At 41.2% G+C, this 46,081-nt stretch carries 45 protein-coding genes and 1 riboswitch; of the genes, 6 read left to right on the top strand and 39 right to left on the bottom strand.

What is annotated here, in order from left to right:
- Positions 1-90 precede the first annotated feature (90 nt).
- Entirely contained in the window at positions 91-960 is an 870-nt protein-coding gene (locus NCY30_RS08280; RefSeq protein WP_044920383.1) for an AraC family transcriptional regulator, read from the top strand.
- A gap of 53 nt (positions 961-1,013) precedes the next feature.
- Here NCY30_RS08280 and NCY30_RS08275 read toward each other — a convergent pair whose 3' ends face one another.
- A complete protein-coding gene (locus NCY30_RS08275) occupies positions 1,014-2,822 on the bottom strand; it encodes a Na/Pi cotransporter family protein (protein WP_055303093.1) in 1,809 nt (602 codons plus the stop codon).
- A gap of 291 nt (positions 2,823-3,113) precedes the next feature.
- On the opposite strand from NCY30_RS08275, the gene NCY30_RS08270 reads away from it, so the two are divergent.
- On the top strand, positions 3,114-4,535 hold the full coding sequence (locus NCY30_RS08270; protein ID WP_173791566.1) for a DUF512 domain-containing protein: 1,422 nt from the start codon (positions 3,114-3,116) through the stop codon (positions 4,533-4,535).
- A gap of 110 nt (positions 4,536-4,645) precedes the next feature.
- Here the strand turns inward: NCY30_RS08270 and NCY30_RS08265 are convergent, their stop codons facing one another.
- The 7 genes from NCY30_RS08265 to NCY30_RS08245 all read right to left on the bottom strand — a co-directional run bounded on the left by NCY30_RS08265 (position 4,646) and on the right by NCY30_RS08245 (position 8,704).
- Positions 4,646-5,536: a cation diffusion facilitator family transporter gene (locus NCY30_RS08265; RefSeq protein ID WP_006428424.1), complete on the bottom strand. Its 891-nt coding sequence runs from the start codon at positions 5,534-5,536 to the stop codon at positions 4,646-4,648.
- Between the two features lie 124 nt (positions 5,537-5,660).
- A riboswitch (NiCo riboswitch) is annotated at positions 5,661-5,787 on the bottom strand.
- A gap of 251 nt (positions 5,788-6,038) precedes the next feature.
- Entirely contained in the window at positions 6,039-7,163 is a 1,125-nt protein-coding gene (locus NCY30_RS08260; protein WP_195369659.1) for a tyrosine-type recombinase/integrase, read from the bottom strand.
- Positions 7,164-7,313: 150 nt separating this feature from the next.
- Positions 7,314-7,790: a hypothetical protein gene (locus NCY30_RS08255; protein WP_195369660.1), complete on the bottom strand. Its 477-nt coding sequence runs from the start codon at positions 7,788-7,790 to the stop codon at positions 7,314-7,316.
- A gap of 32 nt (positions 7,791-7,822) precedes the next feature.
- Complete coding sequence (locus NCY30_RS08250; protein WP_195369661.1) at positions 7,823-8,095, bottom strand: hypothetical protein; 273 nt, start codon at positions 8,093-8,095, stop codon at positions 7,823-7,825.
- Positions 8,096-8,097: 2 nt separating this feature from the next.
- Entirely contained in the window at positions 8,098-8,226 is a 129-nt protein-coding gene (locus NCY30_RS15090) for a hypothetical protein (protein WP_270210596.1), read from the bottom strand.
- A gap of 14 nt (positions 8,227-8,240) precedes the next feature.
- The gene (locus tag NCY30_RS15085; RefSeq protein WP_279327659.1) at positions 8,241-8,363 is read right to left on the bottom strand and encodes a hypothetical protein; all 123 of its coding nucleotides are present in this window, start codon (positions 8,361-8,363) and stop codon (positions 8,241-8,243) included.
- A gap of 17 nt (positions 8,364-8,380) precedes the next feature.
- Entirely contained in the window at positions 8,381-8,704 is a 324-nt protein-coding gene (locus NCY30_RS08245) for a hypothetical protein (protein WP_195369662.1), read from the bottom strand.
- A gap of 316 nt (positions 8,705-9,020) precedes the next feature.
- Between NCY30_RS08245 and NCY30_RS08240 the strand changes: the two genes are divergently transcribed.
- Positions 9,021-9,254 (top strand): helix-turn-helix domain-containing protein, encoded by a 234-nt coding sequence (locus tag NCY30_RS08240; protein WP_195369663.1) that lies wholly within the window; start codon positions 9,021-9,023, stop codon positions 9,252-9,254.
- A gap of 166 nt (positions 9,255-9,420) precedes the next feature.
- Here the strand turns inward: NCY30_RS08240 and NCY30_RS15350 are convergent, their stop codons facing one another.
- The 9 genes from NCY30_RS15350 to NCY30_RS08195 all read right to left on the bottom strand — a co-directional run bounded on the left by NCY30_RS15350 (position 9,421) and on the right by NCY30_RS08195 (position 16,312).
- Complete coding sequence (locus NCY30_RS15350; RefSeq protein WP_226850502.1) at positions 9,421-9,495, bottom strand: putative holin-like toxin; 75 nt, start codon at positions 9,493-9,495, stop codon at positions 9,421-9,423.
- A gap of 160 nt (positions 9,496-9,655) precedes the next feature.
- Positions 9,656-9,967 carry a hypothetical protein gene (locus NCY30_RS08230; protein ID WP_195369664.1) on the bottom strand — a complete coding sequence of 104 codons (312 nt, stop codon included), beginning with the start codon at positions 9,965-9,967 and terminating at the stop codon, positions 9,656-9,658.
- A gap of 4 nt (positions 9,968-9,971) precedes the next feature.
- Positions 9,972-13,004, bottom strand: a complete 3,033-nt coding sequence (locus NCY30_RS08225; protein ID WP_250818621.1) for a hypothetical protein — start codon at positions 13,002-13,004, stop codon at positions 9,972-9,974.
- Positions 13,005-13,071: 67 nt separating this feature from the next.
- Positions 13,072-13,407 (bottom strand): hypothetical protein, encoded by a 336-nt coding sequence (locus NCY30_RS08220; protein ID WP_250818620.1) that lies wholly within the window; start codon positions 13,405-13,407, stop codon positions 13,072-13,074.
- 132 nt (positions 13,408-13,539) lie between these two features.
- A complete protein-coding gene (locus NCY30_RS08215; RefSeq protein ID WP_250818619.1) occupies positions 13,540-13,989 on the bottom strand; it encodes a terminase small subunit in 450 nt (149 codons plus the stop codon).
- 258 nt (positions 13,990-14,247) lie between these two features.
- On the bottom strand, positions 14,248-14,541 hold the full coding sequence (locus NCY30_RS08210) for a hypothetical protein (RefSeq protein ID WP_250818618.1): 294 nt from the start codon (positions 14,539-14,541) through the stop codon (positions 14,248-14,250).
- A gap of 89 nt (positions 14,542-14,630) precedes the next feature.
- Positions 14,631-15,440, bottom strand: a complete 810-nt coding sequence (locus tag NCY30_RS08205; protein WP_250818617.1) for an ATP-binding protein — start codon at positions 15,438-15,440, stop codon at positions 14,631-14,633.
- Positions 15,364-16,062, bottom strand: coding sequence for a helix-turn-helix domain-containing protein (locus tag NCY30_RS08200; RefSeq protein WP_195369667.1), 699 nt, complete (start codon positions 16,060-16,062; stop codon positions 15,364-15,366). The genes NCY30_RS08205 and NCY30_RS08200 overlap by 77 nt, the downstream gene beginning before the upstream one ends.
- 52 nt (positions 16,063-16,114) lie before the next feature.
- Positions 16,115-16,312, bottom strand: coding sequence for a hypothetical protein (locus NCY30_RS08195; protein WP_195369668.1), 198 nt, complete (start codon positions 16,310-16,312; stop codon positions 16,115-16,117).
- Positions 16,313-16,430: 118 nt separating this feature from the next.
- On the opposite strand from NCY30_RS08195, the gene NCY30_RS08190 reads away from it, so the two are divergent.
- Positions 16,431-17,246, top strand: coding sequence for a helix-turn-helix domain-containing protein (locus NCY30_RS08190; RefSeq protein ID WP_195369669.1), 816 nt, complete (start codon positions 16,431-16,433; stop codon positions 17,244-17,246).
- Between the two features lie 387 nt (positions 17,247-17,633).
- Here NCY30_RS08190 and NCY30_RS08185 read toward each other — a convergent pair whose 3' ends face one another.
- The 13 genes from NCY30_RS08185 to NCY30_RS08125 all read right to left on the bottom strand — a co-directional run bounded on the left by NCY30_RS08185 (position 17,634) and on the right by NCY30_RS08125 (position 33,167).
- Positions 17,634-18,332 (bottom strand): P-II family nitrogen regulator, encoded by a 699-nt coding sequence (locus NCY30_RS08185; protein ID WP_055193390.1) that lies wholly within the window; start codon positions 18,330-18,332, stop codon positions 17,634-17,636.
- 10 nt (positions 18,333-18,342) lie between these two features.
- A complete protein-coding gene (locus tag NCY30_RS08180; RefSeq protein WP_055193391.1) occupies positions 18,343-19,887 on the bottom strand; it encodes a DUF1538 domain-containing protein in 1,545 nt (514 codons plus the stop codon).
- Between the two features lie 124 nt (positions 19,888-20,011).
- Positions 20,012-21,670: an acyl-CoA dehydratase activase gene (locus NCY30_RS08175; RefSeq protein ID WP_022416394.1), complete on the bottom strand. Its 1,659-nt coding sequence runs from the start codon at positions 21,668-21,670 to the stop codon at positions 20,012-20,014.
- A complete protein-coding gene (locus NCY30_RS08170) occupies positions 21,663-22,967 on the bottom strand; it encodes a 2-hydroxyacyl-CoA dehydratase subunit D (RefSeq protein WP_195369670.1) in 1,305 nt (434 codons plus the stop codon). The genes NCY30_RS08175 and NCY30_RS08170 overlap by 8 nt, the downstream gene beginning before the upstream one ends.
- Before the next feature lie 158 nt (positions 22,968-23,125).
- Complete coding sequence (locus NCY30_RS08165; RefSeq protein WP_195369671.1) at positions 23,126-25,804, bottom strand: YfhO family protein; 2,679 nt, start codon at positions 25,802-25,804, stop codon at positions 23,126-23,128.
- A complete protein-coding gene (locus NCY30_RS08160; protein WP_195369672.1) occupies positions 25,773-26,789 on the bottom strand; it encodes a glycosyltransferase family 2 protein in 1,017 nt (338 codons plus the stop codon). Before NCY30_RS08160 ends, NCY30_RS08165 begins: the two co-directional genes overlap by 32 nt.
- Positions 26,790-27,067: 278 nt before the next feature.
- On the bottom strand, positions 27,068-28,378 hold the full coding sequence (locus tag NCY30_RS08155; protein WP_044920470.1) for a sensor histidine kinase: 1,311 nt from the start codon (positions 28,376-28,378) through the stop codon (positions 27,068-27,070).
- Between the two features lie 16 nt (positions 28,379-28,394).
- Positions 28,395-29,069, bottom strand: a complete 675-nt coding sequence (locus NCY30_RS08150; protein WP_006428416.1) for a response regulator — start codon at positions 29,067-29,069, stop codon at positions 28,395-28,397.
- 16 nt (positions 29,070-29,085) lie between these two features.
- Positions 29,086-29,739: a phosphate signaling complex protein PhoU gene (gene phoU / locus NCY30_RS08145; protein WP_055193397.1), complete on the bottom strand. Its 654-nt coding sequence runs from the start codon at positions 29,737-29,739 to the stop codon at positions 29,086-29,088.
- Positions 29,740-29,742: 3 nt separating this feature from the next.
- Positions 29,743-30,492 carry a phosphate ABC transporter ATP-binding protein PstB gene (gene pstB, locus NCY30_RS08140; RefSeq protein WP_006428414.1) on the bottom strand — a complete coding sequence of 250 codons (750 nt, stop codon included), beginning with the start codon at positions 30,490-30,492 and terminating at the stop codon, positions 29,743-29,745.
- Between the two features lie 36 nt (positions 30,493-30,528).
- Positions 30,529-31,392 carry a phosphate ABC transporter permease PstA gene (pstA, locus tag NCY30_RS08135; protein WP_022416388.1) on the bottom strand — a complete coding sequence of 288 codons (864 nt, stop codon included), beginning with the start codon at positions 31,390-31,392 and terminating at the stop codon, positions 30,529-30,531.
- On the bottom strand, positions 31,385-32,260 hold the full coding sequence (pstC, locus tag NCY30_RS08130) for a phosphate ABC transporter permease subunit PstC (RefSeq protein WP_006428412.1): 876 nt from the start codon (positions 32,258-32,260) through the stop codon (positions 31,385-31,387). The genes pstA and pstC overlap by 8 nt, the downstream gene beginning before the upstream one ends.
- A gap of 1 nt (position 32,261) precedes the next feature.
- Positions 32,262-33,167, bottom strand: coding sequence for a substrate-binding domain-containing protein (locus NCY30_RS08125; RefSeq protein WP_044920376.1), 906 nt, complete (start codon positions 33,165-33,167; stop codon positions 32,262-32,264).
- 341 nt (positions 33,168-33,508) lie between these two features.
- Between NCY30_RS08125 and NCY30_RS08120 the strand changes: the two genes are divergently transcribed.
- Entirely contained in the window at positions 33,509-34,369 is an 861-nt protein-coding gene (locus tag NCY30_RS08120; RefSeq protein WP_161159059.1) for a class I SAM-dependent methyltransferase, read from the top strand.
- Positions 34,370-34,585: 216 nt separating this feature from the next.
- Here NCY30_RS08120 and NCY30_RS08115 read toward each other — a convergent pair whose 3' ends face one another.
- The 6 genes from NCY30_RS08115 to NCY30_RS08090 all read right to left on the bottom strand — a co-directional run bounded on the left by NCY30_RS08115 (position 34,586) and on the right by NCY30_RS08090 (position 40,558).
- Positions 34,586-35,950 carry an MFS transporter gene (locus NCY30_RS08115; protein WP_022416386.1) on the bottom strand — a complete coding sequence of 455 codons (1,365 nt, stop codon included), beginning with the start codon at positions 35,948-35,950 and terminating at the stop codon, positions 34,586-34,588.
- A gap of 55 nt (positions 35,951-36,005) precedes the next feature.
- On the bottom strand, positions 36,006-37,031 hold the full coding sequence (locus tag NCY30_RS08110) for a zinc-dependent alcohol dehydrogenase (protein ID WP_022416385.1): 1,026 nt from the start codon (positions 37,029-37,031) through the stop codon (positions 36,006-36,008).
- A gap of 348 nt (positions 37,032-37,379) precedes the next feature.
- Positions 37,380-38,489: an ROK family transcriptional regulator gene (locus tag NCY30_RS08105; RefSeq protein ID WP_006428406.1), complete on the bottom strand. Its 1,110-nt coding sequence runs from the start codon at positions 38,487-38,489 to the stop codon at positions 37,380-37,382.
- 162 nt (positions 38,490-38,651) lie between these two features.
- A complete protein-coding gene (locus tag NCY30_RS08100; RefSeq protein WP_173788373.1) occupies positions 38,652-39,299 on the bottom strand; it encodes an HAD family hydrolase in 648 nt (215 codons plus the stop codon).
- A gap of 1 nt (position 39,300) precedes the next feature.
- Entirely contained in the window at positions 39,301-39,462 is a 162-nt protein-coding gene (locus NCY30_RS08095; RefSeq protein WP_022416382.1) for a hypothetical protein, read from the bottom strand.
- Positions 39,463-39,616: 154 nt separating this feature from the next.
- Positions 39,617-40,558 carry a LysR family transcriptional regulator gene (locus tag NCY30_RS08090; protein WP_022416381.1) on the bottom strand — a complete coding sequence of 314 codons (942 nt, stop codon included), beginning with the start codon at positions 40,556-40,558 and terminating at the stop codon, positions 39,617-39,619.
- 206 nt (positions 40,559-40,764) lie between these two features.
- Here NCY30_RS08090 and NCY30_RS08085 point away from each other — a divergent pair, with 206 nt between their 5' ends.
- Positions 40,765-41,982, top strand: a complete 1,218-nt coding sequence (locus tag NCY30_RS08085; protein ID WP_250818616.1) for an aminotransferase class I/II-fold pyridoxal phosphate-dependent enzyme — start codon at positions 40,765-40,767, stop codon at positions 41,980-41,982.
- Positions 41,983-42,087: 105 nt separating this feature from the next.
- Here NCY30_RS08085 and NCY30_RS08080 read toward each other — a convergent pair whose 3' ends face one another.
- From NCY30_RS08080 to NCY30_RS08070, 3 genes are all read right to left on the bottom strand, one after another.
- Positions 42,088-42,936 (bottom strand): YitT family protein, encoded by an 849-nt coding sequence (locus NCY30_RS08080; protein ID WP_130096198.1) that lies wholly within the window; start codon positions 42,934-42,936, stop codon positions 42,088-42,090.
- 152 nt (positions 42,937-43,088) lie between these two features.
- On the bottom strand, positions 43,089-44,438 hold the full coding sequence (locus NCY30_RS08075) for a peptide MFS transporter (protein ID WP_055193401.1): 1,350 nt from the start codon (positions 44,436-44,438) through the stop codon (positions 43,089-43,091).
- 92 nt (positions 44,439-44,530) lie between these two features.
- Positions 44,531-45,931 (bottom strand): aminopeptidase, encoded by a 1,401-nt coding sequence (locus NCY30_RS08070; protein WP_055193403.1) that lies wholly within the window; start codon positions 45,929-45,931, stop codon positions 44,531-44,533.
- Between the last annotated feature and the right edge of the window lie 150 nt (positions 45,932-46,081).

Below are 46,081 nucleotides of genomic sequence, written 5' to 3'. Positions count from 1 at the left end.
TGCATCATAGTAGTAAAAAGTAATACAATACTATCAAATATACAACTTTTTGATCATCCCAATTACTTCAGAAAGGACTTATACACATCCATGAACACACTTACCTATGAAAACCTCCATGAAACTAAAAAACACGTCAGCATCCAGTTTCCATACAATACCTATCTGTGCTCCATCCCGCTGGACTTCACGCAGGTTCCGCTTCACTGGCATAACGACGTGGAGATCATTGTAATAAAAAAAGGCTGCGGCATCATTTCTGTTGATACCAAGCCCAGAGTTGTAAAAGCCGGCGACATCGTCCTTGTCCGTCCGGGCCAGCTTCACTCCATCTCCCAACATGGGAAAGACTGTATGGAATATGAAAATATCCTGTTCCAGACCAGTCTTTTATATTCTGCGGATTCCGATCCCCGGACAGTTGGATATTTCCAGCCATATTTTTCACTAGAATATGAACTTCCATGGCTCTTTGACGATACCTGTTTCTTCCATGAAGCACTTTCTTCCTGTATTGATGCGATCGATGATCTCTGCAGCAAAAGACCTGATTATTACGAATTATCGGTAAAAGGGCATCTGTTTCATTTCTTTTACCTGTTATTCTCTTCTCAGGGAACACCGGTCACTTTCAACCGGGATAAATCTCTGGATAAGGTAAAACAGATTGTGTCCTACATTGAATCACATTATACAGAACCGATTACCGTTCAAAGTACCGCTGATTATCTGGGCTTTTCCGAATCTCATTTTATGAAATTCTTCAAGCAGCATCTGCACACAACATTCACCAGCTATCTGAATGGCTACCGGCTTACCATTGCCGCCAGGCTTCTGCTCACGGAAGATGACAGCATCCTGTCCATCTCGGAACGCACAGGATTCAATAACCTGTCCTATTTTAACCGGCTGTTCAAAAAAGAATATCAGATGTCACCAAGAGCATACAGGAATCGCTAAATAACCAGTAATATAGAAAAGAGGCCGCATATAAGCGGCCCTTTTATGAAATCCTACTCAACCTCTTCCGGTTCCATACTTCTCATATGTTCCCCGTCTTTTTTAATCTCATATTTCTGATTATATTCATTCAGATATGTTTTATATTCAGAACTGTCAGAAGGATATACCTTCGAATCATGGATATGTGTATCCATATTCTCTTTGTCACTGTTCATAAGTGCAACCATCGCACTTGCACAGTGAGCTGCAATACGGTTAAAACTGTTCAGGATATCCGTAAATACAGTTCCTTCTTCCAGACCACATCCACCACTGCTCATACGTTCCACATGACGCATCTTCAGTTCATCACAAAGTGTTGTAATAACCATACCAAGCGGTGCTACTCTCTGCGCCATCTCTTTATCATTCTCAAGGAATGCCTTGCATGTAAGATTGATTTCTTCACGTACTGCTTCCATAACAACATTCAGTTCGTCCCATGCATCTTCTGAGAACTGTGTCTTATTCTCATGCATATCACTGGACATATATGCAATATAAGAAGCATGATCTCCGATACGTTCAAAGTCATTGATCGTATGCAGATAAAGTGAAACCTGTCTTGTCTGTGCTGTATTCATCTCATGCTTTGTCAGCTTGATCAGATAATCGCCCAGGCGGCTTTCATATTTGTCGATCAGGTCTTCTTTTCTCTGAACCTTGTCAAACTTGCTCTGCTGATACTCATTCAGAAGGTTCATTGCACGGTTGACATTCTTACGAAGCTTCTTCGCCATGCCACTCATTGCTCTGTGACACTGTCCGATTGCCAGTGCTGGATAATCCAGAAGACGTTCTTCCAGAAGATCGAAATCCGCTTCGTCTTCCAGTTCTTCTGCGCTGTCTTTTACCAGCCAGCATACCAGCTTCTCAAGTTTATTAATAAACGGAAACAGAATACATACCGTTACCAGACGGAACACGGTGTTCAACAGGGCAATCGATACCGGCGACATAATATTATCCAGAAAATCAAAATGGACAAATGCATTGATCGTATAGAATCCGATCGACCAGATCAACATTCCGAAGGTATCATTTAATAAATACACAAGTGCGGTTCTCTTACCATTCTTATTTGCTCCGATCGCTGAGACCAGTACCGGACAGGATGCTCCTACACCGATACCAAGAATAATCGGAAATGCACTGGAAAATGTAAGGATTCCTGTTACCGATAAAGCCTGCAATACACCAACGGTAGCAGATGCGCTCTGCAGGACAGCCGTAAATGCAACACCTACCAGGATACCTGCGATTGGATTCGAGAACATCGTCAGCATATCAATAAATACTTTACTCTCTCTTAATGGTGTAACCGCACCACTCATTGTCTGCATGCCTGTCATCAGAATTGCAAAACCAAGCATGATATTACCGATGTTCTTGTGTGTCGTTCTTTTACAGATCATCCGCATGATCGTACCAATTACCGCCACGACAGCCGCTATCGTTGCAGAAGATAAAATCTTTGCAATACCATTCGATCCTTCAATATAGGAAAGACATAAGATCCATCCGGTGATACTGGTACCGATATTGGCTCCCATGATGATACCGATCGCCTGTTTCAGTTTCATCATACCGGAGTTAACAAAACCGATGACCATAACGGTTGTTGCGGAAGATGACTGAATGACACTGGTCACTCCTGTTCCAAGTGCTACTCCTTTGAGCGGTGTGTTTGTCATTTTGTAAAGGAATGCTTCCAGTTTATTACCGGCAACCTGTTTCAGCCCATCTCCCATAAGGGACATTCCGAACAGAAACAAAGCAACTCCACTTAACAATGACAATACCATAGAAAATATTTCCATAATTTTCTCCTTTGTTGTCAGCTTATTTTACGCTTACTTAACATTCTTTTAAAATATTCTTAACCTTTTCTTTTTTATTATGTCACGTTAAACGTTTGATTACAATCGTATATTTGTCAGAAATCACATTTTTTCACATCCCGTAGAAAAATGAATCCCGTCAATTCCTCTTTTTTCATCAATTTATCCAAAAATTACGTTCTGATTTTATAATTCTTACCTTGCACTCAGACTGAGAATAAGCTATCATTTTGTCTATATGGGTAAATGTTTATACGGAGGAATATATTTGTGAGAAAAAAGGAACAGGAACACCTGATACAGACCGTCTATCCGGGTTCTATTGCTGAAGAACTGGAAATCGAACCCGGCGATGTACTGTTAAAAATAAACGGACAGAAAATTGAGGATGTCTTTGATTATCGTTATCTGATGAAAGATGAATATGTCGAAGTCCTGATCCGCAAGCCTTCCGGGGAAGAATGGCTTTTGGAAATCGATAAAGAGTACGACGATGAACTTGGAGTTGAATTCGAGAATGGACTGATGAGTGAATACCGCTCCTGCAGTAATAAATGTATGTTCTGCTTCATCGACCAGATGCCTCCGGGCATGCGTGAGACTCTGTATTTTAAGGATGATGACTCCCGTCTTTCATTTCTGCAGGGAAATTATATCACCATGACAAATATGAAGCAGGCAGATATTGACCGCATCATCCATATGCAGCTCGCACCGATCAATATCTCTGTACAGACAACCAATCCGGAGCTCCGCTGTAAGATGCTGCATAACCGTTTTGCCGGAGAAAAGCTAAAATTTCTGCAGGATCTGTATGAAGCACATATTGAGATGAACGGTCAGATCGTATTATGTAAAGGCGTAAATGACAAAGATGAATTAAAACGTTCCATTGAGGATCTTTCCAGCTATCTTCCTTTTATGAGAAGTGTATCCGTTGTACCTGCCGGACTTACAAAATACCGTGAAGGTCTCTATCCGCTGGAACTCTTTTCAAAAGAAGAAGCCGGTGAAGTCATTGATATGATTGAAAGCTATCAGCCAAAATTCTATGAAGAATATGGTCTGCACTTCATACAGGCAAGTGATGAATGGTATATTCTTGCCGAACGTGATTTTCCGGAAGAAGAACGCTATGATGGATATATCCAGCTGGAAAACGGAGTTGGCATGATGCGTCTTTTAAAGACAGAATTCCATGACGCTCTGGAAGCACTGAAGCAGAATGACAACTATGAGACCTGGAAAAATGAGACCTGCCGTACACTTACCATTGCAACAGGCAAGCTTGCCTACAGTACCCTTGCCGGATTCGCAGAGGAGATCATGAAAGCATTCCCATATATTAAGATCAATGTATTTGCGATCCGCAATGATTTCTTTGGCGAGACTGTTACCGTATCCGGTCTGATCACCGGTCAGGATCTCAAAGCCCAGCTTCTGGAAAAGAAAGCCTCCGGCACCGATCTTGGTGACACCCTTCTTATCACATGCAATATGTTAAGAAGCGGAGAACAGGTATTTCTGGACGATATAACGGTACAGGAACTGGAAGATGCATTAGATATGACTCTGGTCGCCGTAGAAAACCAGGGACAGGAACTTATCGAAGCCATGCTCAATCATCACTATACAATGCAGCGTGACAATGATACAGACAGCTTTGTATACGTAAAAGGTTATAACTCATAGCACAAACGAAAACATACTTTCATTAGCAGGATTAAATTTTTCAGACAACACCAACAAAGAAAAAATACCGCAGCTTTTTCAAAATTTGAAAGCTGCGGTATTTTTTTCCATTATGCCGGATTTACATGAATCATAATATGCTTTGTATTCGGAAACTTCTTTTCTACATTGTCGTGCACATCCTCTGCAATTGCATGCGCATCTTTCAACGAAAGTGTTCCATCTACTGCAATCTCTGCATCGATATACACCTTGTTGCCGAACATTCTCGTTCTTAACAGATCCAGTCTTTCTACTCCCCGGCTCTTTCTGATATAGTCTGCCAGTTTCTCTTCATATTCTTCACTGCATGAAGTATCCAGCATCTTATCCAGTGCATCTTTGAAAATATCAAATGCTACTTTCAGGATAAAAATACAGATAACTACACTTGCCAGCGGATCCAGCACAGGAAATCCAAACATTGCACCACCTATACCAATCAGTGAACCAACGGAAGAAAATGCATCTGATCTGTGATGCCATGCATCTGCCATGAATGCTGCGGAATCTAGAATCTTCGCATAATGTCTGGTATACCAGAACATCCCCTCTTTTGTAAGAATCGACACGATAGCTGCCACAAGTGCGATTGTTCCCGGTGCCTGCAAATGACTGTAATCACCGGCTATGATCGTCTTCACACCACTCATTCCAATACCAATACCCGTTGCAAGAAGAATGGCTGCAAGCACCATCGATGCTACACATTCCAATCTGTCATGACCGTATGGATGTTCGCTGTCCGCCGATTTCTTAGATAATTTTACCCCGAGAAATGCAATGAATGTGGCAAACACATCCGATAATGAATGAACCGCATCGGATATCATGGCTCCCGAATGTCCGATAATTCCTGCCAGCAGTTTGAACGCTGTCAGAATGACATTTCCAAGAATTCCCACGGTTGATAAATGATTGATCATTTTCTGTTCATTTAATTGTTGTTTTTGACTTGTCATAAGATAACCTCCATTTTTAATAATGTCATGTCTCCTATGGCACCTAAGGTGAGACTACTGTTCCTCCGTATTCTATTTACAAGACTGCTTTTTGCAAAAAAATACACCTGTGGAACTTTCTACTTACTGTCCCACAGATGTATGATATATCGTCTCATCTGCTGCCGGTAATCGACCGGCCCGGCATGCACATCATTTTTCTCGATTTTATTCTTATAAAAAATGAATGTAGCCTGATCAGTTTGTACTGTTATCCCTTATCCGTATTGGATATATTCAGTGCAAAGAGATTCTATATATAATATTCGATTTTCATGAAAAAGTCAACTGCTTTTTCCGGTTTTCATTCTCTTTATAACCTCTTAAGCTCTTCTTAACATATTATCTGTTTATCATTGTTCACTGAGTACCGTTAATGCCCGAAAATAAAGACTTTTTCCACTTTATCTATTTATCATTGTTCACTGAGTGTCATGCAATTTTGGACAAATTTTGGACAAAATTAAAATGCATTTGCAATCGACAGCATTTCTTTTTGCTTCGTATCTTCCATAACATGACTATATAGATCCATCGTGATTGCTAATGAACTATGTCCCATAATCGTTTTTAATACCTGGGGCGGCATTCCCTCTTCTATCGCACGTGTTGCAAATGTATGCCGGAACACGTGCGGCGTAATATCCGGGAACTCTTTTCCATCCTGTCTGATTTTCTTTATAACTTGTCTGATTTCATATTTAATAGTATCCTCTTTTAGCGGATCACCTTTTTCATCGCAAAACAGGTATCCATTAATATTTGTCACTTTAAATCCCCAGAAGTGTCTTTGCGCTTCTATGTATTTGATCATATCCGGCGTTAATGGAATGTCTCTGATAGATGTTTTCGTCTTCGGTGTATCTTCTACCATTCCAACACCTGTAATAGTTTTCATTGTATGCCGGATATGCATCACATTATTTTTACGGTCAATATCTGAATACTTTAATGCTCTTATTTCTCCATTTCTCAATCCAGTACGTAATAGAATCGCAAATAAATTGTATAAATAGCTGTCCTTAGCATACTCCATAAACAACGTTTGCTGTTCTCTTGTCAGTGCTATTCTCTCTTTCTTTGCCTTGGTTTTCTTCGGTATTTCCGCACCCTCAGCCACATTTTCACCGATTAGTTTTCTTTTCTTCGCTGCTGCCAAACTTCCATGTACAATACAGGAGATAACCACCATTGTTGATTTACTGTAGTTGCGTTTCTTCTGGATACGCTTATACATCTTCTCGATGATATCCAATGTCAAATCTTGCAACTGTATTCTTCCGATTTCATCTTTAATAGCTGAATCGTACATATCTGTGTAAGTCTGCCATGTACCTCTCTTTCGATAGACCTTTACATTATCTTCAAGCCATTCCTGCATCCATTCATCGAAAGTCATATTCTTCCGGGCGATGTACTGACCGTGTTCTACCTGGTACCTTGTCTCTGTCATTTTCTTCTGCGTCTCAGTTATATTCTTCCCATGTACAATATAGGTTTCACCTTTATACATGAAACGTCCCTCAAAGCCATCACTCCGCTGTCTGATTCCTTTCGGAAGCTTTCTTCCTCTCTTATCAACTGCCATGTACTTCTCCTTTCCAAAACATCCGACATTTACCTTTATAGAATAGGGCTATGAGCCTTTAACCGCCTATCACAGTCCTCTTTATTACCTCTACATAGTTTTTATACATAGCATACTATCTAAAGCTTAAAACTGAATCTATGAACCTCTCTATTCTTCTGCTGCCAGTTTTCTTACAAACGCATAGATCATATTAATTGCTTTCTCTGCCTCGATACCCTCTACCGTCTTAACAATGAATTTCTTCTTGCTCTCCATCTCCTGTGTATGAGTTTCTCCGGCTGAATCTGTGTTACTATCTCCGGCCGGCTCCTCTTCCGTAATATCATCAGTATCCAATGTATCTATGGTCTTGGCCAGCTTCTGTTCGAATCCTCTCACGTAATCATGAGCAATTGAAGAGTTCTGATAAATCCGATTACGGTTCATCATAAACAATGCCCCGTCATTTACTGATTTTCCTACAATATCGGAATTCTCCTGTACTACTTCCAACGTATAGAGAACCTTATCAAGATCCATTAATATTCCAGAAAGCTCTCCGATTGCTTCTGTCTCTCTTCGCTTCATATCTCTGATGATTTCGGTTGCCATTGTTGTTCCTGTTGTGTTTTCTTTTTTACTCATATCTGTATTCTCCTTATCTTCCTGTAAATGCTTTACTTATTAGTCTCTTTCACCTTTGTTGCTTGCTTCTGTTCTTCTACATTTTTGTATGTTACTGCAATAAAAAATCCCTCTTTGGTTAAATATTCCATTGTAAAATCTCCGATTCCATAAGCATTCTGATATCTGGAATCTGCTCTGTCTGCAAATTCAACAGCCCCACTTCCCAGTAGTCTTATCGCTTCGCTTTTTGGAATCACATCCTTATTACCGATAAGACATGAATTTTTATCAAATAGTGCTGTTGCTGTTAATTTATTCATCATTTTTATTCCCACTCCTTCAAAAAAGTTTTTATGAATGTACGCAAATACTTGATCGTGTCTGTATCTTCTATGTTTTCAATCATTTGTCGCAATTCTTCTTTATACTCCGTCACTTCTTTATTCTGCTTCATGCTCTCACCGCCCTTTATTTTTCTTTCAAATGTGTCACGTATATATGTATCAGCTTCAACCACTGCAGATTATTGCTTTCTTGCACCTTTTTAACGATGGCATCCTTGTACCATTCCGTTTTTTTATTCTCTTCCATCTTCTTACCACCTTTTCTCATACAATTGCCTGTACCTGTGATTTTCCAAAGAACCGGGCGTTATATACTACTCCATCACCTTTAGAACCCCAGATGAGCGAACATCCAAACAATGCTCTTGAGCCGTGTATTACTTCATATCCAAGCTTTTTCCACCCAGACCATGTATTTGTATCCTCGGTGATTCCTAATGCCTTTTTGCTCACCTCAATGCGTTTAGCGTTGACTTCTTCCGCTTTTGCTGACAGCCATGCCCTGTGAAGTGCTTCACTAAATTTGATATTGTATTTTCGGTAAATCTCCCATGCTTTCAACATAATCTTGCTAAGATTGTATTTCATCTTTCCGGCAACTCCTTTCTTATAAGTCTTAGAAAGCTTCCGATCAAGTCATCTTCCTGACTATTGCTAAACACCCGGGTCGCTCACAGGTATATGGACTTTGATTTCACATCTTTTCTGGATGTTCGTTTACTTTCCTTTAACTTGATTTCATTATACTCTTTATGCCGTGTATGTTCAATTGACACGCTTTACAAATATACATCTTTTAAAGAGCATATTTTTAGTAATTTTATACATTGCAAGCCGTGTATGATTAATATATAATTATGATAAAATAAAGGAGAATCATGTCTATTGGTTCAGAAAGGAAATTATGGGAAAAATTGTTTACACCAAACTATTAAATATGTTGGACACTCAAGGCCTCACCACTTACAAAATCCGTAAAGAGAAAATCATTTCCGAAAGCACATTACAAAATATAAGAAATGGGAAACGAATCACAACAGACTCAATAGCTGCTTTATGCGAAGCATTAAACTGCCAACCCGGTGATCTTTTGGAATATATACCAGACACCGAAGCAACAGAACGAGATACTGAATAGTCAAATATTTTGGGATAATAAAAAAGATAGTAATTTTCTGATCTGCTTGAATCTATTTATCAGATATGCTATATTTAAGACACAAGAGGGAAACCGCAAGCGGCTACCCTTGAATTATTGAACTAACTAAACTATGTAGTCGTCAACTATTCGCGGTAGTTGGCGGCTATCTTCGTTTTCCCTTGAAAATCTCATAACAAAGACTTACAAGGGCAACAATGAATATACAAAACTGAATCATGTCAGAATATGTAACCATCGCATCGCCCTCCTTTCTTTCGTCTGGAGGGTGTTTTTATCCCTCCGAAGTTGGAGGGTAGCCGCCTGCTTTTGGTTTCCCTGTCCGTATCATATCACAGCATTACCAAACAGGCAACTATATTACTCCCATTAGTATAATTCTATTCTTCCATCTCTATATCACGCATCAGCAACAATCGTTCCACTGTTTCAAGTGTTTTTCTCCTGTATCCTTGAAAATCCTTTCTCTGCATCGGGATCCAGTGCTTTTTATATATCACCTCATAACCGATACCCAGTTTCAAACACGTAAATAGCTCTGCTGCTATGTCCTCATTGGTCAAGACTGCTGCCCGTAAAAGCAATACTAAGTCTTCGCCCCTTGCTTCTTTGCAGAATTTCACAAGCTTATCAACCTCTATGTGATTGATTCCATAATCCGACATATATCTGCCTCTTACTCCTTGTTCCATTTACCTACCTCCCAAGTTCGAATACATTCTGTCCGTTGGACATCTGCATCTCTTTTGCTGTATTAATAAGCCGTTCAAGTACAGTACGGCTGTCCAGATTTACCACAAGTTTTATCATTCCTGTACCTTTACCGCTTTCTTCACTTACGATTTTTCTTAACAGATTTTCCGGCATCTCCAAGTTGTTTCCTCTTGTCTGGTCACCAAGAACCGCCAAGAACGGATTTCCGGCCGGAATAACTGCGCCCTGTGCAAGGTAAGGAACCCTCCTGAAGTTCGCATGAGAAAGATTGATTCCTTTACCACCGATACCTGGAACCCAATCCGGCACCTTAATATGATTCAATCCATCAATCAGATTATTAATCGCTTTGACAATCGTCTGTCCCATTGCATTAAACAAAGCAATAACCTCATTGACTGGGGTTTTGAATATCGAAAAAACCAAATTAGCAACTCCACGTAATATACCCAAAACTCCTTTTAGTGCCATATCTATATTTCCTGTAAATGCTCCTTTTAAGAATGTAATGAATCCAGAACATATCTGCTTTATACTGTTAAAAATACCTTTTACGGTACTTAATAAAACTTCTATTCCCTCTCCCAATACTCCGAGTTGAGCATTCCAATCAACGGAAAATACTCCTTTTATCCAGTCCATAAGTTTCGACATTGCAGCTTTAAGCTGATCCCAGTGAGTGATTATTAATACAATAGCTGCAACAGCTAACGCAATGGCAATAGGTATTACATTTGAAGCAACTGCAAATCTATCGAAAGCCGTAACGATCATAGAAATTGCTCCAGATAATCCCCCGGCACCAGTGAATACGCCTATAAGACTTGTAATGGCACTTCTTATTCCAAGTACAAGAGGTGATATCTTCGATGATACAAAGGCTCCAAGCAGTGCAGCTCCAATGGCATCTATAATCCATTGATGCTCTCCGAGAAAATCAAACAAACCCGCAAGTAGATTAATAAGGAACGGAAGTCCATTTTCTATCAAGAACTTAAGCATTGGTAAAATGATATTCGTATACAGTCTTTCTAAGAAACTTCCAATAGCTTCTATCAGCGGTGACATAGATTCAAACAGATTCTTAATCGAATTAAGTAACGGGTAAAAGTCCAAAGATCCCGCCCACTGAGCCGTATCCCACACAAGACGATTGATGATATCAAGTACCTTTTGGAAAGCATCTGCTATAGCCTGTATAATGGCCGTTCCTACGGCGTTTTTATTCCAAGCTATATCTAATTGCCTTGCGATATTCCCGACCGTTGTAAGCAGTCCCTGTGCGATCTGTAACATGGTAGACAGTATCTGTGTGCCTGTACCATTCGTCCAGACTTCCAACATACTACTGCCGACACTCTTTGCCAGTGCTCCAAGCTCCGACAATGCATACTTAGCAGCATCAATCGTGTTCTTTCCCTCACGTTCCCACGCTTCTTTAAATGGTTGGAATATCTGCCCCAGTACATCCTTGATTTTTTCAAAAATCGGCGGTGCATCTATCGGAACTTCTTCAAACATTTTGCTGATCGGTGTTCCGTTTACATCAGATCCAGACGGTGTTGTGTCGGTATCCTTATTTGTTGTGTACCGATTAATTTCATCGAGCGGTGACAGGTAGTCTTTCGCTGCTTTTGTGGCTTTCTTCGTAGACTTGGCGGTCTTGTCCAGACTGGCAGCATAATTTTTTTGTACTGCCAGTGCCTTTGTGTATGTTTTATTCCCGGCAAGATACCCGAAAAACATCCCTACATAAGTTATGGCTGTGCTGATAAGGTCAATGAATCGTGACAGTATCGGTGTGATAACGGTTAGTATCGGATTGAAAGCTGTAGCAAGTGAATTTTGTAATCTGATAAGGCTTCCCCACAAAACAGATAAACAACTATTGGTTCCGTTAGAATACTGAGCCAAGTTATCAAATCCGGCCTTGATTCCACTCATTACTCCCGAAAACGCCCGCATTACAATGTTCATTAGTAAGCCTGTTTTTATCATCCGTGACATACTAAATCTTGCGTTATCAACTGATTTTTCGGTCTTTTTCATATTTCCGGCAATCTTTCCACCGGCTACTCCAAATCTCCCCTCTTCTTTTGTTGTCTTTTTTAATTCATCCTGATATTTCCTAAGCGTTTCGTTAATCTTCGCTATACGTCTTGTGTTCGAATCAAATTCTTTATATCCACTTCCAATACCCGCAGATTTCAGTTCGTTCTGTCTTGCTTGTAATCTCTCTAATTCACTATTAAGATTTACGATTCTCTTACTTCCGACTTTTGCATTATCACCGATAGCCTTTAGCCGATTTGCTTCTACGGCTGCTTCAACTTCTTTCGCCCTTGTTTCTTCAAGTTTTCCATTAATTTCCGCAATTTTCCGTTCGTTTTTTCGTTCGTTTTCTAACAACTTATTCAGATAAGAATTATGGGCATCCGTTATTGATTGGTACGATGTATGCAGTTGTTTCTGCATATCGGAAAGTTTTTTCTCGGCAGCAGTCAGCTTTTCCATATCCGCTTGCGCTTCTTTAGTATTTACGCCAGAAATAAAAGCTTTCCCTGATGCCTCCAGATCATCAAGTTCTAACTTTGCATACTTGATTGTGTTCGCAAGCTCATCTATGTCATACTGCATTTTCTTATATGATGTGCTATTGACCTTTCCACCTGTAGCTCCGAAACGTTCTTTTGCATCGTTAAGTCGATTGAGCTTTTCCTGTGCTTGTTCAATCTGTGCTGTTATCTCTTTGTATTCCGTAGTCGGAATCCGTTGATTCGCATAAGCAGCTACCTTTTGCCGTAAGGATTCTACTTTTTGTTCCTGCGTACTGTACTCATCATTTAGCTTCACAAAAGAATCTATCTGGTTATTAAGAGTCTTTTTTACATTACTTCCCAATGTATTTACTCTGTCTGCTGCCCGATGCACTCCCGCTTCAATTTCTGCGGTACCCGCCTTTATGCCATCAGTTCTGATTTTTGTGTTAATAACAATACTTCCATCTTCTGTCATGTATCGTCCTTTCTACCGCTTACTGTTAACGGTTAGCGGGCAACTCCAAACGTTGCCCGGTTATTCCTTATATTTTTTTAATCCATTCCTCAAATAGATCATTTAACTTATCAAAAAATTCAAGGTAAAGTGTATATGATGGCTTTTGCACTCCGAACACCTTTTTGCAAGCTCCTTTTCCAAATAGTTTTTCGAACTCTACAGCGAATTTACCATCCAATGTTTTATAAATCTGGTCTTTATTGTGCGGCTTTCGCTCTTCCTCTTTCTCCGCTTGCCCCAACAATTTCAACATTTTTCTTATAGCTTTTCCTGTTTTTTCTATTCCGGTCGGAAACGCAATCGAAATATGCCCGTTTTGAACTTTGATAACTTTCTTTCCATCAATCGATATGTTTTTCATTCTCTCTCTCCTTTCTGTCCAGATTCACCCATATCAGAGCATTAGTGCAGAAATTAAGAAACTCTGTTGTAAAAATCGCCAATAAAATAATTGTTAAAAATACCTTCATGTTCTTTCTCCTTTTCTATTCAGTTAATTGTTCCATACTTCACTTGCTGTAATATTCAGCGCATCAAGGATGTTATCCTGTTCTCCTGGCATATTCTCTTTAAATCGGATCTCTAACTTTGTCAGTTCCAAGTCCATCCGCTGATTATCATTGAACCGCTTCATGAGCAGTTGTGCCGCCTTAGTTCTGTCAGTTATAGCCGGATCTAATCCAAACTGCTCCGCTATATCTCCTCGCATCACAGATGTAAGGAATTCCAAGACTTCCTCTGTCGTTGCTACTTCTTCACTTTTGGTTTTCTCCAATATCTCATTCATGTACTCGACAACATTCGGCTTTGTCAAATTCAGCGATCCTATCTGTCTTGCTGGCCGCTCACTGTATCCGGCTTTCTTTGCCGCATCTGTTATGTTTCCAGAGATCAGAAATTCCAATGCGAATTTCTTTTGCTTCGATGTAAGTTTTTCTTTCATCTATCCACCGTCCCATTCTATTCGTTGAATCAAATCATCACCTCCGCTGTCTTTTTCTGCAATATGGGTTTTAACCTTTGCCTTTCTCAGCAATCAAATCATCCCCCCGTTATCTTTTTCCCTATATGTTCCAGATGTCATGTTTTATCGTTCAGTGCTATATAGTTCATTTACCTTAATATTTGTTAACATATCAAAGCTTTTTTGCTACGCACTTGCCTATATCTCCTCAAAATGTGAGCAAATGTTTGCATTTTCTCACCATTCCACCCGGTACGACCATAATAATCCCTCTTCTTCACTCTCCGGGATCCTCACGCACAACGTCTCCTGTACGCCATACAACTGCGCTAAGTCAATAATAAGCTTTTTCATTGATTCTATCGTCCTCGCACACAGCTTGATTCCCACAGCCTTTGTGTTATCTCTGAGCCTTACTTCTTTCAACAACACATCAGCTATCCAGATTCTGTCTCTTTTTTCCACGCAAATTCCCTGTATGAAATACAGCCTTGCTATCCTGTTTTCTCTTTCTATCCTCAGTTCCACCATTGCCACGCACCTCCCACCATGTTAAAATGATTGAAAGGTGCATCCTGCTGCCAACTTTGCCCGATAATGGCAGCAGGATGCACGCTTTTCTATTCCTCTAAGATTCCTCGCAAAAAAGCTTCATTTCGTTCGTCTGCCTTTTTCTTCCGTACACTAAACTCCGGCATCGCAAGGACTGTACTGGTTTCCATTATTCTGCTGCTTATGCGATCATCACATTTCAGATTATCAATCATGACATTTGATGTATAAATGGTCGGTAACATATTCTCATACCGCCTATTCACCAATCTGTAAATAGCATCTGAAATCCAATCCTTGTCCTCTTTCGTTGCTCCGATATCATCAACAATCAACAATCCGGTATTCATAATTGCGTTCATCTGTTCTTTGACCGCTTCATTTTTGCTACTCCGCACAAGCTCTATGTAATCAGCAACAGTTGCAAACTTGATCGAAACATCTTGCTTTTTCAACACCTCATTCGCCAAACAACATGCAAGAAGCGTTTTCCCACTGCCCTTAGTGCTTGAATAGATGTACAATCCCCTGCCTTGTTTCCGAAAAGTCGCAAAGCTATACACAAAGGCATTGGCTATCCTCTTCTGAATCTCTACATCCTCTGAATACTGCCCCCAGTCAAAATCTTTGCCATCTTTGGACATGTATTCTACCGGCATTCCACTTCTAACTCTACGGCTGTCAATCTGTCCGTCTAATATCGCACCATCTGGAACAAAAAAATCTGCGCTCTGTCCATAATTCTCAACCAAATATTCCACCAGAACTCCATTTTGTTCCTTTGTTTTCACTGTTTTCACGTTAGTTACCTGTGCCATCCCGGAGAAATTGCTTGTAATAATCCGATGCTGGTCTCCGATTTTCAGTGTCTTGTTCATAATTTTTGTCCTCCTTATTCTTATAGTTGCCATCCAATACCTTTGCAAGGTTCCTGTCCTTCATAACCCAATCAAAATTAGCTGACCAATCAGAACCATTATTGCCTCTCAAAAATTCGCTCCGCTCCATTGCTTCAAAAGCTTTTCTCAGATCATCTATTGAATATGTTCGTAGCCTTGCCCGGATTGCTTTCTTCCTTGCCTCCGATAATGATTTTACTTTTGGATACGATACACAGATAGCATTGAATGCTTCCATCACCTCTCTGTATTCAGTCTTACTTTTGAGAGTGTTAATATTGAAAGTGTTAATATTAGTTTCCTCGTTTCCCGTAGACGCATTTCCCGCATACTCATTTTCCGTACACGGCATTTGTATATTTTGAAGATTCGGCACCAATACATATACATTGCCAGAAAAACTTTGGTTCTCATTTTTGCGTTGTTCTTTCTTCACAACGCCTGCACCAACCAATAGATTCATATGCTTGTAGAACCTTGTCCGGCTTATCTTTAATTTGTCACAAATAAAATCTACACTAGGATACGCCATTGCTTTTGATCCAGCGTAACTGCACAACATTCCATAAATAGCTTTCGCCTCGATGGTCAAATTTTCCATCTCGTATACCTCTTGATAGGTCAAACCATAGCCACCCTTTCCCATTTCTTACCTACTTTACTTCTGTTAATGCATCAAAATACTGATCTGCCTTTCGCGTATCATACAATACACGTTTTCCAATCCGTACTGTACATCCAATTTCCTGTCCTAATTTCAATGCGCTTCCACGACCCAAACTTGTGTATGCCATAAACTCCTCTATACCTAAAAGTCTCGGCTTCACACTTGCATTTGTTCTTTCATACATTATGGACCACTCCTTTCTTGTTCGTCTAAGTTCATGGTAATACGTCTTGCAGTGTATAGTCCAATACTGTATAATGAGAATCATAAAATATATTTATAATCGAAAGGTATAAAAAATAATGGAAAATGATGAAAAGAATATAATTTATGATACTTCTATACTCAAAAGAAATATAAAGAAATTAATGGATAAGGATGATAGCGGATTATCGCAAACAAAACTTGCAGAAAAATTTGGAATGTGTCAACCTCGTCTTTCCAAGCTTCTAAACACAGACACTTCGGATTGCTTTACCGTTCAACAAGTAGGCACCATTGCTAATTTTTTTCATGTTTCAATAGATTCTCTTTTTGGCATACAACCAGAAACCTCAGAAGAGACCGACCAAGAGATAACTCTTTATAATATTCTTGATAAATTATTTGAATTAGATAAACTTACTGAAATTGAATTTAGAAACAGAAATGTTAAAAGTTCCGGCAAAGCCCCATCTGATTACCGACCATACATTTTATTTAAAAATGAACAGATAAATAAAATTTTAGATGAATGGATATCTCTACGTCTAAAATTTGACGAATTACATAATACTGAATTAAAAAATAAAATGTTCAAGTTATGGAAAGAAGACACTCTAAATGAAGCAAAACAGTGCCCTCAAAAATATAACTTTTTAACTAAAAGAGAAAGGCAAAAAGAACTTATGGATATAATCTTACAAAAATACGAAGACTGTCCTTATAAAGACGATTTCCACATACGATTATGCTCTGAAGACTACACACTTATACAGGAGTATTATGATTCTTTTTTTTATCGCGCTGATTATCCAAATCAGATCGATTTTATCGAGTATTTAATAACCTGCATATCAGAATTGCCAGAACCTCCTTGCCCTGCACCTCAGGCACCAATATTTCCACCAGTGGAATAAAGTATTTTCTACCTTTTATTTTCCCATTTTGGACAGATTTTGGACAAATCACCTTAACACTCACCACGCAAAAACGCTACACCCCTTGATTTACTTGGACTGTAGCGTTTTTAGATTATTTATAACCTCTTAAGCTCTTCTTAAGATTTTTCCGATTTCTTTAAGGAATTTAACATACTTTAGACATATTTGTTTTTTATAATAAATTTAGATAGTTGAGAGAGACAAATTCAACTATCTCCCCCTCATAAAGTAGCACACCGGGAATCCGGTGCAACACTTTACTCTCATTCCTTTAGATAACTATAACGACAACGAACGCCACGGGCCGGAAGGTTTGTGGCGTTCGTCGTTTCTTTTTTCTTTTGCAAAATATAATACTTAAATCTATAACAAATCATCCTGAATATCTTCCTCCAGCATTCGTATCCCCGCAACACTGGTCACCGGCAGCGAGAACACTATCGTACGTTCTTTGCTGTCGAGACCGGCCTGCTCCATGATTGCTTTCATGATCTGATTCTTCTCTCTGCTCTTCGTTACGATCAGAATGACTTCTTTTTCTTCCACCAGTGACACCCCGAGATACTTTTTTGCAAGTTCCATCCCGGTTCCTTTTGCATGGATCACAGTTCCGCCTCCGGCCTTTGCTGACCTTGCCGCATCCATGACCGTGTCGATATATCCCTGATTTGCGATTGCTACCAGAAGTTCATAATCTGTATCTTTCATCGAAGTCTCCTCCTCTTTTTCAAATTCCTGTTCATTTACAAGAAACTGCAGTGTCTTTCTTCCGCCCACGCTGCTAAGCGGCACAATGAACGATACCCCTGTCCCCGGTACATCGATCAGCATCTTCGTGATCAGTCCCCGGCGCAGCTTTTTCCACGTCTCTCCTGTTACGATTGCAAGAAATAACAACTTTTCCGATTCTTCCAGGCCGAAATAATCCAGCACTTCACTCTGTGCCGTCCCCCTTCCGATCGTTTCCAGAAATACAGGAAGTCCGTACTCTTTAAAAAATGTTCGGAAATCTTTTCGTTTGTTTCTGTTCGTGATGGTCACCATCATATATACCTTACTCATAAATTCTCCCTTACAACTCTATGATATCCGCATCCCCATATGCCTCCAGCGGTAATACCTTAACAGGCTGCGCGAGCATCTCTTCTTTATCCTTCTTACGCTCCTGATACTGATACACCACACCCAGGATTTGTATCGTGATAAGCGGTGTCATTGCTACCATTGCTACCACTCCAAATGCATCCGTTACCACATTTCCGCCAACCGCTTCACATGCTCCCTGTGCAAACGGAAGTAAGAAGGTTGCTGTCATCGGTCCGGATGCAACACCGCCGGAGTCAAATGCGATCGCCGTAAATATCTTCGGCACGAATAACGTCAAGATTAGTGCCAGTGCATACCCCGGTACCAGAAACCACAGGATCGAGATACCTGTCAGCACACGTATCATCGCCAATCCAAGGGAAAATGCAACGCCAAGCGACAGGCTATATCCCATTGCTTTTCCCGGTATTGCTCCAGAGGTCAGCTCTTCTACCTGCTCCATCAGCACATATACCGCCGGCTCTGCCTTTACGATAAAGTAACCGATCAGCATACCGATCGGGATGATCACCCAGCGGTAAGGAAGCCCTGCGATCACCTGTCCCAAATAATTACCTACCGGCATAAATCCTACATTTACCCCTGTCAGGAATAATACCAGTCCAATGTATGTATACAGGATACCGACCAAAATTTTGATCAGCGTTTTCTTTTTTAATTTCAGGGATACCACCTGAAAGAATGTGAAGAACAGAATAATCGGAAGCAGTGAGCCACCGATTTCTTTCATATAATGTGGGATTCCGGACTCGAATAATTTCCATAATGCTACAGATGTCTCTGCATCCGGTATTACAGTCTCGGAATAGCTGCCACCCTGTGGATGATAGATAATACCAAGAAGCAATACCGCCAGCACCGGGCCGATCGAACACAACGATACCAGACCGAAACTGTCCGTCTCTGCGTATTTATCACTACGTACCGCAGAGAATCCGATTCCCAGTGCCATGATAAACGGTACCGTCATCGGTCCGGTTGTCACACCACCCGAATCAAATGCAATCGCCAGAAAATCCTTCGATACAAAAAAAGTCAGGATGAACACCACCGGATAAAAGATCAACAGCATATAGGACAGCGGTTTTGAAAATAACATACGCAATACAGCGGCCACCAGAAAAATTCCGACTCCCACGGCAACCGCCAGAATCAGTGTCATATTTGATACCGAAGGTACCTGCCCGGCCAGCACCTGCAGATCCGGTTCCGATATTGTGATGATAAATCCAAGTACAAAACACAACCCGATGATCACCGGCAGCCTTTTTGACTGTGCGATCCGGGTTCCGATCCTCTCTCCCATTGGTGTCATCGACATCTCCGCCCCCAGTGTGAAGAACATCATTCCCACCACCAGAAGGATCGCTCCAATAATAAAAGCCATCAGAATGCCCGGCGGCACCGGTGCGATCGTAAAGCTTAATATCAATACGATCGCGATGATCGGTACCACCGCTTCCAATGACTCTTTTAATTTCTCTGATAATTTTGTCCGATATAAATTCAATAAATATTCATGCCTTTCTGTGTTAATTATTCTACAATTTTCTGACTATTCACTATATTCTTTATATTATCACAGAATTCCAATCCTATCTATTTTTCTACTGTTAAGATCTTGCTAAGAACGCTTACTCTGTAACCATATCCTTAGCAAATAATGCAGCTCCCAGTGCTCCACAAAGCTGTGCCTTATCGCTGATCACCAGTGTCGTTCCAAGCTTCTCTTCCAGTGTCTTCACCAGTCCCTGGTTCTTTGACACTCCTCCGGTCATCATATAGCGTTCCTCGCCGCCGACACGTTTTGCCAGTGCTGCTGTCTTGGACGCAACAGCCTTATTCAGTCCGTGTACGATATCATCGGTTGCCTTATTCTGTGCGATCAGTGATACCACTTCCGATTCTGCAAATACGGTACACATGCTGGAGATTGTAATATCTTCCTTATATGACAGACCTGCCTTTCCCATATCGTCCAGACTCATTTCCATGGTTCTTGCCATCATCTCCAGGAATCTTCCGGTTCCGGCTGCACATTTATCATTCATGACGAAGTTGGCAACGGCTCCATTTTCATCCAGGCGGATGACCTTACTATCCTGTCCTCCGATATCAATAACGGTACGGACTTCCGGGTTCAGGAAATGTGCCCCTCTTGCATGACAGGTAATCTCTGTAATACTCTTATCTCCATCAGAAATGGCCGTTCTTCCGTATCCGGTTGTAACCATTGCATCGATGTCTTCTCTCTGAAGTCCCGCATCTTTCAGCGCTTCTTCCAGTGCACGCTCTGCTCCGATTGCTGCTCCCGCACCTGTCGGCAGGATGATCCCTGTCACGATATTTTGGTCTTTATCAAGAATTACTACATCTGTACTTGTTGATCCGCTGTCTATTCCGGCGAAATATCCTTTTCCCATCTTCAGTTCCTTCCCTTCCAGTTCTTCCATATTCATGCTCTCTGCAAATGCTTCTAATCTTGTCAGAAGCTGTCCGCTGCTCTGTACGGTATAATCCGATTCGATCTTCAAAAGTGGTACGGTCACATTCTGTTTGATCTGTGCGTATTCAAAACTGTAAAAATCGCAGAATTTCACGGTATGATAAATAATCCCCTTTAATCCCGGGTCATTGTATAATCTCTTTCTTCCACTGTGATCCATCATACGCATACATGGAATCTGTCCGAGAAGTTCTTTCGCATACCATACCATCAGTTCATCAAATTCCAATTCCTTTGGCGGCTCTGTCTCGCCCACCGAACGGTTGTTGACACAGGTATCATTTTCCACCGGATACGGCATACTCTTCTGCACCATATCAAAAAGTTCATTTCCCATACGTGCACCCAGCACACTGATATGCGGCTTTACAATGTGTTCCGGCTTCTTGAATGCCTGACGGAACTTTTCTTCATCAAATGTTGTGCCTTTATATTCTCCATATGCTTTCGCAAGACCTTTTAACTGCACTGCTGTACGTTCTCTGCTGCACTCTGCATCACAATGAAGCACATCGATCATATATAAGAAATCCAGTTTTCCACTGTCTTCCAGAATATCATAGACACTCCGGATCGTATCACAACAGTTGACCAGCACCAGTTCCTTTACCTTTCCGCTCATCACAGCTTCCAGAAGAGCCTTGCCGAATCCGCAGATGTTCGGATGCGCTATCTGATCCGCATGGTCAAAGCCCTGCGGCATCTCATTCAGGTTCTGACACTCCCCGCCGAACGCTTCTAAGAGTTCGATTGGGGTATATTTACAGACATAATATGTTTTATTCATCGTGCGATTCCTCCTGTCTGTCCGTATTTTCATCCGTTTCTGTATTCAGCATCTCTAAGAATGCCCCGAGTCTGGTAGACGTCTGCCCTTCTCCGCCATGGCTTCTGTCACATCCGTCACCGTCCAGGATCAGAAGCGGGATTCCCTGTTCTTCGAATTTGCGCTTGGCAAGCTGTGCTGCTCCAAGGGTATGCTTACATCCCCAGTGTCCGAACCAAACAGCACCGTCTGCTCCTGTCTCCTTTGCATGACGGATTCCTGCTTCGATTCTTCTGATCGCACTTCCATTTAATGCATGATACACCATACGTCTCGCCATCGCTTCATAAGGCTTCTCCGGATCAAAATCCGGCTCACAGACACGGCTCAGTTCACATCCGACGATCTGCGCTTTTTCCTGAAAGCATAGCTCATTCTTCACCGCATCAGACCAGAACGGAATGGTGTGCATCCAGTAAATCTTCTTTCCCTTTTTTGCCGGGGCCTTCTTCACATCGTTCAGGAGACGGTCCACATACGTTTCCTCTTCTTCTGTTCCCAACAGCAGATTATTTGTCATACCTGCATAGAGTGGCGTAACAAGGTCTGCAGGAATATATCTGTCCGCACTTTCCTTTTCATACTGTGCGAATTTTTCCAGCGTCCGCTTGCTTCTTCTCAGTCGTTCTGTTAATGTCTCATCTGTAATCTTTTTGCCTGTGCATTCTTCTATAAAGTCTTTCAGTTTACGAAGTTGGTCTGCCACATACTGTACATTGTCTTCGTTCTGCTGCATCGGCACATCGATAGCAAAGATCGGTACATCATACATCTTTGCCAGCTTCTTAAATGTCAGAAGGTTTGCATCACAGGTCAAATTCGTGTATACAATACACTTTGGTTTCGGAAGTACTTTCTTCTGCGCCGCTCCGATAAATGTCTTGTGATAACTGCAAAGTGTCTCGGATATGCCCGTATTCTCTGCCTGCTGTAAAAATGCTCTTTCTGCCTTAGATGCAGAAAGATAGCAGGAAAATCCTTCTACATTGTATGGATGTAATCCTGCTTCCTGTAAAATTTCACAAGGAGTAAAGATACTGACAATTGAACTTTCTTCCGGACGTTCCAGCGGTCTTATCATCGTATCCATCATAAGCCTTGCCAGATACTGCTCTGCCGACATCAGTCTTTTGTCCGGTGCAAACCGGAACTTCAGATTCTGTGCCTTCCATCCGGTCTTTAAAAGCCATCTTGCTCTGTCCGGATTTTCATTACTCCATTTTTCTATATAGTTTCCATATGTTTCTATGATCTTCATGTTCTCATCCTCGTCTTGCCCTGTTGTCTGTTTCCATTTTTCTTCCTTATTCAAGTATAAAAAAACATTTAACATCATACTCTTCTTTTTTATAAAATGCAAATATACAGCAGTGATTTTCCGCAAATCTGCTGCTGCATATAGATATCATCGTATCATTACAATACAAGTAATAACACGAATCCGACTATTCCAATCATTGAAAATACTTTTCCTGCTGTTGCCCCCGGTGCATGATAGACGATCCTCACTTCATGCTTCCCACTTCCGATCTCACATCCAAGAAATGCTGTATTTACCTTTTGTATCTTCGTCTCTTTTCCATCGATGTACATCTTAAAATGTGTGTCATATGGGATGGATGTAATGAACCAGCCATCATTCTTTACCTGTATCGTTCCCTGTATCTCATTATCTTTCGTCAGCTTTTTATCAACCTGAACTTCTGACTGATATAACGTTTTTGACCGTTCCGGCAGACTGCCGAGATATGCCTGTACATGGCTTAATTGATATTTTCCTTTGCCAAATGTTACAGAAATAGTATCTTCTCCATCCTTTAACGGCACTGCATAGATAAATGTTTTATTTTCATTATAATATACATGATCTTTTGCGCTTAGTTTGTTACGGATTCCGTTGATCCAGACTGCCACGTCCTTATTCGGACGTGCATTGTCCACACAAAAGCTCAGAAAAAGAATCTGTCTCTGCCCCTCTTGTTGTGTCGTTTCCTGCTGCACCTGTCGAATGGAAAATGTTATCTTTTTTATCTTCTTCGCATGGATCTTCCAGCCATCTTCTTTTTCATGGATCCACGTTCCGACTTTTCTTTCATTTCCGTTTTTCTTCCCTATATCTGTGGTTCTATTGCCGGCTCCATTTTGCGCTTTATGATTGTCGGCCATTTTCAGACTAACAGGCGTATAGGCTGTCATTATGTTCTGATCTGAAGATTCCGTATGTTCTCCAACAACTGCATATTCCAGAAATGCCGTCTGATTATATGGAAATGCAAGTTTGTTATATTCTTTTTCCGTCATCACACGATCTGTTGCATACATGACCGGTGCCGCGTCATTATTCTGATATATGCCGGTTTTTTCACATTTCTTAACCAGAGCATATCCCGTTACATCAGAATCTGATACGATATAGCGTACTCCCATCATCCGGCAAAATACCGGATTCTTCGATACCGACTGCATCATCACATTCCGGAACGGTTCTTCCAATCCGAATGTCTTCTGACGAAATGTCTGATATTCCGAATTGTATGCCGATGAATAGATTGAAGTAATATTCTGCCCCGCATCCCAGATCCGGTTTAAATCCGCTGCATTTTCATCGTCATTGCCCATCTGTTCTGTGCGGTAATATCCACCATCATTTTTCAAAGCTTCTTTTACCGCCTGTTCATTATGTTCTCCTGCAACATCCCGGTACAGTTTGTGGCTGACATACCGGTCCGGCTTCATCTGATAAAAGGTATTCATCGTGACCGCCAGACATAGCACCGACGGCAGTGCCAGCATCAGAATCTCTTTTGTCTCTTTGCAGTGGCTCTTCACTGCACAATAAAGCACATAACATATCAGGAACAGAACACTTTCTGCAAGTAATGCCTTCCATACGTTTTCCTCTATTCCTTTAGATGTAAACTGGTTTCTTGCTATATAAACAAATACCGTTGTAATGATATACGGAACCATTCCTGCAATAAGAGACAATTTCTCTTTCCTGCACTTTTCCAGATAAATAGCAATCAGATAACACAACAATGGCAGAAATGGAATGAATACCTTATCTCTGATATACAGTCCGCCATTCAATAAGTAAGCAAATACCGGAATGACAAGCACGATCACACATCCATATGTGAGCACTCTCTCATATACTTTCCGGTACAGAAGTCCTGTGATCAAAACGGTGATCACAAGTGTTGTAAGTCCGATTCCATAGATGCTGTAAGCGAATCGTTCTACCGTGATCTGCGGAACGAAAAGGGTAGTAAGCGATGTATTCTGCCCTTTACTTCTACCACCCGCCAGTGCAAGTACCGTTGGTACCAGGAAGAAACTACTCATAAGTACTGCCAGAATCATTGGACGAACAAAACACAGTCCATCCACTAAAAAGCCTCTGACCGTGACTCTGCATCCTTCTCTTTGTTCAAAATACCGGTGCAGTCCATAAAGAACCAGTACCAGCATTCCGCCAATACTGAAATAGAAACTGGTCATGATCATCAGAAATACACTAACTGTAAAAAGACCGCTTTTTTCTTTTTCAAAATACCGGTCCACACCTATAAGTGCCAGACATAAGAACGGCATATAATCTACGAACATGATCTGACCGCTGTACTGTCCGATCATCGGGCCCGCCAGCAGGAACATCAGCGATATGATAAAAGCAACGCCTGTATCCATCTTTCTGCTTTTCAGCCAGTAATAAAAAAGCAGTACCGAAACCGTCAGACCTGTTATACTGATCACCATGATGTAATCTGACATTTTCACAAATGGGAACAGATATGACGGCAGAATCAATGGACTGTATAGTCCGTAATAAGCAAAATGATAAATGTTCTGACCTCCGCCCAGATTCGGCGCAAATTCCGGAAATATCTTTCCCGTTGCATAAAACTGCTGCCGGAAATAATCCGGCAGCACACTATGCTGACTGAGCCAGTCTACTTTTGCTCCAAAGATTCCATGTCTTCCCACAAACCACCAGCAGAAAAAAAATGTAAATCCGGCAAGTATCAGGTATGGAATGCATTTCTTATATGAAGTATATTTCTTATACAGAGTGCACTTCTTTTCCTTTCCCATAACTCTTCCTCCGCATGTTCTGTGATAATGGCATCATCATAATCCTCTGTTCTTCTTTACTGGAATCCTTTAACAGGTATACCGGACGGTTCTTTACTTCCAGATATGTCTTGGCAAGATACTGTCCCAGAATTCCGGTACACAGAAGCTGTACACCGCCCACACCGAACAGGATACAGACCAGCGACGGCCATCCGGCCACCGGATCTCCCCAGATCAGTGTACGAACTACGATTGCAACGATCATCAGGAATGATAATCCGCAAAACAGAACTCCCATATACGATGCGATCGACAATGGCACCACAGAAAATCCCGTAATCCCCTCCAGAGAATAAATGAATAATTTCTTTACATTCCATTTTGTTTCTCCGGCAGCTCTTTCGATATTCTCATATTCCAGCCATTTCGTACGGAAACCGACCCAGCCGAAGATTCCTTTTGAAAATCGGTTGTATTCACTCATCTCCAGAACCGCATCTACCATCTTACGGTTCATCAGACGGTAATCTCTGGCACCGCTTACGATCTCTGTCTTCGATATCTTATTGATCACATTATAAAATTCTTTGGATAAAAATGACCGGATCTTTGGTTCTCCCTTTCTGGTTGAACGTCTGGTTGCCACACTGTCATATGGTTCTTCTTTCAGAATTCTGTACATCTCCGGCAGAAGTGACGGCGGATCCTGCAGATCCACATCCATAATTGCCGCATAATTACCGCCTGCATTCTGAAGTCCTGCATAAATAGCCGCTTCTTTTCCAAAGTTTCTGGAAAAGGAAAGATACTGGCATCTTCCGTCCTTTCTGTGTAATTCTTTCATAACCTTATATGTTCTATCGGATGATCCGTCATCTACAAATATCAATTCGAAATCGGTCTGTTTCTTCATGGTGTCCATAACTTTTTTCATTTCGGTATAATAGATCGGCAATGCTTCTTCTTCATTGAAACACGGAATGATAATACTGATCTTGTCCATAACTATAAGCCTCCTTACCTATTTCTTGAAGTTATTGTAGGCTTGATTTCTTAAAGACATACGCAAATAATTCTTAAGATTTCTTAAAAAACTTCTATATTTTTCCAAAACTATGTTGTGTAAAACAAGGACGAACCAGAAAAGATATTATGTCCCTGTTCTTGTCATGCTATATAGTTTTAAAAAGGCGGATTCCGTGTGCTGGGCCTGGAATCCGCTTTTTCTGCTATATTCTATCTTTTTACTTCTTATTTCATAACCTGTCTGTAGTTTCTCAATTAAAATATGAGCTCTATCTTCGTTCCTTCGCCCAGTTTACTGTCTACATGGATCTTGGCTCCGTGAAGCATGGCTCCGTGTTTTACGATTGACAGTCCAAGGCCGGTTCCGCCGGTTTCTTTGGAATGGCTTTTATCTACACGATAGAAACGTTCGAAGATACGATCCGTTTCATTTTCCGGTATTCCGATTCCAGTATCTGTGACACAGATTTTCTTGCCCTGCAGGGTATTGCCTACCCAGACGGTTAACTTTCCGCCTTCTTTGTTATACTTGATCGCATTTTCACAGATATTGTAGATCATCTCATCCAGGATCTGGCGGATTCCCACGTATTCTACCGGCTCTCCCGTCACCTCTACATGTACTTTTCTCTTCGCTGCCTGTGGCGAAAGTCTGGTCAGGATCTCTCTTGTCAACTTATAAAGATCTACTTCTTCTTTTTCCAGCTCTACATTGCCCTCATCCAGTTTGGATAGCTTGATAATATCTTCTACCAGCGTGATCAGGCGGCTTGCTTCATTATAAATACGTTCTGCAAACCCCGTCATATCTTCCGGTTTTACCAATCCATTTTTCATGATCTCCGCATAACCTGAAATAGATGTAAGCGGAGTCTTTAATTCATGCGACACGTTTGCCGAGAATTCTTTTCTCATATTGGCAACCGCATCTTTTTCTTTATTCTGCTTATCGATACTCTGTAAAAGTGGTGTTAATTCTTCGTACACGTCATTCTCCAATGGATTCTCAAGATCCAGTCTGTTGATCGGACGGATCAGTCTCGTTACCTGCCATTTTACAAGTGCACTTGCAAATGCAAGCATGATCACTGCGATCAGTCCCATCACCGGAAATACTTTCATCGCTGTCCGGAATGCGGTATCTACCGTCTTTGATACACGCAGGATATCTCCATTTTCCAATTTCACTGCATAATAGAACATCTCTTTATTCAGCGTATTGGACTCTCGAATGTCCTGTCCGCTTCCTGTTTTTAATGCTTCTTTTACTTCCGGACGGTTCTTATGATTCTGAAACGTTACTTCATCTTCTTTGGAATCATATTTTACATTTCCGTCTGAATCGATCAGTGTAATTCTTGTATCCTTATGCACCTTATCCATTATCTTCAGATAAGATTCTCCGGAGGTATCGATTGCTACATTGATATAATCCGCCTCCTGTCTGACTTCGCCTTCCATGATATGGATCGTCTGGCGATATACGACCAGTGTAGTGATCGCATAGGCTATGATCAATGTCAGCGCAATCACAAGGATCATACTGCTCTGGATCTTTTTTCTCATACTTTGTTTCATATTATTACCTACTCATACGGTATCCGACTCCCCGGACCGTCTCAATCTGTTCACCTGCATCTCCGAGCTTCTGTCTTAAGGTTCTGACATGCACATCCACGGTTCTCGTCTCCCCGTCGAAATCATAACCCCAGATATCCTCCAGAAGCTGGTCTCTGGTAAGCACAATGTTCGAATTCTTCATCAGGCGCTTCAGTAATTCATATTCTTTCAGGGTCAGATTCACTACTTCTCCATGAACTGTCACTTCATGTTTCTTTGGATCTAACCGGATCTCTCCGATCTCAAATGTATCTTCACTGGATACACTTCCCTTCGCACTGCGTCTTAATACCGCCTTGATACGTGAGATCAGTTCCATCATACCAAAAGGTTTCGTCACATAGTCATCAGCCCCGGCATCCAGTCCTTTTACTTTGTCATATTCTGCACCTTTTGCCGTAACCATAATAACAGGAATGTCTTTCGTTTTCTTTGATGCTTTTAACTTTCTCAAAAGCTCCATTCCGTCTTCTCCCGGCAGCATGATATCAAGCAGAACAAGCTCTGGCGTCTCTAATGCCAGAGCTTCAAGGAATGAACTTCCATCTTCGAATCCGCGTGCCTGAAACCCTGTACTTTCCAGGGTATACACCACCAGTTCCCGTATATTACCGTCATCTTCTACACAAAAAATCATTCCTCATTCTCCTTCTTTATACTACAGATGATTTGTGGATTCCTGTAATTGAGAATTCCACCCACTCTGCGATATTCGTTGCATGGTCTGCAATACGCTCCAGATATTTGGCAACCATAATCAGATCGATTGCTTCCACACCTTGCAGACCTTTATTTTCAGCAATGAAATTAATCAATGTCGTCTTCACTTCCTCAAAAAGTTCATCTACCACATCATCATTTTCCATTACTTTTCTTGCCAGATCCAGATCTTTCTCTACGTAAGCATTGACACTGTCACGGACCATTTTGCTGGCCGCCTCTGACATCTTGATGATCATCGGAATATCCTGCGCTTCTGATTTGTCTTCAGTGATAATAATCTCTGCAATATCTGATGCCTGATCTCCGATGCGCTCCATATCGGTAATCATCTTAAGTGCTGCGGATATCTGTCTCAAATCTCTTGCTACCGGCTGCTGCTGAAGAAGAAGTCTTAAGCAAAGTCTTTCAATATCTGTCTCCGCCTGATCGATCTCTTCATCTGCAATTCTTACTTTCTCTGCCTGTTCCATGCTTCCTTCTTTTAATGCAGTCGTTGCTTTTCCAATCGCCTCTTCACACAACTCACCCATGTAAATAAGCTGTTTATTAAGTAACTCCAACTGTTGATCAAATCGATTACGCATATCTTAACCAAACCTCCCTGTAATATAATCTTCTGTTCTTTTATCCGCCGGAATGGAGAATAATTTTTCTGTCTCATTATACTCGATCACTTCTCCCAACAGGAAGAATGCTGTGTTATCTGATACACGTACAGCCTGCTGCATATTATGTGTTACCATAACGATAGTATAATCTTTTTTCAGCTCCATCGCAAGGTCTTCAATCTTCGATGTAGAGATTGGATCAAGTGCGCTTGTCGGCTCATCCATCAGAAGAACTTCCGGCTGTACAGCCAATGCTCTTGCGATACAGAGTCTCTGCTGCTGTCCGCCTGACATTCCAAGCGCGCTTGTCTTTAATCTGTCTTTACATTCATTCCAGATGGCTGCATCTCTTAAGGATTTTTCTACCAGATCATCCAGCTTTGCTTTCGAACGGATTCCGTGTGTTCTTGGTCCGTATGCAACATTGTCATAGATGCTCATCGGGAATGGATTCGGTTTCTGGAATACCATTCCGACTCTTTTTCTAAGCAGATTCACATCAATATCATGGAAAATGTCCTGACCGTCCAGAAGAATCTGTCCGTCGATCCTGCAGCCTTCTACCAGATCATTCATCCGGTTGATGGATTTTAACAATGTAGATTTACCACATCCGGATGGTCCGATAAATGCTGTGATCTTATTCGCTTCTATCTCAAGATTCACATTTTTCAGAGCATGGAAATCACCATAGTGCAGATCCATATTCTTAATACTTATTTTACTCATTTAAGATTCCTTCCTGTTCCTCATCTATTCTTTTCTTTACGATTTCGTGATTCGTTTTGCAATCATACCTGATATAGTATTGATCAGTACAACCAGTACCAGAAGCACAACTGCTGTTGCATATGCCTGATTCATATAAAGTCCTTCACTGGATAAGTTGTACATATGAACCGCAAGAGTACGTCCGGAGCCGAATACACTACTTGGTACCTTTGCAACGGTTCCCGCTGTATAGATCAGCGCTGCTGTCTCTCCGACGATTCGTCCGATCGCCAGGATCACACCTGCCAGGATTCCCGGTACCGCTGACGGAAGTACGATGCGGAATACGGTACGGAGTTTTCCTGCACCAAGTCCAAAGCTTCCTTCTCTGTATGAATCCGGTACGGCTTTCAATGCTTCTTCTGTACTTCGCATGATCAACGGAAGTACCATGATTGCAAGGGTAAATGCACCTGCTAATATGGAAAAACCCCACCCGCAGGTTGTTACGAAGAATAACATTCCGAAAAGTCCATATACAATGGATGGAATTCCCTGCAATGTCTCTGTCGTAAGTCTGATGACTTCTACGAATTTGTTTCCTCTCTTTGCATATTCCACAAGGAAGATTGCTGAGAAGATACCAAATGGAACAGCGATCAAAAGTGATAAAAATGTCATAATCACGGTATTAATAAGCGCCGGCATCAGGGATGCATTCTCTGATGTATAATGAAGCGAAAAGATCGACGGCTTCAGATACGGCACTCCGTGGACAACTACATACACGATCAGGAATATCAGTACTGCAAATGTAAGGATCGCTGAAAGCATGACCAGAAGCATCACGATCAGAGAACCCGGTGTTCTCGTATAGGCTTTTAATTTGTCTTTCAAAGTCATTTCATTATTACTCATGATTCTTCCCCCTGTTCAAAAGTGCCACACAGAAGTTCAGAAGCAGGATGAATACGAAAAGTACCACACCTGTTGCGATCAGTGCCTCTCTGTGAAGTCCCGATGCATATCCCATCTCGATTACGATATTGGCTGTCAGCGTTCTGACTCCCTGGAAGATTCCACGCGGCATTCTCGGCTGGTTACCTGCTACCATGATCACAGCCATGGTCTCTCCGATCGCACGTCCGATTCCAAGAACGATTGCTGCGACCACACCAGATTTTGCTGCCGGAAGTACAACTGTAAAGATTGCCCTTTCATGTGTTCCGCCAAGTGCCACAGCACCTTCGTAATACTGTGTCGGAACTGCTCTGAGTGCTGATTCTGTCAGACCGATGATCGTTGGCAGGATCATCATTCCAAGCAGAATGGATGCAGTGATCATACTGCTTCCGTTGCCGCCCCGGTGAAGACTTCGTCCGATTTCTCTTACCCACGGTACCAGAACGACCAGTCCGAAGAATCCATATACAACGGACGGAATTCCCGCCAGAAGTTCCGTAGCCATTTTCAAAGGTCTGTAGATTGCTTTCGGACAATAGAAAGCCATAAATACAGCTGTCAGGATTCCTATCGGTACACCAATGATGATCGCACCTGCTGTCACATATAAACTTCCGACGATCATTGGAAAGATTCCGTAAATATCATTTTTCGGTCTCCACAACTCGCCGGTTAAGAATTTTCCAAATCCAATCTTACTCATTGCAGGAATACCATTTGCAAATAAGAATATACAAATGAGAGCAACCGCCAGCACCGAAGCGCAGGCGGCAACTGCAAATATTACCTGCATGAATTTTTCCGTCCATGCTTTTGATTTCATATTATTTTACTACCTCATCCCAGGCAACTGCATTGCCTGTGTAAATGTCTTTTACCTGATCGCTGCTCAGCTCATCTGTTGTGTTGTTTTTATTCACAATAACTGCGATACCGTCTGTTGCGATTGCCTGGCTGTCAAGTTTGTCTTTCTCATCATCCTGTAATTCACGAGAAGCCATTCCGATATCATAACTTCCATCGATTGCTGATGTCATACCTGTTGTAGAGTCTGTTGTCTGAAGTTCGATCTCTGCTCCTGTGTTGACTTTCTTATAAGCCTCGATCAGTTTTTCCATAACCGGTGATACAGAAGAAGATCCACCGACTACAACTTTTCCGGATGGTTTCGTTCCTGCATAAGCTTCTGCTGAATCATCTCCGATATATCCGTTATCTGAGATTACCTGCTGTCCTTCTTTACTCATGATATATGAGATGAAGTCTTTTGCCAGTTCATTGTCTGCACCTTTCTTTGTTGCAATGTTGAATGGTCTGCAGATCTTGTATTTTCCATCTTTGATGTTCTGCTCTGTTGCTTCTTCACCATCGATCTTTAAAGCTTTTACAGTATCATTTAAAGATCCGAGTGATACATAACCGATTGCGTAATCATCTCCGGCTACTGTTGTAAGCATTACGGATGTGCTGTTTGTGATCTGTGCATCATCTGTTGTCATGTCTACTTTTTCGCCGTCTTTCTTTTCTTCAATTCCGAAAAGTTCGATGAACGCTCCTCTTGTTCCTGAGCCATCTTCTCTGGAAACGATTGTTATATCATTGGAAGAATCCCAGTCACCTTTGCTGCTCTTATCATCAGAAGAACCACTATCTGAACTTCCACATCCAACTGCAAGTCCTGCTGCCATTGTTGCTACGGATAAAACTGCGATAAACTTTTTCATTTTCATAATCATACTCTCCTTAGATTCTCATCTTTTTTTATTCTGATTTTTTTCTTTGTCGCTTTCGACAATAGCTATCTTATAAGACGTATGTTAAATCCAAAATCTGCGAATTGTTAAATGTGTGTAAAGTGTATGTAGGAAATGTATGGAAATGTAAAATTGAATTTCTTAATTTTTCATGCTATAATTCCTCTGCAGGACTTTTCCTGATCAGCTTTTTCAAAAATTATATTCGATATTAACCTTTATACAAAAAGCTGACAGTAATATGTTCTACAGATTCGAACACAATGAATACAAACATATGAAAACTTATTATTTGAGAAGAAAGAGGATATAATTCTATGTGGATTGCAGATCAATGGAAAGATTATGAAGTAATAGATTGTAGTAAAGGTGAGAAATTAGAGCGCTGGGGACAGTACACGCTGGTCCGTCCTGACCCGCAGGTTATCTGGGATACCCCGAAAACCGAGCGTGGATGGAAACATATGAACGGCCACTATCACCGCAGCAAGAAAGGCGGCGGGGAATGGGAATTCTTCAGTCTCCCGGAACAGTGGCAGATTCATTATAAAGAACTGACATTTAATCTGAAGCCTTTCAGCTTCAAGCACACCGGACTTTTCCCGGAACAGGCAACGAACTGGGACTGGTTCTCTGAGAAGATCAGAAATGCAGGAAGACCGATCAAAGTACTGAATCTCTTTGCTTACACAGGTGGTGCTACTCTCGCAGCCGCTGCTGCCGGAGCAAGTGTTACACATGTAGATGCTTCTAAAGGAATGGTTGCATGGGCAAAGGAAAATGCAGCCTCTTCCGGATTATCTGACAGACCGATCCGCTGGCTGGTCGATGACTGTGTAAAATTCGTAGAGCGTGAGATCCGCCGTGGCAATCACTATGATGCCATCATCATGGACCCTCCGTCATACGGACGTGGACCTAAAGGTGAGATCTGGAAGATCGAGGATGCAATTCATCCGCTGATCAAGTTATGTACACAGATTCTGTCGGATGACCCATTATTCTTTCTGGTCAACTCCTATACAACAGGACTTGCACCGGCCGTTCTGACTTATATGCTTGGAACGGAGCTCAAGAAATGGAACGGACATGTGGATTCACAGGAGATCGGACTTCCTGTTACGCATTCCGGACTGGTGCTGCCTTGCGGGGCTTCTGGAAGATGGGAAGCGTTTTAACGCAATAGGAACTGACTTTCCCGGTCCTGAATAAAAATATAGAAGCGATTTCTGTGCTGATTCAATCATGGAGTAACTCATATGCACAGAAAGCGCTTCTATATTTTTATTCAGTTACGTTTTCGCATGCTCTACTCATTAATCTTCCTTCTTCACGGCCACGTTCTATCCCCGTCTTCTGTAAAATCAATCAGCAGTTCGCCTAACGCAACAATATCAACCTCTTTTTCCATTCTTCAGATCCTCCACAATTTCATTATACCGTTTTTTATTTAACCGGTAGAAAAATAATACAACAGCTGTTACAATCCACAGAATCCCCGGAATGGTTGTAAATGCATATTTCATAATACTGATAACCGTATCATTTTGTGCCTGATTTGCCACGTATCCATATTTTCCAAGTAATGCCGCAAGCATCGCTGTACCGATCGCCATTCCAATCTTATTTCCAAGAGAAACGAATGCATATTGAAATCCATCATTCCGAAGTCCGGTTTTCCATTCTCCGTATTCCACACAGTCCGGAATGATCGCATAGATTGCTGTATTAAATCCTGAAAAAAAGAACTGTGTAACACCTGCCAAAATATAGAATACAACTGCTGAATCTTTTACATTAAAGAAATACATTGCCAGCATTGAAATACCTGTTAAAAAGGCAAATATCGAAGCTGTCCTTCCTTTATTGTTAAGTTTTCGGAATACCGGTTGAAAACATGCGGCACCGATAATGGATGGAATAATAATGCACATAGAATAAGTAGTATAATAAGATGCATTTCCTTCTACATATGTAAAATAATATAAAATGTCAGCATTTCTTCCATATAATGTAAATCCAAATAAAACCTGTCCGATTAATGCAAGTATATACGGTCTGTTCTGCATCACGGCTTTTAACTGTACTTTAATTGATATTTTTTCCTTTTCCGGAATTGTCACCTGCTCCTTCGTCTTCGCAAAGCAGAAGAAATGGCATGCCGCAAATATACATCCATAGATAATTGCTACAAATAAATATCCGTTCTTCGCACTCTGGCTTCCCAGCTTTCCAATCAAAGGTACTGTAATAATGTTGATAATCCCGATTGCAATCATAGCCGCAACCGAACGCGAAGTATTAATTTTTGCCCGTTCATCAATGTCCTGTGTCATCGCACCGCAAAGTGTTCCATACGGAATATTTACACATGTGTATCCCAGTACAAGCAGGCAATATGTAATAATCATATAGATAACCTTTGCCGTATCTGGCCAGTCCGGATGTGCCCAGAATGTCAACATTAAAAGCACTGCCGTAATGGGTGCTGCAACAAGCAGCCATGGACGGTAACGTCCCCATCTTGTTTTTGTCTTATCCGTCAACCCTCCGACAATCGGATCATTAATCGCATCCCAGAATCTTGAAAATAACATCAATGCTGAAACAGCCGCCATACTGATTCCAAACACATCTGTATAAAATATCATTAAAAAATTACTTACAAACATCCAACTGAAATTGCATCCGACATCACCAAATCCATATGCAATTTTACTGATCAATGGCACTTTTCCATTCTTACCCTCGTTTCCCATGGCTCCTCCTTATCAGCGTTTCTGACAAAACTTCTGTTCTCTCCTGATCTAATCTTTATTCCTGTACATTAATGATTACTTTCATCGTTGTTTCCCGGTTATCATCGATATACTGATAAGCTTTCAGATACTCCTGGAATGCAAATGTTTTTGAGATCAGTGGTCTTAAATGAACCTTTTCTTCATTTACAAGTCTGATTCCGTCAACATAGTCATCGTGCCGGTACATCATTGTGCTCTTGATATCCAGTTCATGATCATTAGCCACTGCAAGATCAATCTCTGCCATTCCTGCAAACACTGCAACCAATACAATAATGCTTCCTTTTCTTGCATACTTGATTGCCTGTCCCATTGTGATGTTATTTCCTGCACAATCATAAATCACATCGGCTTTGTCTGGTCCGAATGTTTCCAACATTGCTTCACCGAAATCTTTTTCTTTTGTATTCACACAGACATCAATGCCACATTCTTTCGCCTTATCCAGACGGAGATCACTGACATCCGTGATCATAACTTTTGCTGCTCCCATTCCCTTTGCTGCCTGTGCCACAAGATTACCAATCGGACCGGCACCAAGCACGGCAATGTTCATTCCTTTCACATCACCAACCTGCTTTACTCCGTGAACTGCAACAGCCAGTGGCTCGATCATTGCACCTTCTTCATATGACATTTCTTCCGGAATTGGTGTTACTTTCGATGCATCTACTGCAAAATATTCTGATGCTGTTCCGGTTGTCTGGAATCCCATAACTTTTAATTCTTCACACAAATTGTATTTTCCGTGTCTGCATGGATAACATTCTCCGCAATAAACCTGTGGCTCAATTGTTACTTTCTGACCTTCGTGAAATACTGTCACATCTTTCCCAAGTTTTACAACTTCACCGGATACTTCATGTCCCTGTGTTACCGGATATGAGGTAAATGGATGCTTGCCGTGATATACATGAATATCAGAACCACAAATGCCGATATTCATAATCTTTACCAATACCTGATCATCTTTTACCTCCGGAACTGGTACCTCTCTGAAAATAATCTCTCCTGGTTTTGTCATTACCTGCTGTAACATATTGTTTTCCTCCTTCATTCTTTTGTTTTATCTTTTATTAAATGTTTTATTAAAGTAATTACATTATTGTACAACCACTCTATTTTGTCAATATATGAATGCCTATTTCTACTTGTTGCACAAGTTTGATCAACTTTTTTATGCATATTTACCAACTGGATATGCATAGAATTTGCCACTGGCAACTTCTCTTGCATACTTAGATATCTATAAAACCTGCCAATTGCAGCTTCTTCCGAACATCTGACAATAAAAAAAGAGGTAAATATTCAAAGTCCGTAATCATTACGAGCCTTGAATTTCACCTCAGTTTTTCATTCTTATTCTTTTTCCTACAACATATCAAATTTATAAATGCTGTATATATTCAGAGAGGAAATGTTTTGCCGCTCCGACAGCTGATGCCTCTCTTTTATAGGAGCAATTTTTTAAGTAACGTACATCATGTTCAAAACCATTATATGCCATCACTTTTTCCCCCAGTGGTATCATATACTCTGATAAATACCCCCCGACTTCTCCTCCAAGTATGATATCTGTGTCATACGCCATTCGCAGATTGGAAATCAAAATAGCCAGATTATCCAGATACTGATTCCATTTTTCCACAGTCTTTGTATTTTTCTGCTCCACTTTTTCCATAAATTGTTCCAACGTCATTTCCTGCTCTTCATCAGTCAATGCACTGGCTGCGCAATAGGCATCTGCACACCCGGCTTTTCCGCAATAACATTTCTTTCCTCCCGGCACCAGAATCATATGTCCGAATTCTCCTGCTTTCTGATTCTGACCAGCCACCAGTTTTCCATTAATACAGAATGCGCCGCCTAATGTATTGTTGAGCGAAAGATACACAGCATCCTGATATTCATGCATATCTTCTGCCATCATCGCAGCATTTGCATCATTTGCAAAATACACCGGATAAGAAAATACCTGTTCCAGAAAGCTCAGACTGAAATTCTCCAATTGCAGTGCATGAGATTTCACAACCATTCTATTCGCCTGATCAATAATACCGGGAATCGAAATTCCGATTCCTAATATCTTTTCCCGGTCTTCTACATCTTTCAGGAAGTCCTCCACCATTTCAGCTACTTTTAAGCAATAAGATGTTTCTGTTGAAAATTTTAACCGCATCCGGATTGTTTTTTCTATTTCATACTGCATGTTCAGCAATACGATTCCCAGATGATTTGCTGTGATCACTACACCGACTGCATATTTATATGCCGGATTAATCCCTATCCGTTTTGCTTTACGACCGCCGGTAGATTCATATTCTCCTATCTCGATGACCATATTCCGGTCGATCAGTTCGTTTACATTAGAAAGCACCGTCGGCATACTTAAGCTCAGATTCTGCGCCAGTTCTGCCTTTGATGTAATTTTATTATTGATGATATAGTTTACAATTTTAGATTTTGTAATATTCTTTTTTTCATTTCGCCCTGCCATATCAGACCTCTTTTATAAATTATTTTACAAAAGTATCTTAGTCCTTTTTTGCTATTCTGTAAAGAAAAAATATGTTGCTTCTAAAAAACTTTTTCCCAAGGCACAACGATATAAAACAAGCCACCGGGACAGATACCACTCTTTTTTCTCCATCCCAATGGCTCAATTTAATATTCCTATTACATCCGCTAACGAATCACATACCCGATACGTAAGTTCCCGTATCTCCTGTGTCGGCTGCACAAGATCCGGCACCATGATCACATGCATCCCGGCCTGATGTGCGGACAGGATTCCTCCCGGCGCATCTTCAAACGCCATACAATATTCCGGCTGTATTCCCAGACTTTCACATGCTTTCTGATAAATCTCCGGATCCGGCTTCGCTTTCTTAACCATATCTCCACAGACCACACTGTCAAAATACGAATCTATTCCGGCCCGGATCAGATTCCCCATGGCATACTCTCTGCTGGAAGATGTCGCTACTGCCATCTTATATCCTTGCGATTTTCCATAAGCCAGCAGTTCTTTTGCACCTTTTTTCAGCGGAAGACCTTCTTTATCCACAATTTTCCAGAAGTTATCCCGTGTCAGTTTTCCAAATTCTTCAAATGGAAAGTCTTCCCGGATATATTTTCTGAAATATTCATTCCGGCCTGCGCGGTTCATTCCGAGTGTGTGATAGATGACGTCCCCCATATGCGGGATTCCCAATTCATCACCTGCAATCTCCCATGAGCGCTGTACAATACGCTCAGAATCGAACAACAGACCATCCATGTCAAATATAAAAGCTTTTATATCCATCCTAGAACTCTATGCCTCTTCCAAGTGCATCCTTCAGATAATCTGCAACTTCTTCTAATTTATGTACGGCCTCCATCTTCTCTTCGAATTCATCCCCGATGGATTCCTTATTAATGAGTGCCTGCTGAATCTTCTTTACATCTTTGATTAAATTCTCTGTCATATCAAAAACCTCCCTTTTACTGTCTATCAGGAAATTTACTTTCCGATGATCGATTTACCTCAATGTATGTATCAGCATTATAACACAAAACTTTTTACTATTCTCTGAAATTATGTTACAATTTGATTAATTTTTGCAAATTATTATCTTTTTCTCAGATTTGTTCATGCATCATTCGAACGAATTCTTCCATTACACGTGTTTTATATTTGTGTGTCTTGTAATAGAAGAATACTTTTCTCTTTGCTTCTTCCCCATCTAATTTGTAGTACACCAGATTTTCAAATGTCGGGAGCTGGCTTACCAGGATATCGCTGATGAAGGTTGCTCCAAGCTGCGTAGACGAGGCCATATATGCTGTCGACTGCTGATTGAATTCCAACACGATATTGGGCTTAAATCCGACGTTTCGGCACAGCCTGTCTCCTCTGGTTCTGGTATCATTTCCCTGTGTCAGCATAATAAACGGAAGATCCGCAAATCTCCCTAACGGAACTGCCGGATATTTCTGGTTCAGATAATTTTTATTTTTGATATTCTTATAAGAAAGCTGATACATTCCCAGTTCTTCATTTACGGCAAAATGTTTTGGAACCGCAAGTAATATATTTTCTTCGCAATATAATTCTTTATTATATAGAATACTGTCATAGTGATAATTATCAATGACAAAATCCAGCGCATTACTGCCCAGCATTTCTTCCAGTTCGGCTGTATTCCCCTCTATCAGCTGAATATGTACATCCGGAAATTTCTGATTGAATTGGGTGATCAGAGACGGTACCACATATGCGGCAAACAGCGTACTTGCTCCTACTGCAAGATTCCCCGTCTTCAGACCCGCCAGGTCATTGATGTAATTCTCTACCCGCTGTTCGATCTGGGTGATCTCCTCCGCTGCCTCAATATATACTTTTCCGACCTCTGTAAGCTGGAGCGGTGTTGTACTTCTGTCAAATAATGGTTCCCCGATAATCTCTTCAATCTTTTTGATCCTTGCACTCAAAGACGGCTGACTGATGTACAGATTCTGTGCCGCTTTGGTAAAACTTCTTTCTTTATACACTTCATAAACATATTTTTTCCATACAAACATACACGTAACCTCTCATATCCTGCTATCATCTGTTTCCTCTTTTCACATGACAGCTATAGTCAGACTCTTATAATTGTTATAACACTATAAGTATTAGATTCTCTGTCCACACGGACGTATCATTATATTAATGAAACAATTATTCCAATATGAATTTGGGGTTTATTGGAATAAAGATAAAATAATAAAAAGCGGGGAATAAAATTATGAAACCAATCGTACGCGCCGGGCGCATGAAACCAGTACACTCTGATATCCGTGGTCCATTATTCGTAGAAGCTATGAAACGCCAGAAACAGGGGATCGATATCTTAAAATTAAATACCGGGAATCCTGCAACCTTTGGCTTTGGTCTGCCTGACAGCATCAAAAACGCTCTGATGGAACACATGCAGGACGGTGTCGGCTACTGTGACTTCAAAGGAATGCCTCAGGCAAGACAGGCAATCTGTGATTATGAGACCAGTAAAGGTATCAAAGGTATCACATCAGATGATGTATTCATCGGTAACGGTGTCAGCGAAGTTGTATCGTTCGCTTTAACACCTTTGTTAAATGATGGAGATGAAGTCTTAGTTCCTTCTCCTAGTTACTCCCTCTGGTGCAATTCCGTATATCTCGAAGACGGTAAACCGGTCTTCTATACCTGTGATGAACAGGCCAACTGGTATCCGGACATTCAGGATATCCGTTCCAAGATCACAGATAAGACAAAAGCAATCGTTATCATCAATCCGAATAACCCGACCGGTGTACTCTATCCAAAGGAACTCCTTCTTGAGATCATCCAGATTGCAAGAGAATCCGGACTTCTGATCTTTGCAGATGAAATCTATGACCGTCTCGTTATGGATGGCAAACAGCACATCTCTCTTGCTTCACTGACAGAGGATGTTCCGGTCATTACATTAAACGGTCTGTCCAAATCACACTGTCTGTGCGGATACCGCTGCGGATGGATGGTCATCAGCGGTCCAAGAGAACTGACCGAAGATTACAGACAGGGCATCATCCAGTTAACATCTCTGCGTCTGTGCGCCAATACCATGGCACAGATCGTCATCCCTGCAGCTCTTGATGATATGGAGACACCTGCTTCTATGGTTCGGCCGGGCGGCAGAATCTATGAGCAGCGTGAAGCAACCGTTCGTGAACTTGAGAAGATCGACGGTCTGTCATTTGTAAAAAATGACGCTGCATTCTATGTCTTCCCGAAACTGGACGTGAAGAAATTTAACATCACCAATGACAAGCAGTTTGCCCATGATCTGCTGGATGTCACCAATATCCTGCTCGTTCCCGGAAGTGGATTCGACTGGAAAGATCCGGATCATTTCCGTATCGTCATGCTTCCGCAGGCAGATATCTTAAGTGATGCGATTCGCCGGATGGGAACATTCCTTGACGGATATAAGCAGAAATAATATGAGCAACAGCCATCCTTAAATAGTACATAGATAAAATACATTCCCGGTAAAAATCCAATCTCTCTTTTTTCGTCGATGTTTCAGTTATCCGGGGATGTATTTTTATCTGCTTTTCACTGTATTCCAGGCTCCGACTACTTCATTTACGGTGCTGACTGTCACAAATGCATGTTCATCTGTTTCGTGGATGAAAGATAATAATTTTCCATATTCATTCTTTTCTAATATCGTTACAACTTCTACATGCTCTGCATGATCCAGGCCTCCATATGCCGGATAAATCGTCGCACCTCTGCGTAATTCCTTTACAATATAATTCTGAATTTTTTCATGCTCCTTTGAAAGAATGGATACTTTCTTACGCACATGGAATCCATCACAGAACCGGTCTAATACCTGACCGTAAATCAACGTACCAACAAGACTTATTACCATTGTCTCCCGATCATATACAAAGATCGCTGCCATCGATATGAGCACACCTATGATCGTAATACTCTGTCCTATTTTAAATCCAAGATACTTATTGATCAACTTCGCAACAATATCAATTCCCCCGCTGGATGCATTCATGTTAAATAAGACGGCCTGTCCTGCGCCAACCACGATCATGAAGCATACCAGATCGATCACGATATTCCCGGACAAGGATTCCACATGCGGAGTCAGTATCTCAAAAATCCTCAGATACATCGGAAGCATAAGTGATGCAAGAACGGTCTTCACACCGAATTCCTTGCCGATAAAAATATACCCTATGACCAACAGTATCATATTTAAGACAAATGTAATTGTCGATACCGGTAACGGAATGATCTTTACCAGAACAAGAACCAGTCCTGACAGACTTCCAAGCACCAGATTATTTGGCATCATTTCATAATATACAGCTGCCGACATTAAGAACATGCCGCCCAGCATCATAATAAATTCTTTTTTTGTTATCTTCATTTCATTCTTCCTTAATTCAATATTTCCGCACAAAGATGTACTCCTCTTTTTTGTGCAAAGAGGAGTACATCTTTTTCTGAAGGGTGTCTATGCCTAAATCTGTTTCAGGCATATCTATACAATTATCATTGTTTTTATCCAGCACCCGGCGGTTAGTCCACCAATGCCGATAATTTCTTGTCCAGAGCTATCATGATCAGTGCCGCTGCAAACGATACAACCGCAACTCCGATACATGCTACTTTGAATTCAATCTTTCCGCCAAACAGCAGTCCATATACCGGACCATAACTCTTTGCTGCGATAAATGTTGCAAATCCCCATACCGACATCATAACAGCCAGATAACGGCTCGGTGAATATTTACTGATAAATGAATGCCCCAGTGGTGAGAAGAACATCTCTCCCATTGTCAGAAGGAAGGCAAATACGATCAGCCATAACACACTTGCCTTTTCCCCACCACGCATGATATCAATTGCTGCGTAGAAGAGATATCCGACACCGATGATCGCAATTCCAAGTCCGGTCTTTCTGAACAGACTCATATCACCCTGCGGTCTTGCCGCCAGTTTCTTCCATAATTCCGCTGTTACAGGTCCCAGGATAACACAGAACAGTGAGTTGGCTGCATCAAACCATGTAGACGGTACCTGATAACCTGCTACTACCCAGTCCATATTCTCTGCCCAGTAGAAATATACCGGCATATATCCCAGATACCAGAATATCCAGAATACGATGGAGAATAACGAAGCTACAAAGATTGCACCGATACGTTTCTTCTCGATCATTGTAAGCGGCTGCTTTGTTCCTGTCTCTTCTTTTTTCTTTGCCTCTGCTGCTTTTTCCTCTTCTGTCAGAGTCTTCTTGAATGGAAGCTTTCCAAGATCACCTAAGAATCTCCAGCACACAAAGATATACCAGAGTCCTCCGAGAACCATCATCAATGCTGCCATCTTAAAGCATGGTGCAAATCCAAGCACACCATCTTTTGCAAATACATCCTTATACAGGATTCCCACCAGGAATGTTCCGATGAATGCACCCACATTTACCAGTGTATAACGCATCGAAAATGCCGGATCCATCTGTGATTTGTCCGTGATAACACGTCCGATGATCGCACCGTTTTTGAATAATGCAAGTCCCAGGCTTACCAGGAAGATCATCGCATATACTCCGGCAGAACTCTTTGCGATTCCTCCGGTGAAATATCCTGCCGCAGCAATAAACATACCAACCGGTGTCGTATATCTCGCACCGATATACTTATCTACGATCACTGCCCCAAACAGTGGAAGCAGATAAGAAAATGCGGTCAGGTTTGACTGCATATTGGCAGCCACTGTATCCGAAAGTCCGAGTCCTCCGGTTGCAACCGAAGCAGTTACAAAAATCAAAATCAGCGAACGTCCCAGATAATATGCCAGACGTTCAAAAATCTCTGTACAGGCACATACCCAGAACGCTGCCGGAAAGCCTTTCTTTTTTGTCTCCATATTCTTTTCCCCACTTTTTTCTAAATTCAGTCCTTACTTTTTATGTACTTTTATTTTCTCTTCCTTATTTTGTACATATATCCTTGTCTGTCTTATTTTATATCTTTCAAGAATGCTTTATATCCTCTGTAAGCTTCATAAATATCAGCCTTACTTGTCACCTCATACGGTGCATGCATAGAAAGTACAGCAACACCGCTGTCAATGACATTCATGCCATAATTTGCCATGATATATGCAATGGTTCCGCCGCCCCCAAGATCGACTCTTCCCATCTCCGCTGTCTGGAATCCGACTTCGTTATTGTCTAATACCTGACGCACTTTTGCGATATATTCCGCATTGGCATCGTTACTGTTATTCTTTCCGCGGCTTCCGGTAAATTTATTAAATACCAGACCTCTTCCAAAGTATGCTGTATTCTTTTTCTCAAATGCATCTGCATACAATGGATCAAATGCTGCACTCACATCAGAAGAAAGCATATAAGAATTTCTCAGAGCTCTTCTGACTTTTAACGGATTGCCATCTTCGGTAAGTGCCATCAGTTCTGCCACATAATCTTCAAAGAATCTGGAATGCATACCTGTTGCCCCAACGCTTCCGATCTCTTCTTTATCTACCAGAATACAACAGCTTGTTCTTTCCGGATTCTCTGTTTCCAGCATTGCAAATAATGAAGTAAAAGCACAGACCCTGTCATCCTGTCCGTATCCGATCACCATACTTCTGTCCAGTCCGCAGTCTCTTGCCTTTCCTGCCGGCACGATCTCCAGTTCTGCTGAGAGGAAATCTTCCTCTTCCATATCAAGATTCTCCTTTAAGAACTGTACTACGGCTGCCTTTACCAGCTCTTTTTCTTCTTTCTCTAACTCATCATTGCCTGTAAGCGGCTTTGTTGCAACGAGGATATCCAATCCTTCTCCTTCGACTACCACGCCCGCCTTTTTCTCAATCTGCTGCTGTGACAGATGGATCAGAAGATCTGAAATCACAAGTACCGGATCATCTTCCTTTTCCCCAATAATAATGTCCTGCACTGTTCCGTCTTTTTTTGCAATCGTTCCATGGATTGCAAGCGGAATTGTAACCCACTGATATTTCTTGATCCCACCATAGTAATGCGTATCCAGATATGCCATATCACTGTCTTCATATAATGGATTCTGCTTTACATCTATTCTTGGTGAATCAATGTGTGCTCCAAGAATATTCATACCTTCTTCTAACGGTTTCTTACCGAGCTGGAACATTACAAACGCTTTCCCCATGCAGTCTGCATACACCTTATCCCCGGCTTTTAAAGTGGTTCCCTCAGAAATACAATCTTCCAGATTCTTATATCCCCATGTATCTGCCATCTTCTTTCCAAGCTTTACACATTCACGCTCTGTCTTCCCGATATCCAGACATTCTTTATAGCGGACACTCAGCTCTTCTAATTCTTTCTGCTGAATTTCTGTGTATTCTTTCCACATATTTTTTCGCTGCATCTTTTCGCTCCTCCTTTTCCTTCGCAGTCTTTCTATAAAAATAGTATCTCTGTTTGCAAAATATATCCAACGAAAAAAAAACATGTTCTATAAGAAAATCTTATGTTTTTACATTATTCTGCTAAATGTAAAATAAGTGTTTTCTCCTTT

The sequence above is a fragment of the Dorea sp. MB18-49 genome (genome assembly GCF_023669465.1).
Taxonomy (GTDB): domain Bacteria; phylum Bacillota; class Clostridia; order Lachnospirales; family Lachnospiraceae; genus Dorea_A; species Dorea_A longicatena.
The sequence above is the reverse complement of the archived record's forward strand: the minus strand, read 5'-3'. Positions and strand labels throughout refer to the sequence as shown.

Excerpts from the sequence above, each read along its gene's own strand:
- NCY30_RS08280 (WP_044920383.1), top strand. The coding sequence starts at position 91 with ATGAACACACTTACCTATGAAAACCTCCATGAAACTAAAAAACACGTC.
- NCY30_RS08275 (WP_055303093.1), bottom strand. The coding sequence starts at position 2,822 with ATGGAAATATTTTCTATGGTATTGTCATTGTTAAGTGGAGTTGCTTTG.
- NCY30_RS08265 (WP_006428424.1), bottom strand. The coding sequence starts at position 5,536 with ATGACAAGTCAAAAACAACAATTAAATGAACAGAAAATGATCAATCAT.
- NCY30_RS08260 (WP_195369659.1), bottom strand. The coding sequence starts at position 7,163 with ATGGCAGTTGATAAGAGAGGAAGAAAGCTTCCGAAAGGAATCAGACAG.
- NCY30_RS08255 (WP_195369660.1), bottom strand. The coding sequence starts at position 7,790 with ATGAGTAAAAAAGAAAACACAACAGGAACAACAATGGCAACCGAAATC.
- NCY30_RS08250 (WP_195369661.1), bottom strand. The coding sequence starts at position 8,095 with ATGATGAATAAATTAACAGCAACAGCACTATTTGATAAAAATTCATGT.
- NCY30_RS15090 (WP_270210596.1), bottom strand. The coding sequence starts at position 8,226 with ATGAAGCAGAATAAAGAAGTGACGGAGTATAAAGAAGAATTGCGACAA.
- NCY30_RS15085 (WP_279327659.1), bottom strand. The coding sequence starts at position 8,363 with ATGGAAGAGAATAAAAAAACGGAATGGTACAAGGATGCCATCGTTAAA.
- NCY30_RS08245 (WP_195369662.1), bottom strand. The coding sequence starts at position 8,704 with ATGAAATACAATCTTAGCAAGATTATGTTGAAAGCATGGGAGATTTAC.
- NCY30_RS08240 (WP_195369663.1), top strand. The coding sequence starts at position 9,021 with ATGGGAAAAATTGTTTACACCAAACTATTAAATATGTTGGACACTCAA.
- NCY30_RS08230 (WP_195369664.1), bottom strand. The coding sequence starts at position 9,967 with ATGGAACAAGGAGTAAGAGGCAGATATATGTCGGATTATGGAATCAAT.
- NCY30_RS08225 (WP_250818621.1), bottom strand. The coding sequence starts at position 13,004 with ATGACAGAAGATGGAAGTATTGTTATTAACACAAAAATCAGAACTGAT.
- NCY30_RS08220 (WP_250818620.1), bottom strand. The coding sequence starts at position 13,407 with ATGAAAAACATATCGATTGATGGAAAGAAAGTTATCAAAGTTCAAAAC.
- NCY30_RS08215 (WP_250818619.1), bottom strand. The coding sequence starts at position 13,989 with ATGAAAGAAAAACTTACATCGAAGCAAAAGAAATTCGCATTGGAATTT.
- NCY30_RS08210 (WP_250818618.1), bottom strand. The coding sequence starts at position 14,541 with ATGGTGGAACTGAGGATAGAAAGAGAAAACAGGATAGCAAGGCTGTAT.
- NCY30_RS08205 (WP_250818617.1), bottom strand. The coding sequence starts at position 15,440 with ATGAACAAGACACTGAAAATCGGAGACCAGCATCGGATTATTACAAGC.
- NCY30_RS08200 (WP_195369667.1), bottom strand. The coding sequence starts at position 16,062 with ATGGAAAATTTGACCATCGAGGCGAAAGCTATTTATGGAATGTTGTGC.
- NCY30_RS08195 (WP_195369668.1), bottom strand. The coding sequence starts at position 16,312 with ATGTATGAAAGAACAAATGCAAGTGTGAAGCCGAGACTTTTAGGTATA.
- NCY30_RS08190 (WP_195369669.1), top strand. The coding sequence starts at position 16,431 with ATGGAAAATGATGAAAAGAATATAATTTATGATACTTCTATACTCAAA.
- NCY30_RS08185 (WP_055193390.1), bottom strand. The coding sequence starts at position 18,332 with ATGAGTAAGGTATATATGATGGTGACCATCACGAACAGAAACAAACGA.
- NCY30_RS08175 (WP_022416394.1), bottom strand. The coding sequence starts at position 21,670 with ATGAATAAAACATATTATGTCTGTAAATATACCCCAATCGAACTCTTA.
- NCY30_RS08170 (WP_195369670.1), bottom strand. The coding sequence starts at position 22,967 with ATGAAGATCATAGAAACATATGGAAACTATATAGAAAAATGGAGTAAT.
- NCY30_RS08165 (WP_195369671.1), bottom strand. The coding sequence starts at position 25,804 with ATGGGAAAGGAAAAGAAGTGCACTCTGTATAAGAAATATACTTCATAT.
- NCY30_RS08160 (WP_195369672.1), bottom strand. The coding sequence starts at position 26,789 with ATGGACAAGATCAGTATTATCATTCCGTGTTTCAATGAAGAAGAAGCA.
- NCY30_RS08155 (WP_044920470.1), bottom strand. The coding sequence starts at position 28,378 with ATGAGAAAAAAGATCCAGAGCAGTATGATCCTTGTGATTGCGCTGACA.
- NCY30_RS08150 (WP_006428416.1), bottom strand. The coding sequence starts at position 29,069 with ATGATTTTTTGTGTAGAAGATGACGGTAATATACGGGAACTGGTGGTG.
- phoU (WP_055193397.1), bottom strand. The coding sequence starts at position 29,739 with ATGCGTAATCGATTTGATCAACAGTTGGAGTTACTTAATAAACAGCTT.
- pstB (WP_006428414.1), bottom strand. The coding sequence starts at position 30,492 with ATGAGTAAAATAAGTATTAAGAATATGGATCTGCACTATGGTGATTTC.
- pstA (WP_022416388.1), bottom strand. The coding sequence starts at position 31,392 with ATGAGTAATAATGAAATGACTTTGAAAGACAAATTAAAAGCCTATACG.
- pstC (WP_006428412.1), bottom strand. The coding sequence starts at position 32,260 with ATGAAATCAAAAGCATGGACGGAAAAATTCATGCAGGTAATATTTGCA.
- NCY30_RS08125 (WP_044920376.1), bottom strand. The coding sequence starts at position 33,167 with ATGAAAATGAAAAAGTTTATCGCAGTTTTATCCGTAGCAACAATGGCA.
- NCY30_RS08120 (WP_161159059.1), top strand. The coding sequence starts at position 33,509 with ATGTGGATTGCAGATCAATGGAAAGATTATGAAGTAATAGATTGTAGT.
- NCY30_RS08115 (WP_022416386.1), bottom strand. The coding sequence starts at position 35,950 with ATGGGAAACGAGGGTAAGAATGGAAAAGTGCCATTGATCAGTAAAATT.
- NCY30_RS08110 (WP_022416385.1), bottom strand. The coding sequence starts at position 37,031 with ATGTTACAGCAGGTAATGACAAAACCAGGAGAGATTATTTTCAGAGAG.
- NCY30_RS08105 (WP_006428406.1), bottom strand. The coding sequence starts at position 38,489 with ATGGCAGGGCGAAATGAAAAAAAGAATATTACAAAATCTAAAATTGTA.
- NCY30_RS08100 (WP_173788373.1), bottom strand. The coding sequence starts at position 39,299 with ATGGATATAAAAGCTTTTATATTTGACATGGATGGTCTGTTGTTCGAT.
- NCY30_RS08095 (WP_022416382.1), bottom strand. The coding sequence starts at position 39,462 with ATGACAGAGAATTTAATCAAAGATGTAAAGAAGATTCAGCAGGCACTC.
- NCY30_RS08090 (WP_022416381.1), bottom strand. The coding sequence starts at position 40,558 with ATGTTTGTATGGAAAAAATATGTTTATGAAGTGTATAAAGAAAGAAGT.
- NCY30_RS08085 (WP_250818616.1), top strand. The coding sequence starts at position 40,765 with ATGAAACCAATCGTACGCGCCGGGCGCATGAAACCAGTACACTCTGAT.
- NCY30_RS08080 (WP_130096198.1), bottom strand. The coding sequence starts at position 42,936 with ATGAAGATAACAAAAAAAGAATTTATTATGATGCTGGGCGGCATGTTC.
- NCY30_RS08075 (WP_055193401.1), bottom strand. The coding sequence starts at position 44,438 with ATGGAGACAAAAAAGAAAGGCTTTCCGGCAGCGTTCTGGGTATGTGCC.
- NCY30_RS08070 (WP_055193403.1), bottom strand. The coding sequence starts at position 45,931 with ATGCAGCGAAAAAATATGTGGAAAGAATACACAGAAATTCAGCAGAAA.